This window comes from Oribacterium sp. NK2B42, from assembly GCF_000424445.1.
Taxonomy (GTDB): domain Bacteria; phylum Bacillota; class Clostridia; order Lachnospirales; family Lachnospiraceae; genus Oribacterium.
Genome location: NZ_AUJX01000011.1, coordinates 1 through 57,671, shown reverse-complemented (window position 1 = coordinate 57,671; position 57,671 = coordinate 1). Strand labels below are relative to the sequence as shown.

General features: G+C 39.8%; 52 protein-coding genes and 1 pseudogene. 51 read left to right on the top strand and 2 right to left on the bottom strand.

Annotated elements, in window-relative coordinates; translation table 11 throughout:
• Window positions 1-152 precede the first annotated feature (152 nt).
• The 6 genes from G625_RS0106045 to loaP all read left to right on the top strand — a co-directional run bounded on the left by G625_RS0106045 (window position 153) and on the right by loaP (window position 10,584).
• Complete coding sequence (locus G625_RS0106045; protein WP_029200402.1) at window positions 153-941, top strand: ABC transporter permease; 789 nt, start codon at window positions 153-155, stop codon at window positions 939-941.
• 20 nt (window positions 942-961) lie between these two features.
• Window positions 962-1,717 carry an ABC transporter ATP-binding protein gene (locus G625_RS0106040; RefSeq protein ID WP_029200401.1) on the top strand — a complete coding sequence of 252 codons (756 nt, stop codon included), beginning with the start codon at window positions 962-964 and terminating at the stop codon, window positions 1,715-1,717.
• 168 nt (window positions 1,718-1,885) lie between these two features.
• The gene (locus G625_RS18625; protein ID WP_049895756.1) at window positions 1,886-3,700 is read left to right on the top strand and encodes a glycosyltransferase; all 1,815 of its coding nucleotides are present in this window, start codon (window positions 1,886-1,888) and stop codon (window positions 3,698-3,700) included.
• 132 nt (window positions 3,701-3,832) lie between these two features.
• Entirely contained in the window at window positions 3,833-8,002 is a 4,170-nt protein-coding gene (locus G625_RS0106030; protein ID WP_029200400.1) for a hypothetical protein, read from the top strand.
• Window positions 8,003-8,281: 279 nt separating this feature from the next.
• Window positions 8,282-9,835, top strand: a complete 1,554-nt coding sequence (locus G625_RS21080; protein ID WP_049895755.1) for a sugar transferase — start codon at window positions 8,282-8,284, stop codon at window positions 9,833-9,835.
• A gap of 236 nt (window positions 9,836-10,071) precedes the next feature.
• On the top strand, window positions 10,072-10,584 hold the full coding sequence (loaP, locus tag G625_RS0106020) for an antiterminator LoaP (protein ID WP_029200399.1): 513 nt from the start codon (window positions 10,072-10,074) through the stop codon (window positions 10,582-10,584).
• Window positions 10,585-10,629: 45 nt separating this feature from the next.
• Here loaP and G625_RS23620 read toward each other — a convergent pair whose 3' ends face one another.
• Window positions 10,630-10,824: a toxin-antitoxin system HicB family antitoxin gene (locus G625_RS23620; protein WP_256377620.1), complete on the bottom strand. Its 195-nt coding sequence runs from the start codon at window positions 10,822-10,824 to the stop codon at window positions 10,630-10,632.
• A 228-nt stretch (window positions 10,825-11,052) separates the two neighbouring features.
• On the opposite strand from G625_RS23620, the gene G625_RS0106015 reads away from it, so the two are divergent.
• From G625_RS0106015 to G625_RS0105930, 17 genes are all read left to right on the top strand, one after another.
• A complete protein-coding gene (locus G625_RS0106015; RefSeq protein ID WP_029200398.1) occupies window positions 11,053-11,565 on the top strand; it encodes a hypothetical protein in 513 nt (170 codons plus the stop codon).
• Between the two features lie 232 nt (window positions 11,566-11,797).
• Window positions 11,798-12,694 (top strand): phospholipase D-like domain-containing protein, encoded by an 897-nt coding sequence (locus tag G625_RS21075; protein WP_029200397.1) that lies wholly within the window; start codon window positions 11,798-11,800, stop codon window positions 12,692-12,694.
• 131 nt (window positions 12,695-12,825) lie between these two features.
• Window positions 12,826-13,221 carry a hypothetical protein gene (locus G625_RS0106005; protein ID WP_029200396.1) on the top strand — a complete coding sequence of 132 codons (396 nt, stop codon included), beginning with the start codon at window positions 12,826-12,828 and terminating at the stop codon, window positions 13,219-13,221.
• 891 nt (window positions 13,222-14,112) lie between these two features.
• A complete protein-coding gene (locus tag G625_RS18610) occupies window positions 14,113-14,709 on the top strand; it encodes a DUF1972 domain-containing protein (RefSeq protein ID WP_029200394.1) in 597 nt (198 codons plus the stop codon).
• A gap of 17 nt (window positions 14,710-14,726) precedes the next feature.
• A complete protein-coding gene (cps2T, locus tag G625_RS0105990; protein ID WP_029200393.1) occupies window positions 14,727-15,965 on the top strand; it encodes a beta 1-4 rhamnosyltransferase Cps2T in 1,239 nt (412 codons plus the stop codon).
• Entirely contained in the window at window positions 15,946-16,965 is a 1,020-nt protein-coding gene (locus G625_RS18605; RefSeq protein WP_049895754.1) for an acyltransferase family protein, read from the top strand. Before cps2T ends, G625_RS18605 begins: the two co-directional genes overlap by 20 nt.
• Window position 16,966: 1 nt before the next feature.
• Window positions 16,967-17,914, top strand: a complete 948-nt coding sequence (locus G625_RS0105980) for a capsular polysaccharide synthesis protein (protein WP_029200392.1) — start codon at window positions 16,967-16,969, stop codon at window positions 17,912-17,914.
• 18 nt (window positions 17,915-17,932) lie between these two features.
• The gene (locus G625_RS0105975) at window positions 17,933-19,096 is read left to right on the top strand and encodes a polysaccharide pyruvyl transferase family protein (RefSeq protein ID WP_029200391.1); all 1,164 of its coding nucleotides are present in this window, start codon (window positions 17,933-17,935) and stop codon (window positions 19,094-19,096) included.
• Window positions 19,097-19,104: 8 nt separating this feature from the next.
• Window positions 19,105-20,286, top strand: coding sequence for a Coenzyme F420 hydrogenase/dehydrogenase, beta subunit C-terminal domain (locus tag G625_RS0105970; protein WP_029200390.1), 1,182 nt, complete (start codon window positions 19,105-19,107; stop codon window positions 20,284-20,286).
• 42 nt (window positions 20,287-20,328) lie between these two features.
• Window positions 20,329-21,594 (top strand): hypothetical protein, encoded by a 1,266-nt coding sequence (locus G625_RS0105965; RefSeq protein ID WP_029200389.1) that lies wholly within the window; start codon window positions 20,329-20,331, stop codon window positions 21,592-21,594.
• Complete coding sequence (locus G625_RS0105960) at window positions 21,587-22,840, top strand: oligosaccharide flippase family protein (RefSeq protein ID WP_029200388.1); 1,254 nt, start codon at window positions 21,587-21,589, stop codon at window positions 22,838-22,840. The genes G625_RS0105965 and G625_RS0105960 overlap by 8 nt, the downstream gene beginning before the upstream one ends.
• Window positions 22,841-22,852: 12 nt before the next feature.
• Window positions 22,853-23,212 (top strand): LicD family protein, encoded by a 360-nt coding sequence (locus G625_RS0105955; protein ID WP_029200387.1) that lies wholly within the window; start codon window positions 22,853-22,855, stop codon window positions 23,210-23,212.
• 495 nt (window positions 23,213-23,707) lie between these two features.
• On the top strand, window positions 23,708-24,562 hold the full coding sequence (locus G625_RS0105950) for a LicD family protein (RefSeq protein WP_242826599.1): 855 nt from the start codon (window positions 23,708-23,710) through the stop codon (window positions 24,560-24,562).
• A 14-nt stretch (window positions 24,563-24,576) separates the two neighbouring features.
• Complete coding sequence (locus G625_RS0105945) at window positions 24,577-25,914, top strand: Gfo/Idh/MocA family oxidoreductase (RefSeq protein WP_029200385.1); 1,338 nt, start codon at window positions 24,577-24,579, stop codon at window positions 25,912-25,914.
• Window positions 25,915-25,930: 16 nt separating this feature from the next.
• On the top strand, window positions 25,931-26,998 hold the full coding sequence (locus tag G625_RS0105940; RefSeq protein WP_029200384.1) for a pyridoxal phosphate-dependent aminotransferase: 1,068 nt from the start codon (window positions 25,931-25,933) through the stop codon (window positions 26,996-26,998).
• A 6-nt stretch (window positions 26,999-27,004) separates the two neighbouring features.
• On the top strand, window positions 27,005-27,583 hold the full coding sequence (locus tag G625_RS18600) for a DUF2284 domain-containing protein (protein ID WP_049895753.1): 579 nt from the start codon (window positions 27,005-27,007) through the stop codon (window positions 27,581-27,583).
• Window positions 27,580-28,296 carry a phosphocholine cytidylyltransferase family protein gene (locus tag G625_RS0105930; RefSeq protein ID WP_029200383.1) on the top strand — a complete coding sequence of 239 codons (717 nt, stop codon included), beginning with the start codon at window positions 27,580-27,582 and terminating at the stop codon, window positions 28,294-28,296. Before G625_RS18600 ends, G625_RS0105930 begins: the two co-directional genes overlap by 4 nt.
• 241 nt (window positions 28,297-28,537) lie before the next feature.
• Here the strand turns inward: G625_RS0105930 and G625_RS18595 are convergent, their stop codons facing one another.
• Window positions 28,538-29,845, bottom strand: coding sequence for an IS4 family transposase (locus G625_RS18595; RefSeq protein WP_044931801.1), 1,308 nt, complete (start codon window positions 29,843-29,845; stop codon window positions 28,538-28,540).
• A gap of 843 nt (window positions 29,846-30,688) precedes the next feature.
• Between G625_RS18595 and G625_RS23310 the strand changes: the two genes are divergently transcribed.
• From G625_RS23310 to G625_RS0105780, 28 genes and pseudogenes are all read left to right on the top strand, one after another.
• Window positions 30,689-30,979 carry a hypothetical protein gene (locus G625_RS23310; protein ID WP_049895752.1) on the top strand — a complete coding sequence of 97 codons (291 nt, stop codon included), beginning with the start codon at window positions 30,689-30,691 and terminating at the stop codon, window positions 30,977-30,979.
• Window positions 30,945-31,532, top strand: coding sequence for a reverse transcriptase domain-containing protein (locus tag G625_RS18590; protein ID WP_330364995.1), 588 nt, complete (start codon window positions 30,945-30,947; stop codon window positions 31,530-31,532). Before G625_RS23310 ends, G625_RS18590 begins: the two co-directional genes overlap by 35 nt.
• Window positions 31,533-31,715: 183 nt before the next feature.
• The gene (locus G625_RS0105910) at window positions 31,716-32,798 is read left to right on the top strand and encodes an acyltransferase (RefSeq protein ID WP_029200381.1); all 1,083 of its coding nucleotides are present in this window, start codon (window positions 31,716-31,718) and stop codon (window positions 32,796-32,798) included.
• 902 nt (window positions 32,799-33,700) lie between these two features.
• Complete coding sequence (locus G625_RS0105905) at window positions 33,701-33,958, top strand: hypothetical protein (protein WP_029200380.1); 258 nt, start codon at window positions 33,701-33,703, stop codon at window positions 33,956-33,958.
• Window positions 33,955-34,272 (top strand): type II toxin-antitoxin system RelE/ParE family toxin, encoded by a 318-nt coding sequence (locus G625_RS0105900; protein WP_044931798.1) that lies wholly within the window; start codon window positions 33,955-33,957, stop codon window positions 34,270-34,272. Before G625_RS0105905 ends, G625_RS0105900 begins: the two co-directional genes overlap by 4 nt.
• 11 nt (window positions 34,273-34,283) lie before the next feature.
• A complete protein-coding gene (locus G625_RS0105895) occupies window positions 34,284-34,655 on the top strand; it encodes a helix-turn-helix domain-containing protein (RefSeq protein WP_029200378.1) in 372 nt (123 codons plus the stop codon).
• Between the two features lie 57 nt (window positions 34,656-34,712).
• Window positions 34,713-35,345 carry an REP-associated tyrosine transposase gene (locus G625_RS0105890; protein ID WP_029200377.1) on the top strand — a complete coding sequence of 211 codons (633 nt, stop codon included), beginning with the start codon at window positions 34,713-34,715 and terminating at the stop codon, window positions 35,343-35,345.
• A 73-nt stretch (window positions 35,346-35,418) separates the two neighbouring features.
• Window positions 35,419-37,008: a YifB family Mg chelatase-like AAA ATPase gene (locus G625_RS0105885; protein WP_029200376.1), complete on the top strand. Its 1,590-nt coding sequence runs from the start codon at window positions 35,419-35,421 to the stop codon at window positions 37,006-37,008.
• A 12-nt stretch (window positions 37,009-37,020) separates the two neighbouring features.
• Complete coding sequence (locus G625_RS18585; protein WP_049895751.1) at window positions 37,021-37,818, top strand: DNA-processing protein DprA; 798 nt, start codon at window positions 37,021-37,023, stop codon at window positions 37,816-37,818.
• A 209-nt stretch (window positions 37,819-38,027) separates the two neighbouring features.
• Complete coding sequence (locus tag G625_RS18580) at window positions 38,028-38,690, top strand: restriction endonuclease (RefSeq protein WP_049895750.1); 663 nt, start codon at window positions 38,028-38,030, stop codon at window positions 38,688-38,690.
• Between the two features lie 103 nt (window positions 38,691-38,793).
• Window positions 38,794-38,991, top strand: a complete 198-nt coding sequence (locus tag G625_RS0105870; protein ID WP_029200375.1) for a helix-turn-helix domain-containing protein — start codon at window positions 38,794-38,796, stop codon at window positions 38,989-38,991.
• A 329-nt stretch (window positions 38,992-39,320) separates the two neighbouring features.
• Complete coding sequence (gene qatA, locus G625_RS0105865; protein WP_029200374.1) at window positions 39,321-41,447, top strand: Qat anti-phage system ATPase QatA; 2,127 nt, start codon at window positions 39,321-39,323, stop codon at window positions 41,445-41,447.
• A gap of 258 nt (window positions 41,448-41,705) precedes the next feature.
• Window positions 41,706-42,311: a Qat anti-phage system associated protein QatB gene (gene qatB, locus G625_RS0105860; RefSeq protein ID WP_198014868.1), complete on the top strand. Its 606-nt coding sequence runs from the start codon at window positions 41,706-41,708 to the stop codon at window positions 42,309-42,311.
• A gap of 2 nt (window positions 42,312-42,313) precedes the next feature.
• Window positions 42,314-43,675, top strand: a complete 1,362-nt coding sequence (gene qatC / locus G625_RS18575) for a Qat anti-phage system QueC-like protein QatC (protein ID WP_044931795.1) — start codon at window positions 42,314-42,316, stop codon at window positions 43,673-43,675.
• Complete coding sequence (gene qatD / locus G625_RS18570; protein ID WP_044931792.1) at window positions 43,665-44,396, top strand: Qat anti-phage system TatD family nuclease QatD; 732 nt, start codon at window positions 43,665-43,667, stop codon at window positions 44,394-44,396. Before qatC ends, qatD begins: the two co-directional genes overlap by 11 nt.
• Window positions 44,389-45,054 (top strand): hypothetical protein, encoded by a 666-nt coding sequence (locus G625_RS0105845; RefSeq protein WP_029200372.1) that lies wholly within the window; start codon window positions 44,389-44,391, stop codon window positions 45,052-45,054. The genes qatD and G625_RS0105845 overlap by 8 nt, the downstream gene beginning before the upstream one ends.
• 613 nt (window positions 45,055-45,667) lie before the next feature.
• Window positions 45,668-47,353 (top strand): IS1634 family transposase, encoded by a 1,686-nt coding sequence (locus G625_RS0105840; protein WP_029200371.1) that lies wholly within the window; start codon window positions 45,668-45,670, stop codon window positions 47,351-47,353.
• Between the two features lies 1 nt (window position 47,354).
• Entirely contained in the window at window positions 47,355-47,597 is a 243-nt protein-coding gene (locus tag G625_RS0105835) for a hypothetical protein (protein ID WP_029200370.1), read from the top strand.
• Complete coding sequence (locus G625_RS0105830) at window positions 47,587-47,769, top strand: hypothetical protein (RefSeq protein ID WP_029200369.1); 183 nt, start codon at window positions 47,587-47,589, stop codon at window positions 47,767-47,769. The genes G625_RS0105835 and G625_RS0105830 overlap by 11 nt, the downstream gene beginning before the upstream one ends.
• A 421-nt stretch (window positions 47,770-48,190) precedes the next feature.
• Window positions 48,191-48,994, top strand: coding sequence for a hypothetical protein (locus G625_RS0105825; protein WP_029200368.1), 804 nt, complete (start codon window positions 48,191-48,193; stop codon window positions 48,992-48,994).
• A gap of 211 nt (window positions 48,995-49,205) precedes the next feature.
• Window positions 49,206-49,553 (top strand): annotated as a pseudogene (locus G625_RS0105820) (IS1634 family transposase); the annotation flags it as partial.
• Entirely contained in the window at window positions 49,553-49,789 is a 237-nt protein-coding gene (locus tag G625_RS0105815) for a hypothetical protein (RefSeq protein ID WP_029200366.1), read from the top strand. The pseudogene G625_RS0105820 and the gene G625_RS0105815, both read left to right, overlap by 1 nt.
• Before the next feature lie 501 nt (window positions 49,790-50,290).
• Window positions 50,291-50,641 carry a hypothetical protein gene (locus G625_RS0105810; RefSeq protein WP_029200365.1) on the top strand — a complete coding sequence of 117 codons (351 nt, stop codon included), beginning with the start codon at window positions 50,291-50,293 and terminating at the stop codon, window positions 50,639-50,641.
• A gap of 598 nt (window positions 50,642-51,239) precedes the next feature.
• Window positions 51,240-52,943 carry an IS1634 family transposase gene (locus G625_RS0105805; RefSeq protein WP_029200364.1) on the top strand — a complete coding sequence of 568 codons (1,704 nt, stop codon included), beginning with the start codon at window positions 51,240-51,242 and terminating at the stop codon, window positions 52,941-52,943.
• A 355-nt stretch (window positions 52,944-53,298) separates the two neighbouring features.
• Window positions 53,299-53,670 carry a hypothetical protein gene (locus G625_RS0105795; protein WP_029200363.1) on the top strand — a complete coding sequence of 124 codons (372 nt, stop codon included), beginning with the start codon at window positions 53,299-53,301 and terminating at the stop codon, window positions 53,668-53,670.
• Window positions 53,663-54,736: a HigA family addiction module antitoxin gene (locus tag G625_RS0105790; protein ID WP_029200362.1), complete on the top strand. Its 1,074-nt coding sequence runs from the start codon at window positions 53,663-53,665 to the stop codon at window positions 54,734-54,736. The genes G625_RS0105795 and G625_RS0105790 overlap by 8 nt, the downstream gene beginning before the upstream one ends.
• 324 nt (window positions 54,737-55,060) lie before the next feature.
• Window positions 55,061-56,482 carry an AAA family ATPase gene (locus G625_RS0105785; protein WP_029200361.1) on the top strand — a complete coding sequence of 474 codons (1,422 nt, stop codon included), beginning with the start codon at window positions 55,061-55,063 and terminating at the stop codon, window positions 56,480-56,482.
• Complete coding sequence (locus G625_RS0105780; RefSeq protein WP_029200360.1) at window positions 56,472-57,203, top strand: hypothetical protein; 732 nt, start codon at window positions 56,472-56,474, stop codon at window positions 57,201-57,203. The genes G625_RS0105785 and G625_RS0105780 overlap by 11 nt, the downstream gene beginning before the upstream one ends.
• Window positions 57,204-57,671: the final 468 nt, after the last annotated feature.

The following is a 57,671-nucleotide window of genomic DNA, read 5'->3' as shown; positions in this document are numbered from 1 at the left end:
AAAGAATTTGGTGATTACTGTGTGAGCTATTTGGAAACATAAAAGAAAAAACGTCGGACTTTTACGAAGACAGAAGTCGTAAAAGCCCGGCTCTTATGTTATAATGGCAGAGTTTTAGAGGATAATATAGATTTTTTGGAGATATTTTGCAGATGGAAAAATTCAAAGCAAGAGTTATGAATTTTTGGGGCTATCGTAATCTGTACGAAGAGCTGGTTATGAAGGACATAAAGCTTAAGTACAGACGCAGTTTCCTTGGATATATATGGAGTATACTGAATCCGCTTATGATCATGTGTATCATGGTGATGGTTTTCTCTCATATGTTCAGGTTTGATATAGTAAACTACCCGGTTTACCTTATTATTGGACAGACGATTTTTAACTTTATGAATGAGGCTACCAACAAGTCGATGTGGGCAATCCTCGGAAATGCGCCTCTGATGAAGAAGATTTATGTTCCGAAGTATATTTTTACCTTGTCAACAGTTACCAGTTCCTGTGTGAATTTAGTATTTTCACTAGGGGCTATACTTATAGTGTTTATAGTTTGCGGAGTAAACTGGAATCTTTGGATGCTGTTTATACCTGTAATTCTTGTGGAAGTATTTGTTTTCTGTGTGGGTATGGGACTCTTTTTGTCGGCAGCTACAGTGTTTTTCAGAGATATCCAGTATATTTACGCAGCTTTCCTTACGGCATGGATGTACGCGACACCAATATTCTATCCGATTGAGCAGTTGCCGGAAAAACTTCAGTGGGTGATCAAACATTTTAATCCCATGTACTCCTATATCCAGCAGTTCAGAACAGTGGTGTTCCAGGGAATCTGTCCGGATTTGAGACTTATTTTCTATGGAGTAGTGATAGCAATCTTTATGTCGGTATTCGGACTTTGGGTGTTTAGTAAGACACAGGATAAATTTATTCTTTATATTTAATTGGAGAATGTGACTGGAAAATGGCAAAGACAGAAGTAAATGATGATATCGCCGTTAAGGTTGACCACGCAACCGTCCGTTTTAACATGGCGACAGAACGAATAGATAATTTAAAAGAATATTTCGTGAGGCTTATTCAGGGAAGACTGATGTTTCAGGAATTCCTGGCACTGAAAGACGTAAGTTTTGAAGTTAAAAAGGGTGAGTCCTGGGGCATCATCGGAACAAATGGCTCAGGAAAGTCCACACTCCTCAAGCTTATTTCCGGAATACTCAAGCCATACAAGGGATCAGTAATTATAAACGGATCCATAGCACCACTTATCGAACTTGGCGCCGGCTTTGACGGAGAGCTTACCGCAAGAGAAAACATATTCCTTAACGGCGCAGTTCTTGGCTATAAAAGAGATTTCATGAAAGAGCACTTCGACGAAATCGTAGATTTTGCGGAAATTCGAGATTTCCTTGATATGCCTATCAAGAACTATTCATCAGGTATGTCGGCGAGACTCGGCTTTGCCATTGCAACCGTTGTGCAACCCGACATCCTCATATGCGATGAGGTTCTGGCTGTAGGAGATTATGCATTCCAGCAGAAATGCGAAAAGCGAATGACGGATATGAGGGATAAGGGAACCACTCTTCTTTATGTTTCTCATAATATCGACTCAGTACGCTATGTGTGTGACCATGCATTATGGCTTAACAAAGGCAATGTAAAGGATGCTGGCGTTGTTGATAAGGTTGCAGATGAGTATATGAAATTAGAAAGATAACTACGATAAGTAATCTAAAATATAATTCTACAGGTATTGTCATACTGTTACTTATTGATATATAAATAGTGTGAGAGAAAAAGAATATATAATCACAAGATGTATAACATAGATTATTAATGTACAATGTGACATTGTAATGATGAAACAAAAACGAGGAGATTTGTTATGGAATATAAGATTCAATCGATTATACTACCTACAGAGGCTAAACACCAGCAGTGCAGAGATTTGTTTTACAGAGGTGATGTAGGCTATCTTGATAGAGAAGAAAAAAAACTTGTTCTCGGAAGGGGCCAGAAATGTGATTTCACCACATATATCAACGCATGTTCTTATGAGAAGTGGAAACTATATACTAATGCAAGGAAACTGAAACTTACTTTGGATATAGAAGGACCTGTAAGTATATGTTATGTCGGGTTTCATAAAAACTTAATTGAGATTGTGCGTAACGAATATGAGACTAAGACATATAATGAGCAGGGACGTCATCAGATTAGTTTCGAGTATTCAGAAAACAATGAAACTATGAACGGTTTTGAGATTTCTGCATTAGGTGATGCCACTCTATATGGTGGGTACTTTACAGTCGAGTGTGATGAGAAAGATTTGAACGATGTTAATCTGTCTATTGCAACAACAACTCATAAAAAAGAAGAGTTCATAACAAAGAATGTTAGTTTATTGAAAAAAGAGATCATCGAATCAGAGGATAATATCGCAGAGCATTTTTTTGTGCATGTTGTAGATAATGGAAGAACACTTTCCGATAAAGATATATATGGAAAGAATGTCTTTTTACATCCAAATCCAAATGCTGGTGGAGCAGGTGGTTTTGCGAGAGGAATGATAGAATCTATCCATCAAGAGCCTAAGATATCTCATGTATTACTGATGGATGATGACGTGTTGGTGCTTCCTGAAAGTATAAAGAGAACATATAATCTGTTGAGGCTTATGAAGAAAAATTATGAGGACTATTTTATTTCAGGAGCGATGCTTCGTTATGAATATCCAGATTTACAACATGAAGACATAGGATACGTAAGACCTGATGGCTATTTTTCACCTGTAAAAAGAGAATTTAATCATTGTTTTCTGAATGATAATCTTGACAATGAAAAGAAGTATAACAGAGACGAAAACCAATATGGTGCATGGTGGTATTGTTGCATCCCAAAAAAGGTGATTGACAAATATGGATTACCTTTGCCTTTGTTTATCAGAGGTGATGATGTTGAGTATAGTTTGAGATGCAAGGCACATCATATAACTATGAATGGTGTCGCTGTATGGCATATGGGCTTTACTACGAAATTTAATGCTGCAATGAATATTTATCAAAATTGTAGGAATGTTTTGATAGGAAAAGCAACCTCAGACATAATGAAATCTTCCGATTTGGTTAGATTGATATTTATCAGAAGTTATAGAGAGAGTTTATTACAGTTTAATTACGGTGCGGCTGAACTTGCCTTAAAGGCTTTTGAGGATTTTATGAAGGGTCCTGCATTTATAATGGAAGACCGCGGTGAAGAGATAATAAAAGAAAACTCCAAATTCAATGATGAAATGAAGCCATTAACTAATTATGGAAGATTTCATTTTATGGGTCCATGGGAAGTTTATCAGAATGAACCGAGGAAACCTATAAGTTCACTTATATATAAAGCTACTTATAACGGACAAAGATGGATTCCGGATTTCCTGTTGAAAAAGAAGCCGGCTATAGTAGGATTTGATAATCCATATTTACCTGGCACAATAACTTTACATGATAAGGTTCTTGCGGTTAACCCTTATAATGATATGGGAGTTATGCGTAAGCTTGATAGAAAAAAGTTCAAAGAGTTGGAAAAGAAACGCAAGGAGCTTCAAAAAGAATATAAGAAAAATAGGAATAGCATCATCAAAGCATATAGGGATAAATCTGACTATTTGAAGTCAGAGGAGTTCTGGAGAAAGTATCTTGGAATCTAACAAGAAATAGACAATTTTAGAGAAATAGACAATAATAAACTGAGGTGGCGGCTTTCGGATAAAGACGGATTTTTATTTATCTGACAGGCCGCCATCTTAGATTATAAAAGTCAGGAAAGATGGATAAGTAATATGGGTTTAAGCGTGTATTATGCAGTGATAAGGCTGCTTAAGTTTGTACTTATACCGATGGTGACAGTGGTCATACTATACAGAAAAAGAAAACAAAAGCTTATCGGAAGCTTGGATTTGTTGATGTATTTTGTATTGGCTATGGTTGGAAATGTAGTCGGAACGAGACTTGGCCTTACTATAATAGGAAAGTTTTTTAGGAGCATCGTAGGGATAGAGCTGCCATATAATAAGTGTTATGTTTTGGCAGGCATGATTCTTGCGGTATTTGTGCTTCCTAAACTTTTGGAGTTATTCTCACTTTTTTCTTCAAAACTATTCCACATGAGTGACAGAGAAGTGGTGAAGAACACGCTCGACTACTACTTCCTGTTTGTGATTTCTGTTGTTTGTTTTGGTACGCAGATTGGCCTCACAACTTTTTACTTCAATTTACCTTATGAGGTGTATAAAAATCTGTATATAGTATCATGCCTTGCAGCAGCCTTTAAAGTTATGATGCTGCTGACAGATAAGGACTCTGCTGGTTCTATTTCTGACATACATAAGTCAATTACAGATGGTAGTAGTCAGGAAGTTAGAGGATTGACAGCGAACAGGAAAAAGGTAATTGACTTTATTAAGGAAACATCATTCAGGAATAAAAATCTTCTCCTAAGCATTCCGGTAGCGCTTGTATTTTACCTTGCCTTTCCGTCGGAACACTACCTGTATCAGCAGTTCCTGGCACCACTTATCATAGGATGTGTGGGTATAAAAGTTCAGAAAATATTATATGCGGCCATTATTCCGGTTGTTGTGGTGATACCTGTTATGATCATGGCAGGTTTAGGCGGCGCAATCTACAGCATGAGTTATTTTTATAGAGATATGCGAAGCTGCTGGGGACACATCTATCCTACAGATTTTGGAACGGCTATAATTTTTATTGCCATAACCATATGGGTTATGTTTAGAGATGTTCCAGATGTTTTCTTTTTGATTCCGGCAGCGGTGTCATATTTCATTTCTACTTATATTACCAGAAGTTTCACTTCAGAGTATATCACTGTGCTGTTTCTTGTTGTGATCCTTGCGAGGATTCTGGGGAGAGAGGTGTTAGAAAAGAGAGGGAAACTTAAGTGGATTCCAAAGATCAACAATGTGCTTATGTTGTCGGCTTTTCCGGTTTTCGGAATGATGATGCTGTTTTTGGTTTTTGCGTATGTGAAAGAAAAAAGCTGGGCATTGGCGCTTGATACACTTATGCATGCCAGACTCAGATATCCAGCAGAAATGTATGCAGAGTACGGAATACATGCCTTTGGTACATATTTTGATATGATAGGTGCTGGAGGATCAGTTATAGCCAATGGTGGACAATATAACTTCCTTGACTCCACTTATCCACAGATATTCATAAGATACGGCTGGGTCACATATATAACAGCTTGTGGACTGTGGGTGTGGACAACCTGGAGAGCTATAAAGGCTGGACACAGGCGGATGGCCGTGGCTATGGCACTTTTCTCTGTAGACTTCATCATGGAACACCATTGGTATGAGCTTTGCTACAATCCGTTCATAATCATGGCATTTGCAGATTTCACCTGGGAAGTTGGGCATAAAGCCATAAATATGACAAGCTTAAATGGATGGACCAAACTGAGAAAAAATCTCAAAGGTGATCCTGCCGGAGGTACAAATGTAGAAATTCCAAACAGACTTTATGAAGATGGTACGAAGTCTTTGCCATATAGAGCAGCATTTTGGGGAGTCTTTTTCGTACTACTTGTGGCCTGGTTCCTGATTCTCCCGGTGATTTTTTCCTGGATGAGGACAATCTTCCATGGATGCGGTCTCTACGGCGGCGGTGAAAAGGGAAAGATTGTTTTTGCGATCATAACAGTATTCCTGGGTGCAACACTGCTCGTGATATGGAATCTGAGCAAAATTGTAGCATTATTCATAATTAATGAAACGCTGTTAGTTCGTGAGACAGACAATAGCCATACAAACGGGGACAAATCAAGAAAAAGTTATCTAAATGATAGTGAGGATACAAATAAAGACAAGAGCGAGGCAGATAATAGTAATTCAAACAAGGAAATAGTAAGCAATATTGATGTAAGCATCAGAAGCAACATCATGTTCTTGTTGGTTGGCGTTGTCGTGCTCTTTACATTTGCTGCCGCCGGCAATAGCCTCATAAACAAGGTGGGGGCTGAAAATGCTGACAGAATTGAGCAAAACAGAAAGGTGTTGGAGATTGCAGTAGCCCATGCAGATGGTAAGGTTTATGTGGATATGCTTCCGGAAGCCTACATAAGACGCATACGGGGACTCAGCAGATCCTATATGAACGGACATGATTATGGAAGGTACAGCAACGCGACGGTTCTCACAGACGCTGACTGGGATTCGGCGTGTCTCACGGGAGAAGGATTCCTGTATCTCCAAATATCGGAAAACGATGCCATATACACCAACGACAGCGGTGTCATAGAAGCGCTCAGGGAGGAGGGCTATGTCCTCAAGGGTTACAATTCCTATGTTCATCAGGTTGACATGGAAAATATGGCGAGAATGAATGATGTTGAGGAGACAGAGGATGGGCTTCTCCTTGAAGGAATAGAGCACCAAATCATTCATGGACCATACCTCGAGCTTGCCTCAGGAAAATTCACGGCGGAATTTGAACTCAAGCTACTGAATCCGACGGGAGACATCAATAAGAAGGTTTGCGGACTCAGAGTGGCATCTTACTATGGTCAGTCTGTAAAGGCTGAAGTTAATGTTTATGAAAGTGACTTTGATGAAGATGGAAAAGTCACCTATAAGGTTCCGTTTTGGGGGAACGGGCAGGGCTATGAGTTCCTGGTTTTCACCGAAGATGGCGTGAAATGTCTCGTTTCATCCATAACCTATGCAAGGACACCGGACATGGATATCCATATAATAGTAGACGGCGAGGGCAGAACCATACATGAAGAGTACTATGATATGGAGGGCAATCCGAAGCAGATGTCTGAAGGGCACTATGGCATGGAGTATGCTTACGATGACAATGACCTTCCGATCATGAGACGGTATCTGGGAATTGATTTCGAACCGGTAGTCATAAGTAATGGTTATGCTGAAGTACGTAGGGAGTATGATATCAACAAGCGACTCATCAAGGAAAGCTACTATGGAGTAGATGGCGAGCCTGTTAATCTTCCTGCTGGTCAGCATTCAGTAGTCAAGGATTATGATTTCAAAGGAAATGTTATAAAAGAGGCTTACTATGGAGTGGATGGGGAGCCTGTGATATATAACAACAATTTCCATGTGATAATCAGAGATTTCGATGAGAAGAATCGCTGCATCCACGAAGAGTATTACGGCACTGACATGGAGCCTATAGCATTGGCAGGCGGATATGCTGGAATCGACAGGGAGTATGATGAAGAGGGTAATGTCATCAGGCAGGTATTCCTGTCGACGGATATGGAGCCGGTTGTCATAGACAAGGGTTATGCAGAGTGGCGCAAGGAGTATGATGGGAACAAATGTGTTCTGATGGAGTGCTACTACGGCGCTGATGGTGAGAAGCTGCTGCTCAATGATAAGTACTTTATGATCAGGAGAACTTTCGATGAGAAGAAGCAGTGCACCAGTGAGAAGTATTATGGACTCGATGAAGAACCTATCCTGATACCGGGGGGCTATGCCGGATATGAACAGAGTCAGGATGACAGAGGTAATGTTGTTCACTTCACCTATCTCGGACTCGAGGGCGAGCCGGTCATTGCGGATTCCGGCTTCTCCATATGGCACAGAACCTACAATGAAAAGAAGCAGGTCATCAGAGAAGAGTACTATGATGTCGATGATCAGAAGATGACACGTCCAGGCGGACAGTTTGCAGTAGAGCATGAGTACGATGAAGCAGGCAATAGCATTAATGACATGTACTTTGGTCTCTCGGATGAAAGGATCCTCGTAAACGGAAGTTTCTGGAAGGTGCAGCGTACCTACAACGAGAACAAGAAGAATGTTCATGAAGAGTACTTCGGTACAGACGGTGAACCGATCCTTGTCGGAGGAAAATACGCGATGATCGACTTCGTCTATGATGACAGTGGAAAGCTTGTGAAGAAGATTCTCAAAGACATCGCCGGACAGGTGGTGGAAGAACAGGATGTATGATGTAAGGGCATGATGTATGTGCTGCTGCATATTTATATATACATCTAAATTAAGAAGCCGTTGGGATATGATCTCGCGGCTTCTTTTGATATGGCGATAAAACTGATAATTCTTACAATTTTGTATATAGTTTGTCAAATTATTAATTTCTGTTAAAATGAAGCTAGTAAAAAAACTGCTTAAAAATGAAGAGAAATCGATAGATTTACTATTAAAGAGGGAGTAAGGGAGTAAAAAGCGGCTGGCAGGAGCCTCCCGCTTTTTCGTATGTAAGGGATTATGAAAAGAAAAAAACTAGAGTTAGCAATCACAATCGTCATATTTCTTGTGACGGCACTTCTTTCGAGTTCAGCAGCTATTTTCTTGCTGAGGGAGTTTTCCAAGCTGACGCCTGCATTCCGGCAGGGAAATATGTGGGTCAGCGCAGTATTTCCGGCTGTGGTTGCAGAGTGTATAGCGATGGTACTGTCGCTGTATAACGGGCAGTATAGTTTCGAACGTATGGGAATACTCAGATATATAGGACGAGCCATCAAGGGGACTGTCTATTTTGTTGGTGTCTGGGGGGCGATGCTTCTGATACAAAAGAACAGCATTTCGGATTCAAGATACTTCTTTGTTACGACGATGGCGTTTCACTTCATTATCCTGCTAGTGCTGCTGTATGCGGTGCAGAACTACATGATCATGAATTTCTATAAAACTGATGCCGCGACGCTGGTGGCGATCATCGCTGACAGAAAAAGTGCGGCGAAGGCGTCATGTGCTATCAAGAAGGACTGGTCCAGGAAGATAGCAGGAATCATGCTGAGCGGGGAAGAACGAGGAAGCAAAAATAAGAAGGGACTGAGTGAGGCGGTTGCCAAGACAGAAACTTCTATAAAAGGCATAAAAAGTCGTATATCAGGGAAAGATACGGAGCTTAGTCCGGAAGAGATTGATCATGTACCAGTGCTTGCGTACGGCAAGGAAATCGTTGACTGTGTTCGTGCCAGTGCTATCGATGAGGTATTTATCTTTTCACCGGAGGGAGATGCGTCGAGGGTTGAAGAGCTGATCGAGGAATTTGCTCAGATGGGACTCCCGGTTCATCTGAATCTTGCAAATGTTGAGAAGCTGGAAAGACATCTCAATGATGAAACAAAGGCATATATCCCGAAGATAGAAACGAGACTTGGGTTTATCGAGAAATCCCCTATGGCTATATTTGAGACACCTACAGTGAAACTCAGATATGAGCTACTGAAGAGAGTGATAGATGTACTTGGAGGCCTGGTGGGTGCGGTTTTTGCAGTGATACTGTATGTGATAGTGGGTATCGCTATCAAGCTGGATTCCCCGGGGCCTGTGATATTTGCACAGGAACGTATCGGGAAAAATGGACGTAGGTTCAAGATGTATAAGTTCAGATCTATGTATATAGATGCCGAGGAACGTAAGGCAGAGCTCATGAAACAGAATGAGATGAGCGGGCTCATGTTCAAGATGAAGGATGATCCGCGTATCACAAAGGTGGGGAAATTCATCAGAAAGACCAGTCTCGATGAGTTCCCTCAGTTCTTCAATGTCCTGATGGGCGACATGTCACTGGTGGGAACCAGACCGCCTACCGTAAGTGAGTTCAAGGAGTATTCAAACTATCACAAGAGAAGACTCAGCATGAAACCGGGTATCACCGGCATGTGGCAGGTCAGCGGAAGATCCGATATCACGGATTTTGAAGAAGTTGTAAAGCTTGACTGTAAGTATATAGATAACTGGAGCTTGGGACTTGATGTGAAGATACTTGTGAAGACCGTGATGGCTGTGGTGATGAGGAAAGGGTCGGAGTGATACTCAAAGCTTGCATTATTGAAATAATGTGATAGAATACATTGTATTTGTGGAAACAAGTAGTTATGTTCTAAACATAGCTATATTTATGATAAAGTTACAAAATGTTCTTAAGTTGAACCTTGAAGCGTGGGCACCTGGTTTATCAGGAATATAACATATCGTTTTCAGAACAGTGCTGATTGATTGTATCAACACTGATGGCGAAGCCTACCCAAAATACAGGAGATAAAATAATGTTCTATGTTGTACAAACTGCACCTGCCAAAGAACAGATTACGAAGACTTTCATAGACGAGATGGTGGGTTCTAAAATAAAACTTAAAAGTTACAGTCTTACCAGGGATATGAGAAAGAAATTTGGCGGTCAGTGGATGACAGTCAAAGAAAAACTTTTCCCGGGATATATATTTGTAGAAACAGAAGATATTTTGGATACATACCTTTCAAGCTTTGCCGTACCGCTTCTTACCAAGTACATCGGAAGAGAAGTGGATCTGTTTGAAACTCTGACAGAAAAAGAGTCAGGATGGATCAGCAAGCTGGTTGCAGAAGGAGAAGAAGTTCCTGTTTCGGAGATAGATATAGCCGAAGGGAATAAAGTTACTATCCTGTCAGGACCTCTTACAGAACTGGAAGGTTATGTAAAGAAGGTGGATCTCCACAGAAGACAGGCAGAAGTTGAGGTTGAGTTCATGGGCAGAAAAACCGTATTTTATCTTGGAATAGAGTTTGTAAAAAAGATGTAAGGGAAAAAGAAAAAGCTCCCAGAAGGGAGCATAGAGAAAGCAGAGTTATGCATGAATTGCATTTAGACGTTCTTCAACGGTTTCCTCAATAAAGCTGTTTAAACTCTGCCCATGTGTCATAGCATAGATAGCAGCCCAGCGATGATTTTCTCTTTTTTTAAAGCGGACATTGAAGCTTCCTTTGTAAGCTATCTCAGGAAATGATCCTTCCTCCTCGCAGAACGCAAGGTAGTCATCAATAGCATTATGAAAGTCACTGATCAGTTCTGTAGCGTTTGTTCCTTCATAAGAAATGAGAGAACTCTTGTGGATATCGCCGAGCGCAGCGAGGCCAGATGTGGATTGGAAAACGAGTAAGGGTTCATAGGATTTTGTGTACTAATGATCCTTTCGGCGCAAGCCGCACACCAAGAACAAGTTTGGTGATTAAGCACGCTTTCTATCGGGGAATAGATAAAGGAATCGAGAATGAGTGATCAAATTTATGGATGGCAGAGATATCTTGGCATAGAACAGGAATTCATTACTGCCAGACAATATGTGTCGTTTGAACAAGATAATACTTATTCAGAATTCTTCACCAGATCAGTAATCATACTTGGGGCTGAAATAGAAGGAGCATTTAAGAAGATATGCAGTAATATTGACGGATCCGCACTTGGAAACATAGGTCAGTATAAGGAAATAATCCTTGGCGTATATCCAGGTATTGTAAGCCTTACTTGTGCTATGAGGGGAAGTGAAAGAAGACTTCAACCTTTCGAAGATTGGGATAAAGAGAAGTTGTCATGGTGGGATGTATATGCAAACGTGAAGCATAGTTTGGTAGATAAAGATGCTTGCAGCATATCAACTCTGTTTGTTTATTGTGGAGGCTACGCAGAAGGAGTATGCCGAGAAAGATTATTTGAGAGCTTATTCTGCTGTGGATGCTCCGAAGTTGTTAGTCCCAGGATTATCGTTTGTAGCGGCACAGGATGACGATGGGATTTTGAATGCTGCTTTCAATCCCTGCAAGTTGATAAAGAAGATTAGGAAATGGTTGCCTGGTAAGCAATCATGATCTTGATGACCACATGAGGGGTGAGACGCAGATACGGAACTGAAGGTTGATAAGTTATCATGATGGGTGTGGCAAGCCACGATGGCCACAAAGAAATATAGAGTAACATAAGGCTTAAACGAAAAATGCATTTGCAGGAATAGGATATAGATGACAAAAGTTTACTTTGAAGACCTTGAAAATAAGGTTATATCTGAGATTTCAAAAGCTGAGTATTCATTAAATATAGCTGTTGCTTGGATTAGCTTTGATAGGTATTACGATACATTTGTAAAATTACTAACAAGAGGCGTGAATATACAAATAATTGCTGATGACAATCATTCAAATAGACGATATCAAAATCTGATTAATGCTCTCTGCAATAAAGGGGCAAGTATAATGCTCATCAAATATCCGTATGGGTATATGCATCAAAAGGTATGCATAGTCGATGATAAGAAATGCTTGTTTGGTTCATTCAACTGGTCCAAAAACGCAGATACAAATAATGATGAGAATATAACCATTTCTGACGAATTGAATGTAATCCTTGAATATAAGCAAAGAATATCGGGAATGTGGCAACTGTCTAATGAGGACAGAAAGCTACTTCGGAATCCGGATATATGTGAATATTGCGGATTACCTATGTTTAATATGCTGTTAATGGAGCAATGTGGAGATTATCAAACCAAGGTAGATGTGGCAAGAACATGTTCATGTAGATGCAAGATTATATATGAGGATTACTTTGATATTAGCGTATATAGCAACTTGATAGCAATCTCGGAGAAATATGATGACGAATCGGCTTTGTATTTTGAAGGAATAGACGATGAGCAATATCGTAGACAACAGGAAGCAAGTTATAAATATGAGATAGAAATGTATCTATCCTCCGTCAGGTTCAACAGAATGGGACTTCCGATAATACATGCTGTAGGTGTTAAGAGTTATGAGTTAATAGGTCGGCACGATGACAGATGGTTTTATAAAATACTGTGGAAAGAAAACGGAACTGGAAGATATATTCAAGACGAGTATGATCTTGACCAATTTATATAGATGTAGATAAGCAATCCAGGAGAGTGATGACCACATTGTGATTGAGTATATATTCGGGAGTAATTGCTTGATAAGCAACCATGATTGGCGTGGCTGACTCCACGATGGGCACAGTTGAAAAGAGAGTATAGATGGGGATACAGAAGAAATTTTTAAAAGTATTGAAATCAGACGAAGCGAATGCAGTTGTTGCTGTTGGAATTACAGGAGTATCTATTGCGAATCCTGTAGCAGGTTTATTTCTAACTGCCGTTCATGAGATTGCTGGACTTGCAGATGAGAAGCGAATAGATGCTGTTATCAGAGGTTTATCAACTGAATTGAATCAGGAGAAACAAATTAACCAGTTGTACGGATATGTCGAAAAGAGCGAAGAAAATGCATTCTATGTGGCTAATACATTGAGAAAGGCACTACTAGCAGACTCTCTGATCGCATGTACTGTTATGGGGAGGATATTGGCAAGGCACGTGAAAGATGGCTGTAAGTACGATCAGGACGACAACATCATCTTTCATGCATTGTAGAATGCTACGGATGACGATATTAGACACTTCTATAGAGTGATGAAAGAGTATAAGCACGATAAAGAGACTTTCCGAATTTCGCTAACTGACATAGATGTTTCTTTAAGTTCTTCGATGGATTGGTGTGAATATAATAGGATTTTTCGAGGACCAAGTGGTGGAATTACATGGGAAGACATTGAAGATGAAGGGTTTGATACGAGTCATGGTCCGACTAATGCTGCAGAAAAACTATTTGAGTATGTTGAATCTGTAAAACATGTGCTTGATTACGGGGCATGATTGAAATGTTTGGTAAGCAATCTGGATGAGGATAACCACATGGTTCTTGATAAGATATCCAGAAACTATGGGGTGATGAGCAACCGTGAGATGCGTGGCTGACGCCACGATGATTACAATTGATTAATACATAGAGGATAAGAATATTGCATGAAAACAGTAATTATGGCCGGAGATAGAGAGATAATAGGGTCAACCCCGAAGAATCCAGTAAACAAGCGGGATGGGTGATGATCAAGGATTTGACATTTCTCCATAAATTCCCTTTTTGGGTCGAGAGAAGCGTCCGATGGACATCGGAAGTCTCGTAAAGTGGAACAGGTTTCTTGAAAGTTCTATTTTGACCCAAACAAAAAGAAGACGGGGAATTTAACAGGAGGAAAGTCAAATGCCCTTGTGAGATCCAGATCTCATTTAGGGCTATTTGACGTTTTAAAAGAATTTATTGACCAGATAGGAATAGCGTCAACCATAAACTCTGAATCAAAAAAAGAGCAAATGGTTGTCTTGAGAAAATATAGTTTGTTGAATGTTACTTTTTAAATATAACCATACGGAAATCTGGCTCTCCAATCCAACCAATTCGACAATCAGATTTGCGAGGTTATGATGGTGAAGAATTATACGGCTGTTCAAAATGATGTCAACTTGAATGTGTCTTATGAAGGATTCAATAGAAAAGAATCTAACGATGGAATAGAGAATAAGACCGAAAGTGTACACTTGATTTTCTGCCGCGGCGCAAAGAATCTTGGCCAGTACGGAGGCTTTGAGACATTCCTTGACAAGTTGACGGAGGTACATGCATCTAATTATACAATTCAATACTATATTACCACAAAAGCAAATGGCGACGGCGCAATGGATGAGACGAAATTGTCCTCGATTTCTGATGTGAAGAAGAATAAAGATGGCAGTGTACGCTCCTTCAAATATCATAATGCAAATGTAGTTAAGTTACGTGTTCCTCAGATTGGTTCAGCTCAGGCCATTGCGTATGATGTTAAGGCTTTTAGGTGGTGCCTGTATTATATTTCTACGCATAGAATTAAAAATGCAATCATCTATGTTTTGGCATGTAGGATAGGCCCTTTTTTCGGGAGTTTAGTATCTAAGGCACACAAATTAGGTGCCAAGGTTTACGTTAATCCTGATGGGGATGCACAGATAATAAGCCGAAAAAATTTAGAGCTGATGGCGGCGTGAGGAGGTTGGTTAGATAAATGGAACAGCAGAATACAAGCCACATCTTTATCATCGGCTCAAAAAGCATTGGGCAGTATGGTGGTTATGAGACGTTTGTAGATAGGCTCATCGGTGAGCATGAGCACGAGGATAGTATCAAGTACCATGTGGCCTGCAAGGCTAATGGTGACGGACACATGGATGAGAGCAAGCTTGATGGCGTGAGAGTTCTGAAGAAGAACGACGATGGAAGCGTTTCAGAGTTCGAATATAAGAACGCTCATGTATTCAAGATCCCTTGCCCGAATATTGGTCCGGCTGTGGCGATTTATTATGACCGAGCAGCGGTTAAGTATAGCATTCAGTACTGCAAGGAGAATGGTATAGAAAAGCCAATATTCTATATTCTCACATGCCGCATTGGCTTGTTCATTGATGGATTAGTAAAGCAGATTAAGGCTATCGGTGGTATGTACTATTTGAATCCGGACGGACATGAGTTTCTTCGAGCTAAGTGGCCCAAGCCTGTCCGCAAATATTGGAAATGGTCTGAAAAAAAGATGGTCAAGGATGCCGATCTAGTTATCTGCGACTCCGTGAATATCGAGAAGTACATCAAAGAGGAATATCACCATCCGCATACAACTTACATCGCCTATGGCGCGGATGTTGAGAAGAGCAGTATGCCGGATGATGATTTGAAGTTTGTGAACTGGTTACAGGAGAAGGGTCTGAAGACCAATGAGTACTATCTGGTGGTTGGCCGTTTTGTCCCGGAGAATAATTACGAGACGATGATCCGCGAGTTTATGAAGAGCCACAGCAAGAAGGACTTCGCGATAATCACAAACATTAACGATAGGCTCAGATCGTATCTGGAAGAGACACTGCACTTCAGCACTGATCCTCGCATCAAATTCGTTGGTACTGTGTATGACAAGGAACTGCTGAAAAAGATCAGAGAGAACGCCTATGGGTATTTCCATGGTCATGAAGTCGGAGGTACGAATCCAAGCCTTTTGGAGGCACTGGGAAGTACGGAGCTGAACCTGCTACTCGACGTTGGCTTCAATAAAGAAGTTGGACAAGAAGCTGCTCTGTACTGGAGCAAGAAGGATGGCGATCTGGCTGGGCTGATTGACAGGGCAGATGAGATGGATGCTGAGTGGCGAAGTAAGTTCGGCACAGCAGCTAAACAGCGAATCAGTACTGCTTACAGTTGGGCGTTTATTGGAGACGAGTATAAGAGGATTTGGAATGAAGGAGCGGTACGATAATCTGGATGGCTTGCGGGCAATTTCTTGCCTGTGCATCATAGCTATGCATATCAGAGCAAATGCGGATTACAACCTTGGAACAGTAGGTAACCCAATTGTTGCATCATGGACACATTTTGTTCCTTTGTTTCTGATGATCAGCGGTTTCGGTATGTTCTGTGGCTATTATGAGCGCTTTAAGAATGGCAACATTGACCTCAACAGCTTTTATGGGAAACGATATAAGAAACTCCTCCCATTTTTTATCACGCTGATTGTGATTGATATTGTGATGGACAGAAGTTTGTCGCATGTGATTGAAGGAATAACAGAAGCTACCTTGGTTTTCGGTTTGCTTCCAAACAATCAGCCCGAAGTTATTGGGGTAAGTTGGACACTTGGTGTCATCTTTCTCTTCTATATGCTGTTTCCGTTCATTGTATATCTATGCTGGACGAAGCGAAGAGGAGGGCTAACATTTATATCATCCATAATCATCAGCCTTTTCTGCTCTATCTATTATTTTACGGACAAGTTTGTTATAGAGGGATTTGCAGCTCGTCATAACTTCCTATACTGCGCCCCATGGATAATAGGAGGCGGTATTGTATACCTCAACAGAGAAGCTATCAAGGACTTTGTGCAGCGATATAGATGGGTATGGTTTGGTGTTTCTGTAATCTTTACTGTGGGTTGGTATTTTCTGCCGAACGATGACGGCGCGATTACCATGATAAAGAATACTGCACTATTCATGTCATGGTTAATGTACGCAATAAGCGTGGACAGCAAGGTACTCGGCAACAAAGTTATGAAGTATCTTAGCGGAATAAGTCTGGAGCTTTATTTGGCACAGATGGTCATATTTCGTGTTTTTGAGAAGATTCATTGCTTGTATCTTACGGGACACGGGTGGGTGAGCTTTCTGCTTGTCTGGGTAGGAATGGTCATTGGATTGATCATGTTCATTGAAATATGGAAATGGCTGTGGACTTTAGCTCAGCGAAAATTGGAGAGTTAAAATGGGACTTAAAGAAACATTCCAGAAACAAGGCGGAATGAATCTAATAAAGCAATATGCAAAGAGCGGAGCGCTCGGCACTGCTGTAGGTGAGTTCGCCCTTCTTGGAAAGAGCAGGACTGCGCTTGAAATATTGCGCCTCTCAACACAACTCAAAACAAAACAGAAGCTAGAAAGAAAATACAGGGGAACGTTGGAAGCTTTTGATAGAGCATACGATCAAAGTCTCCCGCATGAATCAAGTAATAAAGTTTGGGTTTGTTGGTTTCAAGGAATCGAAAATGCCCCGTCCCTTGTTCAGAAATGTTATGACTCTGTGGAGAAGAATCTGACAGACAGAGAAATCGTTCTCATCACCTCTGATAATATGGAGCAGTATGTTCAGTTCCCGGATTACATTATAGAAAAGTGGAAAGCCGGTATAATTACTCATACGCACCTTACGGATTTGCTGAGATTGGAGCTGTTAATAAGATATGGCGGGATGTGGCTTGATGCTACAGTTTTTTGCACAGAGGAAGAGAAGAATATACCGCCTTACTTTTTTAACTCTGACCTGTTCTTCTATCAGAACCTAAAGCCGGGAAGGGATGGGGATGCCTTCTATATTTCAAGCTGGCTAATGAGTGCAAAGACCAATAATATGATTCTAATGGCCACCCGCGAACTATGCTACGAATACTGGAAGACAAATAATAGCATGGATGATTACTTCCTGCTTCACGCTTTCTTTTCCATAGTTCTTGATTATTATCCTGAAGAATGGAATGCAGTTATTCCTCGTGATAATGCTACTCCTCATATTTTATTACTTAGATTGTTCGACGCTTATAATGAAGATTTATGGAATGATATAAAAGATCAGACGCCATTCCATAAAATGACCTATAAATTCGTCAAGGAAGAAACTAATAAAAAAGGCACATTTTATAAGGTGCTGTTTGAGTAATTCTAGGAGCTTTGATTAATGAAAAAGGCTGGCTTATGTGTACGGTATGACTGTGATAATTTCGGTAGTATGCTTCAGATCCTTGCAACTCAAAAGGCCATAAGAGCCATTGGTTGGGATTATGAAATTATCCGGTATGATAAAAGAACCCCATTATTCTACATTTCGAATGTAACTCGGCTTTTTAATCCTTATTTTATGAAAGGAAAAATCGAGACCTTTGAAAAAAATAGAAAGTTGAAAGGTTTTCCGGAAGTTCAGAAGGAAAACAGTATTCGAAACAAGTGGATTGCAGATTATAGAAGAGCATATATAGGTCCTTATTCACCGGTGTATAAGGGATATGCCAATCTTGTAAAAGGGGCAGAAGAATATGATGCAATGGTTGTTGGAAGTGATCAGCTTTGGACGCCAGCAGGGATAAAGAGTAAATTTTATAACTTGCTCTTTGCCCCGGATTATCTCAAAAAAGTTTCTTTTGCAACAAGCTTCGGTGTAGGAGAGATACCAGCTTCTCAAAAGAAAATGACCACACAATACTTGCAGCGGATAGAGCATATTTCTGTTCGTGAAACACGCGGAGCGGAGATTGTAAAAGAGCTTACAGGGCGTGATGCAACAGTTGCGCTTGATCCAACGCTACTTTATACAAGAGATGAGTGGAGGGAAATTTTCCCAGAGAAAAGAATTATTGATGAGCCATATATATTTGCTTATTTCCTTGGTAGCAATGAGGAGCATAGAGAAGCAGTTGAGCAGCTGAAGAAGGAAAGCGGGTTAAAGGTGGTTACAATCCCCTTTATGGATGTGTTTGTTGAGCGTGATCTCACATTTGGAGATCAAAGACTGTTTGAGGTAGGGCCGATTGAGTTCCTGAATCTTATAAGAGGAGCTGAATATATTTGTACAGACTCCTTCCATGGATCGGTGTTCTCAATCTTGAATCATAAGCAATTTATGACCTTTGATCGGACTAATAGTAGTGACAAGCAGACAAGAAATTCAAGAATAGATAGTCTGTTTGGACTTCTGGGGTTGGAAAAGCGGAGATATAGAAGTGGAGTCACACTGAAAAACGTGATTGACCAATCGATAGATTTTGATACTGTGGATCAAAAACTAGCTGAGCTGAGGCAGGAAACGGTGGGTTTTCTGAATAATGCACTAAATGCTAAAGAGTGAATTGTGAAATGATAAAGATTCAAAGAAAAGAAGACTGCTGTGGATGTACTGCCTGTGTGAACGCATGTCCGGTTAATTGCATCCAGATGCAGGAGGATATAGAGGGATTTAAATACCCTCACATTGACAGAGAACGTTGTGTCAACTGCCACAATTGTGAGAAAGTATGCCCTGTTATTAATAACCCCAAAAACGAAAGAAAACCGGTAGCTTATCTTGCTCGTACTCGGGATATTAAGCTTCTTAGCAAATGTACTTCTGGTGGGGTGTTCACAGAACTTGCTCGGGAAATAGTGAAGAATGGTGGCATAGCGTACGGCGTTGTTTATGGAGAAAGCTTTAAAATCCAGCATGAAAGAATATCCAATCTTACTGAAATAGAGAGATTTCCTGGCTCTAAGTATGTACAGAGCGATGTAGGTACAACATTCGCACAGGTAAAAAATGATCTAATTGCAGGGAATCAGGTTGCTTTCTGTGGAACGCCGTGTCAGGTTGCAGGACTTAATAATTTCCTTGGTAAAGAGTATAGGAATCTGTTGCTTGTCGATCTGGTATGCCACGGTGTTCCGTCTCCAAAACTGTGGCGAGCATATGTTGACTATATAGAGCAGAAACATGGAAAACTTCGATTTGCAAATTTCAGGAGCAAGAGACTTGGATATCATGTCTCTGTAATGGAGGAGAGATTTGAGAGTGGAAAAACACAGATAGGTTCTGCTAGAACAAACCTTATGTCAAAGTGTTTCTTTCAGAATGCAGCGGATAGACCGATCTGCTATGAATGCCCGTTCAAAACGGTGTCGCGGTGTAGTGATATTACGATATTTGATGGCTGGCATGCATCTGAGTATATTCCCGGGCTGAAGGATGATGACAAAGGTTATACTGTAATTTTAGTTCAATCTGAGCGCGGGAAAAAGGCTTTATCAGAATACAGAGACCTTTTCAATTTATACGAAATTAATGTAGAAAGAGCAATCAGTCTTGATGGGCGCATGGCAATCAATTCTGTAAAGAGGCCTCAAATTAGAGAAGAGTTTTATTCACTTCTTCAAGAATATGGAATTGAAAAAACTGTAGAAAAGATCTTTCCGATAACAAAAAAAGATTATGTGGTTGAAGATATTAAAGTCATAATGAAAAAGTTAGGTATTCTTTCTATGGTTAAAGCGTTAAAAAAAAGCTAGAACTGGTGTGTGCTTTCTTGTTTGATGAGGAGAATCAATTACATGGGGAGTAAGAGAAGACTATTATTCAATACTCGTGCGGAGTTCTGCATAATTTGTGTGCTTCTCCTATATTTATTTTTTGCGACAAAGCTTCCGTTTAGTAGTATCTTTGACGATTTGGTTGCCGGCTTATTGACAATTCCATTTCTAATTGGCCTGGCAGAAAAGAAATATAATAAAACTGAGATAAGGATGCTTGTTGCGCTTGGGGTGACATGTTTATTAGGTATCGCATCCAACTTTCTTGCGGGAATAGTTACTAACATCAGTTATATTCTGAATGATGTTTTTAGCTTTTTGAGAATCTTTCTCGTTTATTTTGGCTTAATAGCATTATTGCGAGGAAAAACTAAAGCTTTGGAGGCGCTAACCAAAAGACTGGGGTTTTATTCGAAGATTTTTATTACTGTTGCTTTCGTATTTGGAATACTTAATATTTTGGGAATTGTAAGAATGTATTCCACTGTTCGTTTTGGGCTTCGTAATTATTATTTCTATTTCGGAAATTCCTCACAGTTTGGAATATTTATTGGATGTGCACTGGCTATATTAATATTTGGGGGAAAAAGTAGGACGATTTATGAAATAATGGCTCTGGCATGTCTTGTTATGACTTTTAAGGGAATGGGACTGATCATTGCTGCAGTATATTTCATCCTAACATTTGTTGTACACAGAAAAATTAGATGGTGGCATTATCTTATTGCATTAGGTGTTCTAGCATATATTCTTCAGTTTCAAATTACTTCCTATATACTAGATAAGTCCGCACCCAGAGCTATACTTATCTACTACGGATTTGTCACTGCGTTTAAATATTTCCCTATTGGTTCAGGATTTGCCACCTATGGGTCAAACATGGCTGCAGTTCATTACTCACCACTGTATTACTCATATGGATTTCAATTGAGAAAAGCATTAACGGTATTTGATGATGGATATGGCTCAACAACGTATTTAAATGATGCTTATCTTGGAATGATAACTGGACAGTTTGGTATTTTTGGATTGCTGTTGGTTTTTTACGTATTTGTAAAACTTGGAAGAAGTATATTCGGCCCTTCAAATACTGATAACAAAGCAAAGTATATAGCGATAGCTTGTTTTAGTTGCTTCTGTGGTATGGCAATTATGGCGGGTTCTATAAAAACTGCCGGAGGAGAAATGCTGATGGCTGTGTTTGCTATTTATGAACTGATGAATGAAGCTTCAAAGCATTCAGATAGTTTGCCTTTAGATAGTGAATTGAGGAAAATCAATGATTAAAAAGCTGGTAAATAATGCGTATGTGTTTTCTGTAATAGCGAAGGCCTTCAGTGTTCTCTCCGGCATAATATATTCTATTCTGTATTCAAGGTATTTAGGGGCGGAACTGAGAGGAACCGCCTCTATAATTAATAACTATGCAGATATTCTTTCAATTGTTCTTTGTTTAGGAGCATTTCAAGCATATCCATATTTCAAGCAGCGAGATAAGAAGGACATATATGAAAGTTTCATAAATAATGTTTTTGGCCTTTTGATCAGTTATTTTATTTTACTCGTTCCTATCTTAATTCTGATTCCTTTAAACATCAATCTAGTTGTAGCTCTTTTAATAGCACCTATTTGGATGGCAAGCAGACAATTGAATTATGTGGTTGTTGTTGAAAATCCTAGATTAAGCAATATCGGAAGCATGATACTTGATCTGAGTGATCTTCTAACACTTGCCCTCTTGATGATTTTTACAAAGGTAGATTTCAAATGGTGCATAGTTGTCGTAACATTAAAGCAGATTATTTATCTATTAATCTGTATAAAGAATATTTGTTTTCGCAAATTTAGGTTTAGACCTACTTTGAAAGGTATTATGCCATACATTCGGTATGGGATTGTTCCAATGATTACCATCATTTTAATGGAGGTCAATTATAAAATTGATGTATTGATGCTTGAGTGGTTTCGTGTTTCCAATGCAACAATTGGAATCTATTCCCTAGGAGTCATGTTGGCACAAAAGGTTTGGATGATTCCTGACGCGCTAAAAGATATTTTGCTTTCAAAACTTGTTGGAGGAAAAGGAGCAGAGGAAGTTGCAAAGGTCAGTAGAATTAGCTTTTTTATTACTATGATATGTGAGATTTTGGTAATTATATTTGGTAAGCCACTTATAAGGGTTCTTTACGGAAGCGAATACGATAGTGCCTATTTTATTACTTTGATCATATGCGCTGGTGTTATTGGAATGGTCTTCTACAAAATGATTTATTCATTTAATGTGGCCAATGGTGATAAAAATGTTAATCTATTCTTACTGGGAATATCTGCATTAGCAAATATCATATTAAATGCATTAACGATTCCTCTTCTTGGCTCATATGGAGCAGCTATTGCTTCGCTTGTTTCCTATTTTGTGTGTGGTATTGGTTTTCTGATATTCTTTTCCAGAAAAACAGGGACAAAGATATGGGACATTGTTGTAATTAATAAAGATGATTTTGTGGTATTAAAACAAAAGCTTATAAAGTGAGAGGTGCGATATATGCCTAAAGAACTAACGATGCAAGAGATCCAGGCGGTCTCATTAGAAATATTAAAACAGGTCGCAGATCTCTGTGAGGAACTTAACCTCCGTTATTTCCTTGCCTGGGAAACTCTCATTGGAGCAGTCTGCCACAAGGGATTTATCCCCTGGGATGATGATGTGGACATTATGATGCCGAGACGGGATTATGATAGGACGGATGCACAGACCATTGTGGATCGAATGAAAGTGGAGAAGAAGATTCTTATAAAGACATATCCCAATGTTGGGGAATTTGGTAATTGTCTCCGTGTGAGCATTGGCGAGCAGAAATATATGGAGCAATTTACGACATCACTAGTAGAACTCGATAAATAAAAAGATTTGCGGGACCAAATCAGGGTAGGTTATGGTTGCCTAATACACAGGAATAACGAGTACTTTGAGACTATGATATACCTGAATTGTAGCAAGCTCGATATTGATGCAGTTATAGCCAATGCGTAACAGAGTTAATTATTGATTCCTTAGGTACCCTTTAGTTGTGTGGCATATGTATGTCAAGGGTTTCCACGAAGTGGAGCAAAGCTCCCTTGACATGCATATGTCACGCAACTAAACTTCCGAAAAAGAATCAATGGTTACCCTCTATTTTTGACGAATAACCATAAAAAATATACTTCACATCACAGATGAGAAAGTTGGGGAAATCTATAAGGATTTCTTCTTTAGGTAACCTGAATGCAGGATGCGCTAACGAGCAACTATAAAGTGGCCTAAGATTATTTTTTATAGTCTAGAATATAGAGTTTTCAAGGTACAAAGCCCACTTTTAATGTGGGAAGTTTGAGATAATAAATAAAAGGCTTGCAGATGAAAAAACTTATTAATGTAGAGGACCATACTATGAATAGGAAATCGCTATCAACCCAAGAAATCAAGGACATTTCCTTGGAAATACTTAAACAAATAGCAGATTTATGCGAGGAACAGAACATAAGGTATTTCCTGTTAGGCGGTACCCTTTTGGGTGCAATCCGGCATAAAGGGTTTATACCTTGGGACGATGATATTGATATTATGATGCCGCGTCCAGATTATGACAGGTTTCTTGAGTATCTATATAATCACAAACTTCCAAATCTTACTCTTTTTAACAGGAATACTTGTAAAGATTATCCGTACATGATCAGCAGAATGTCTGATGATAGATACATCTTAGAATTTGAAAATGAAGACTCTGTTGGAATGGGTGTGTTTGTTGACATATACCCAATGGATGGCATGGGGGCGACACTTGAAGAAGCTCTTCGATATGGAATGTACAACGATAGAATGTCATCGTTCTGTTTCCAGGCTACCAGGAAGCATTTCGCTATTGAAACTACAAAATCAAAGTTTAGGAAAGCCGTAAAATTTCCTGTATATCTTTTATCCAAAGCTATAGGGAAGGATTTTTTCATGAATCAAATAGAGAAGCATACTGGAAAATATGATTATGAAACGAGTGAATGGGTTGGGGACTTGATCTGGCTTTCCGGTGGAGCTAACGAAATATTTAAAAGGGAATGGCTTGATGATTATATTATGGCTCCATTTGAACAATATGAATTCAGGATACCGAAAGAATATGACGCTGTACTTAAGCATCTGTTTGGTGATTATATGAAGCTTCCTCCTGAAAAGGACAGAATCGGGCATCACTATTATAAAGCATATAGGAAATAAGCGGTACATCACAAATGACAAAAGTAATAACGTATGGAACATATGATATGCTCCATTATGGTCACATCAGACTGTTGGAACGCGCTAAGGAGTTGGGCGATTATCTGATTGTGGGAGTGACTTCAGATGATTATGACCAGACACGAGGAAAAATCAATAATCAACAGACGCTTACCGAACGCATCCAGGCAGTGAGAGACACTGGCCTTGCTGATGAAATCATTGTGGAAGAGTACGAGGGACAGAAGATAGACGATATAAGGCGCTACGATATTGATATCTTTACTGTCGGCTCTGACTGGGTGGGAAAGTTTGATTATCTTAATGAGTATTGTAAAGTAGTCTACTTAGATCGAACACAAGGTGTTTCAAGCACGGAGATAAGAAGTAAGGAACGAGAGATCAGAATCGGACTTGTAGGCAACACGGAATCAAGGATTCTCAATAAGTACTGTGATGAATTTATTTTCGTTAATGGAGCAGATGTGGCTGGACTTTGTACGACAAATAGATCCCTCCAAGAAACGATGTCCACGAAGGTGCCCTACATTACTGATAATTTTGAGGAACTCTTAAGTGCCTGCGATGCCGTCTATCTTATATCGCAGCCGCAGGATCATTATCAGCAGATTAAGAAGGCTCTCTCATCGGGGAAACATGTTCTCGTTGAAGCTCCAATAACATTATCTAAAAGCGAGTGTGAGGAACTGTTCGCTATTGCAGAGGAGAGGCAACTCATCCTGATGGAAGCGGTAAAGACTGCGTATGCTATGGCATATAATCGCTTACTTCTTCTGATAAAAAGTGGAAAGATCGGAAAAGTTGTATCTGTAGATGCGGTGTGTACAAGTTTGTATGACATTGAAACAAACAAGGGAGAGGTCTGGAACAGTATCACGGCTTGGGGACCGACAGCACTTCTTCCGGTCTTTCAAATTCTTGGAACTAACTATAAGGATATAAGACTTATCAGCCTGTTCACTGATAAACAAATAAAACTGGACGCTTTCACAAAGATAGATTTCGTTTATGAATCCGCTACGGCCACAGTAAAGGTTGGAAGAGGTGTGAAAGCAGAAGGTGAACTTGTTGTAGCTGGTACGGATGGATATGTGTATGTTCCGGCACCATGGTGGAAAACAGATTATTTTGAGGTTCGGTATGAGAACCCTGAGAATAATAGGCGATATTTTTATCAGCTTGATGGTGAGGGTATTCGTTATGAAATTGTTGCTTTTGTGAAGGCAATCCAAAGAGGCGGAAATAACTCTTATATTGACCAAAACGTATCATGCTCCATAGCCCAGATTATGGAGAAGTTCTATGTCGAAAATAATATCGAACTAAAATAATTGGAGGATAAAAGCTATGTATTACATTGATGAAAATATTAAGAATCTGGAGAGAATTACTTACCAGAATAATAGAAAAGCGTTTCTTCGATTGGACCTGAATGAGAATCCGGGAGGACTTCCGGAGGATTTCGTGAATGAAGTTATTTCAGAAGTAACACCGGGACTTGTTTCGCAGTACCCGGAAACAGAACCATTTGAGACTTGCTTGGCTAATTTCCTTGGAATAAAGAGAGAAAACATCTGCCTTGTGAACGGCTCATCAGAAGGAGTAAGACACATCATCGAAGCCTACACAAATGTTGGTGGAGAGATTGTAGGAGTAACCCCTTCTTATGCGATGTATGAAGTTTATGCAAAAATGTATGGCCGAGTTTTTAAGCCAGTAAAATATAATGAGGATTTGACCATTTCAGTAGATTCTATCATTGATTCTATTTCAGATAACACTCAGCTTCTGATTTTGCTGAATCCTAATAATCCTATTGGTAATGCTTATTCAAATGAGGAGTTTGAAAGAATACTGGCTGCAGCAAAAGAGCATCAGATAACTGTGATGATCGATGAAGCATATATGTATTTCTATAACAATACGTTTATAAAGGCAGCTTTGGAGAATCCTCATGTATTCATAGTACGTACATTCTCTAAGTTGTTTTCATTAGCAGGCCTTCGTCTGGGTTATGTAGTCGGACAGCCAGAAGATGTTAAGACTGTAAGTCATCTATGTACGCCGCATAACACAAATGCAGTAGCTATGCTTTTTGCACAAAGGATTCTCGAGAAGGAAGGATTCTTGGATTCTCTAATCAAAAAGCAGCTTGATGGAAAACAGTATCTTATTGATACGCTTAAGAAAAATGGTTACATTGTCAGTGCTCAAGAAGGTAACTTCATCTTTGTAAAGCCTAAGTGTCTTGATGCAGATGCAATCGTTTCTCTAATGTATGAGAAAAAGAAGATTCTTGTTAAATCTTATAATAACCTCGGCGAATATGGAAAATGCTTGAGAGTTTCAACTGGTGAAAAAGAGTACATGCAACGTTTCATTGATGCTTTGATAGACCTCGATAAGGTAGGATAAGAATGTATGGAGCAACAAGATAAAGACAACCTGTTATCATATCTTCATGAAATAGCTCCTTCAGCTGAGGCGAGTTTTATGATTCCCCAGGAGGCTGTATTTGAGGAATGCGTGAAGATGAACTGCTTCTATTGTGGCAAATATGGGCGGAATTGGAGATGTCCTCCTAATCTTCCAGACATTGATTATCCAAGAATGTTCGGGGAGTATGATGATGGACTATTTGTATGGTTCACTTTCGATGTGAAGGACAAGGTTCAATTTGAGAGTATCAGGACTGAATCAAGTGTTACTCTTCATAAAACGCTTTTACAGCTCGAAAAGTGGTTCTATAACCACAACATGTCGACTGCTATTTCCTTTGGGGCTGGATCATGCAAACTTTGTAAGGGTGGCTGTGGGAAAGACAGATGCAATAATCCGTATATGTCGCGCAGCCCATTGGAAGCAACTGGAGTGAACATAGTTAAAACAGCAAAGAAGTTTGGAATAGATATAACATTTCCAACGGAGGAGAAACTAATGAGACTTGGACTTATTATGTGGCAGAACGCCGAAACTAAAATGGGGGGGTATGACATATGAAGTATATTTTTATGGTAGCTGGAAAAGGAACACGTTTGCAACCCCTTACGCTAAAGCATCCTAAGTCAATGTATAAACTTGATGAGGATACGACACTTCTTCAGAGGATGGTTGCTCTAATTAAAAAGCATGATAGTGAAGCAGATATTGTAATTGTAACAGGGCATATGCACAGGGCGATAGAGGAACAAGTATCGGGAGTGACGTTTGTTTATAATCCGTTTTATGAAGCCACAAATTCCATTGCCTCTCTTTGGTTTGCAAGGGAGCATATGGATGCTGATAATATCGTTCTTATTGATGGTGATATCGTTATGGAAGATGAGCTGATAAGAGATGTTTTGTGTAAGCCTGTTGATAGAGCTACAGTCCTTGTTGACAGTTCTATCAAGACTGACGGAGATTACAATGTAGAAGTATCCGGTGATCAGGTGCTTGTTATGAGCAAGGATCTCACATCATATTTTGGAGAATATGCAGGGGTCACAAAACTGGATCATGATAGCTCATTATTGATGAGAACTGAACTTGAAAGCATGGTTGAGGAAGGCTTTTATGATCAGTGGTATGAGAATGCTTTGGTACAGCTGATCTTCAAGCATGATTTCAGACTCTACTATAAGGATATTTCAAACTATGATTGGACGGAAGTTGATTCTGTAAATGATTTACTTATGGCAAAGCAGATTCATATGAAAGAAAAGACAAACTGAAGGATGTGACCCTCGAGCACATTGGTACCGTGTATCAATGTGGTACAGTTTAGGTCAAATTAAGATTCATTCAAATTGACATTACATAAACTTAGTATACTGAAATCTATGAGGTTATACAAACAGAGTGATTTTTATGTAGAGGAACGAAAAAAGGGTACACTAAATAAACCTTTCGATAAAGTAAGGTTCCAGACCATGGGTGTGTTTAGATTTATGTAACAGTATAAAAAAGAGCAACTTATGTAGGCATTGTTTTCCTATTTCTCATGTGTTTGCGGAGTTTACCTATTTTCTTATCACGTTTGTATTTCCTTCTGGGTTGAATCTGGGATTTTGAGTGAGTGGCATCATCGAGGAGTATATCGAGGTCGGACATCTCAGAAATACCAACAACAAGTTTGATGAAGAGTGTTCTCATCCTGCCGATTATAAATGTTCTGTTTGCTTGATAATTGAATTTATTTTTCGGTCTGTTTTTATTTTTTATCTCTTTATCAGCATCGGCTTTGACAAGTGCTGAAAGATTTGTCAAAAGGAGTGTTATGAAAAATTCCTGCATCATGGAATTAGGTGTAGCTGAAGAAAATTCTTCAAGCAGACTGGTGATTTTGAGCTCGTAATACTTTTTCTCGCAGGTCCAACGCAGAAAATAAAGCTCACGGAACATCGTTGGAGTGATCTCTTCGTCGAAGATGTTTGTGGCAAGGTATTCAATCTCGCCGGTATCCAGCTTAACAGCGATTACGCGCACACGGATATCGTCAGTTCCTTCATCCGGATCACCATGCAAAGTGTCGAATCCTTCGTAAGCATCAGATTTAGAAGGCTTAAGGTTTTTAGCAATACAGAGGGACTGCTTGAGCCGCATCACACAAATATGACCGTGTTCTACACAGTAACGGAACATATTCTCGGAATAATAACCCCGGTCGAATATGATGATGGATTCATTGTAGATATCAAGTTCCTCCAGTTCTTTCATGTGAAGTAAAGCCTGTGATCTCTCGGAAGCAAGGTAACGTGAGAACGTGGCATGAATGATATAATCATCAAGTACGTCATAAACTATTGAAGTAAGTGCTTGAGTGAACTTACGGTCTGTATTATGATGATCGAACATTTCGCCAAAGTGGTCGAAGTTATCTTTGGAATTTGGGAGTTCCGTTTTCGAACCATCAATGGCGAAAATGTGGTATTTATGGCACAGCTTCCTCTCTTTAAGATTGGCATAAAAGATTTTTGAGGAGAGGGAGAACAGTTCGAGGAACAGCATATAGCTGATCCCTTTTCTGGCACGGGATATGGCCTGTTTGGTGACTTTTGTCGGGAATGAAGTCACATTGCAAAGCATATCCCGGACATCCGAGATGCTGCCTTGCAGTGCACTCTTGCCGTTATAGAGCAGGAAGTAGATCATATTTAGCATTGAAAGCTTGCGCTTCCGGACGAAGAACTTCGAAGCTCTGTAGGCTTCAAGTGTTTCCGGTGAGGAGATCAGCTCCGTGACCGAAGAAACAATCAGTTTACAGATATCGAGCTTTTGCATAAAGCACCTCCAATCAGAAAAGAAGTTGTGATGTCTCACAACGGAGACTAAACATATGCCTTATCTGATTGGCCGATTTCGCTACTTCTAAAATACGATAAGTAGCGAAAGCGGCCGCAGGTTTTGGTGTATTTGTCAAGTGCTTTATGAAAGTATGAAATATTAAATTTCTATGAGAAAAGAAAAAACCCCAGAGCAAAAGCTTCAGGGTTGATAGCTACGATATTAAATTTAAAAAATCAAGTAATTTCAAGGGGTTTTGAGCATAATTTGACAACATTGGTGCCTGTCAGTGCGCCCTGCTAAGGGCGCTTCATATAGCGGATTGTAAACGTCCGCCCGATAAGCTGTAAGTCGCAGCATCGGAAGCGAGTCTTGTGTGTGGCATGGTAACGTGCTACACGAAGCGTAGACAGCATGGTTGCAGGGATAGTGATTGAGCACCGAAAGACTATAAATCCAAAGGACGACGTAGTTGACAGTACGGAAGTCGATATATCTGCCTTCGTTATGGCGAGATGGCAGATGCTTTGGCGGTGTCGGAAGGAGCTATTCATGTAATACAAAGAAGGAGTGTCAACAGGGGAGAACCCATAGACTCCGTTCCTAGTGTGAGGGGATGGAATATCGAACGACCAAAAAGGGAGAACGGTAAATGGTCTATAGGTAGTCGAGGTCCGAATAGTACCGATGAAGGTATGAACACATAAATACCGGAGGGAAGTCGAGAGTGGGCTGTTCCTCACAGCCCTGACCTGCGAGACAATATCAAAGAGGAAACATTTGCTACACGCAGAGGTGTGCTTCTCCATACACAGAGATGGAAGAAAGAAGAGAAAACAAATGGAAACGAAATTGGCGAGAATAGCGGAATTATCTGCGCAAAATCCTAAGATGGTGTTTACATCCATCGGACATTTGATTGATGTCAATTTCCTAAGGGATTTCCACATGATGATGGACGGAGAAAAAGCCGTAGGTATCGATGGGATAACCAAAGAGGATTACGGTAGAAATCTGGATGCAAACCTTGTTGATTTCACTGATTTATATGCATTATGTTTTGCTATGGTGGTTCAAGGAGAGAATACAGCCGAAGTTGAGAGGATACAGCGGTATCATAGTCTATGCTGATGACTTTGTAGTTTGTTTTCAGCACAAGGATGAAGCTGAGAAATTTTATGAGCGACTGAAACGTAGGATGGGAAACTTTGGACTATGTCTCGAGGAAGAGAAAAGCCGTCTGATTGAGTTTGGAAAATTTGCGGAGGACAACTGCCGTAATCGAGGAACAAAACCGGAAACTTTTACTTTCTTGGGCTTTACACACTACTGTTCCAAAAGCAAGAACGGAAAGTTCAGAGTTAAGAGGAAAACCAGCAGGAAGAAATTCAGCAAGAAGCTGAAGGAAATCCATAGAAAGATTGGCGAGATGCGATTACTCAAGACTAAGGACATCGTGAAGAAATTGAACGAAATCTTGGTTGGTTACTTTCATTACTACGGGATTACAGACAACTTGCGAAGTATTAAATCTTTTAGGTATGAGGTTGTTAAGAGTCTATTTTATTGGCTCAACAGAAGAAGTCAGAAGAAAAGCTATTCATGGAATAGTTTCTTACATATGCTTGACTCCTGCTACCCTTTAGCCAAAGCGAAAATATACGTAAGTATCTATGCGCAGTGATACACGAATGATTAGTTTCGTAAAGAGCCGGATGCGGAAAAGCCGCACGTCCGGAATTCTGTGAGGGGCAGAGGGAGCAATCCCCCTGTCTACTCGACCCATTAAAGAGAATTCAGAGAATAAGAAAAAATTTGTGAAATGATTAACGGTAGAATCAGAAAGTGTAGTTAAAGAGATAATAATATGTTGCAAAAGAAGAAAGTTTATATTGAGTATATAAGGTGTCTTGCTTGTGCATTGGTAATATTTAATCATTTGTCTGGATATACATTGTATCAGGTTTCTCATGGCTGGAAACAGTTCATGTACATGAGTTTAACAATGTTTACTCGAATAAATGTTCCGCTTTTTTTTATGATAAGCGGGGCGTTATTATTCGAAAAAGAAGAGAGCATTAATCTAGTATTAAAAAAACGGGCATTGCGGATTTTCTTAGACATAGTGATATTTCAATTTCTTATGTTTATGCTTAATCATGTTGAAGCAATACGTGATGGATGGGATTTTGATTACTCGGTAGGAAACTATATTAGAATGCTAATTACCAATGGTATTAGGGGGGCTTATGCATACTGGTATATGTATTCCTACTTAGGAGTATTGTTGGTTCTGCCATTTATGCAACGAATTTGCAAAAAGCTAACTGACCACGAGGTGTGGTGGTTGATATTTTTACATTTTATCAATGCATCTTTATTGGCGTTTGTAAATGTTGTTATTGAGAATAAAGGCGGTAAGCCTATAATTTTTACAACAAAGTTGGAAGTCCCTTTTGCTTTTGTTAATTGTTTTTTCTTTCCAATAGTTGGCTACTATTTAGATCATGCTATTGATATTAAGAGAATTAAGAATATTCATTTAGTTACGGGTGGGGTGGTGTCACTCGTATGTATTTTTTTGGAGAACGTGTGTACTTATGTCGATGCTAGAACATATGGCAAGTATTCACAAGGCTATGTGCAGATGTTCGATTATGTTTTAGCTATATATATATTTATTTTAGTGAAGCACATATGTATTAATTACAAAGCATTAGAAAACAATCGAATTTCAAGAGTGGTTTGTTTTATTGGATCCTTAACTATGGGAATATATCTCATTGACCCATGCTTAAAAATGACAATATATCCTATTATTGAAAAGTATGCGGAACCTATTATGCCGACAATGATTGTTTCTTTCATATGGATAATTATAAGTATTTTATTAGGAGGAACAATCACACTAATAATAAAACACACTCCTGTAGTTAAAAAACTACTTTGATAATTAGTGGGGCTTATATATGCAAAGTAATAACTATTATAGGTTCCATATATAATAGTAGTTGTTTATTGATGGTTTTATAAATCCACAAAACCAAAAGATAGATTAGAAGAAGCTGTGCAATTCAATAGTTATATATTCATTTTTTGTTTTCTTCCAATTACATTAATTTTATATTTTCTTTCAAACAAGGTTTTGCCGTAAGTAGTAAAACTTACGTATCCTTGAGCCCGTGGCGTATTCATGAAACAATGACACTTAAACAGATTGCAGTGTGAAAAGTTTCTAAAGTGTGAAAAGTGTCGAAACTTTACACACTTTACGCACTGATAATACCGAGGTGAATAATAAATGTATAGTGCCCGGTTGAAACATTAAAGACGATTTGCAATGAAACTAAGATAATACAAGTATTATGAAACAAGTTTATCACTTAGATGATTATCTGAAACATGAAGAAAACAAGATATTAAAGGATAGAATTCTCTACCTGTCTCTATCTCTCCGTCCGGCATCAACGTTGATAATCTGCATTTTTTTGACAGTTACTACTGCAATACATTGCATTATTCTGATGATTCGTAATCCGGCTACATCAGTTACTTACAACATAGCATTTGCAATCCTCACAGGTGTTGTAGCATCGGGGTTGGTATCGATTGCTGTAGAACTTGCAGCGAACTACCGGCATAATTATCAACGATTATTGGTTCTTCACGAATATCTTCCCACATTGGTGCCTGTCACCATAAAAATTTTATAAATTTTTGTTTTGGGCTATTGACGAAGGAATTGCTTTGATATAGAATCCGAAAAATAGTATAATTTAGAATAGATTTACTTTTGGATGACGTTATGAATAAAACAACAGATGAATCAGTTATGAGTGAAAGGAACGTAAGATGGAAATGAGTACATATGAGGCAACTGTTTCTATGATTCGGGATCTTCCTGATAATGAGTTGTTACTCGTTAAAGAATTTATTAAGCGTATCACATCAAAAGATGAGATTAGGAAGGAAATGTATAATCCATATAAACCCTTAACCAGAGAAGAAGTAATAGAACAATTGTCTATTGCAAAAAAACACGCTGATGAAGGCAGAGTCATGGAAGGACATAGGGCATCTTCAAATATTAGGGAAAAGTACGGATTATGATTGGGAACTATAGAGTAATCGTAACTGATGATGTACAAAATGACTTAGATAATTTTGTATATTATCTTCTTGTAGAAAAACTAAATGAACAGGCAGCAAAAGCTTTGCTTGATGACTATGATGCCTCAATTGATAGATTGTCTGAGGTGGCTGGTTCTCTTAAACATCTTGAGGATCCGGAGTTATCAGAATATAGAAAATTGAGACTAACAAAGCATGATTATTATTTTCTTTACCGTGTCGTGGGAAATAATGCAATAGTTGATAGAATGTTTCATGATCTGCAAGACTTGGATAAAGCAATGAAGGCTTAAGGAAAACGAAAATGAATATAAGAGACAGAATTTTTCAAAAGCTAACTGAGATGAATATGACCCAGAAGGAGTTTGCAAATAAAACCGGTATTCCTGAGACAACAGTTAGTGACTGGAAGAAGAAAAAGACAAACCCGACATCAGATAAGATCCTTGTAATATGTAAGGTCCTTAACGTTACACCGGAATGGCTTTTGAGTGGTATTGAAGTGAATGGGACAAGGAGTAATCCGGCTTCGATCATTGCTGTTGATGTTGGAACAGATGCAGGGGAATTACTTGCTAACTATAATTCTTGCGATGCAGCAATGCAGGCCAGGATACTGGGGTATGCTCAGGCTATGTCAAAGATGATGAAAGAGAAAAAAGAGGGAAAACAGTGATTTGATGATTCTTAAACCAAGATTTTTTGCAGTCAGAATCCGTATAGTAGGAGAAATATGAGCAGAAAGAAGAGAATATGGTATCCGGGGGCATCCTACCATGTGATGAGCAGAGGAAACAGGAGAACAGTTTTGTTTAAGGATGCCTCGGATTATATACGTTTTTTGGGTTGTATAGAATCGTCAAAAGAACGGTATGGATTCAAAGTGCATTCAATATGTCTCATGACTAATCACTTTCACATGATCATAGAGACTGAAAAGACTGATCTTTCTAAGATAATGCAGAAGATACTGCATCCTTACAGCATGGATTTTAATCATAAGTACGATTTTACAGGTCATTTATTTGAAAGCAGGTATACATCGTGTCTTATAGAGGATGAAAGGTATTTTCTGGAAGTTAGCAGATATATCCATCTGAATCCCGTGAAAGCGCAGATGGTGAGAGGACCACTTGATTATGAGTACAGCAGTTACGGTTTATATGTTGATGGAAAACATGAAAGGAAACGGAAGACGGATGTGATGATAGATGAGTTAGTAGATACCGGAAGGGTGCTGGATTGTTTCAGGAACAACAGCAGGGAACAGTACCGCATGTTCGTAGAGGGGAAGATATCCCATGCAGAGCAGGAAATGCTGATACAGAAGGACATGAAGGAAGATGACATGTGGCTTCCATGGTGAGTGATGCCAGCATCCAAAAGATAAATATGCCGGAAAAACGACAAAGGAATAATAACAAAGAAGGAACTTGAAAATGGCAATAGTAGTAAAAAGTATGGCAACCTCCGGCGTTGACGGTTTTATGGTAGAGATAGAGGCAAGTACTATAAGAGGTCAGCAGCAGGGGATGTTCATAATAGGCCTTCCTGACCAGGCGATAAAAGAGGCAGGGGAAAGGATACAGGCGGCAATAGAGTCCTGTGGTTATGACATACCAAAGGATAAGGTTATCATAAGCCTGGCACCCGGTGATAAAAAGAAGAGAGGATCACATTTTGACCTTGGGATGATCATTGCCCTTCTGTATCAGACAGACCAGATAGCACCAAAGAATCTTAACGAATATGCCTTTATAGGTGAGCTCTCCCTGGACGGGAGGATAAGGCCCTGTACAGGCGTTCTTTCTATGATAACAGAAGCAAGAAAATGCGGTGTAAGTTCAGTCATTGTTCCTTATGGAAACAGACAGGAAGCAGAATCTGTTTCCGGGATCAATATTTATCCTGTGAGCACTCTTTCGGATACAGTAAAGCTTTTGGAGAGTGGAGTGCTCATGGATTCCGGGGCAAATGATAAGGATTCATCCGGGGGAATGGAAGGATCAAACAGAGATGCATCAAACCTGACTGATACAGAATCTGCCGGAATAGGCATGGATTTTTCTGACGTTAAAGGGCAGGATGAACTCATTGAAGCGATCATGCTTGGTGCTGCGGGAGGTCATAACATTCTGATGATAGGTGAGCCTGGCTGCGGCAAGACCATGATAGCCCAGCGTATCCCCACTATCCTTCCGAGGATGACAGAGAAGGAGTCATTGGAAGTGACAAAGATACACAGTATTTCCGGATTGCTGGATGCAGGGGAGGGACTCATTAAAATGCGCCCCTTCCGTGCACCCCATCATAATGTCTCGCTCAATGCCTTGATCGGTGGCGGAAGCTATGCACAGCCCGGTGAGGTGTCGTTGTCGCATAACGGTGTCCTGTTTCTTGATGAGCTTGCAGAGTTTTCACGAAGCACTCTTGACGCCCTGCGACAACCTATGGAAGATAAGCGGGTCACGATCTCCAGAGTGAACGGTACTAATTCATATCCTGCTAACTTCATGTTTGTTGCGGCCATGAATCCCTGCCCCTGTGGATACTATCCTTCAAAGAAGTGTCGCTGCACAGATTATGAGATAATCCACTATCGTGGCAAGATATCGGGACCGATCCTTGAAAGGATAGACATACAGAAGAGTGTTGCACATGTAGATTACTTTGACCTTGACAGTCAAAAGAGTAGTTTTACATCGGCTCAGTTAAGGGAAAAGGTCGAGAAAGCAAGGAAGATACAACAGGAAAGATTCAGGAATGATGATCAGGTGAACTGCAATGCCCAGATGACCACCACCATGATCCAAAAGTACTGCAAGCTTAATGAGGAGTGCACAGGAATCCTGAAAAGGGCAAGTGAGAAATTCGGCTACAGTGCCAGAGTCATACATAAGCTTCTGAGACTTGCCAGGACATCGGCAGATCTTGATGGCTCAGAAAATATAAGACGGGAAGATATAGTAAGGGTACTTGGCTGCCGTGACCTTGATGTCTCCAGCAGCCAGATGTATGCCATAGCGTAGGAAATGAAAGAAGTGGATAAAGAAAAAACAGTAAAATACATAATGCTCACAATAATGGAAGGTTTAGGACCGGTATTTGACAACTCAATTTTAAATATATGTGGCGATATCACCGCCTGCTTTTCAATTTCGGATGAAGATATTCTTCAGTGCGCGGCGAAAAGCATTATCGCGAAAAGAAAGGTAAAAGCATTTCTCGATCAAAGGAATGACCGCTTTATCCGGGATTCTGCAGAGGAAATACTTTCAAGAGCAGATGCCTCCGGTATAGATATAGTGACATATGAAGACATCCGGTATCCCGAACGCTTCAAAGGCTTATTGGATGTCCCGGTGCTCCTGTATGTCAAAGGCAGACTCCGGATAAATGAATACGTTGATTCTGTCGGCATAGTCGGCGCCAGGAGATGTACTCAGGAAGGAAAAGAAAAATCCATCATCACAGCCGAAAAAACAGTAAAGAATAATTCGGCAATAATCAGCGGTATGGCAAAAGGCATTGACTCCTACGCCCACACCGCAGCCATAAAAGGAAACGGCTACACCATAGCAGTACTCGGCAGCGGCGCAGACATATGCTACCCAAAAGAGCATGAAAAACTCTACGAAGAGATCATCAAAACCGGCTGCGTGCTTTCAGAATATCCCCCCGGAATCACGCCAAAAAACTTTTATTTCCCCATGCGTAACCGCCTGATAGCGGCGCTGTCGGATAAGCTGTTTGTAATAGATGCAGGCAGAAACAGTGGAACGAGATCCACGATAGAAAGCGGAGAAAGGTATGGGAGGGAGATAGAGGTGGTGGCGTGATTCCGAGGAAGAGTACAGGAACGTTCCAAATAAGAGATAGCTCATGTGCTCAAAGAAAAGTGCAATGTGATATACTGTAGCCATGTGAAGCATTCACAACGAGAAAAGCGATATCATGCTTACGGATGGACAAGCACAGGTTGGTATGTGATGATTTGGTATTGCTATAGGGGAGATTCTCTCCGTATCATCGGAGGACGCAAATTGAAATGAATGATACAGAGAATACACAAGATTATGTGTGCTCAATAAGCCCTACAGAGTTTGAAGAGTTCTGCATGGAACTATTGAAGAGCTATGCAATCGAAGAAGGGTTGAAAGAATTTAGTATTGATCACAATGTAAAAATGGAAGCAGCTGATGGTACTTATCAAATTGATATCTACTCTAGGTTTACAGCAGTCGGGGTTCAATTCCGTGTTCTATGTGAATGCAAACAATATACTTCACCTGTAAAACGCGAAAGAGTAGAACTGCTCGAAAGCCGTTTGAAGAGTTTAGGTATGCATAAGGGAATCTTGCTTTCAACGAGTGGATTCCAGAGTGGGGCTATTCAATTTGCAAAAGCGCATGGCATTGCACTTATTCAGGTTTATGATCAAAGCTGCCATAAAGTTTCACACAGTGCGGGAGTCGAAGTTGCAACAGATGACAAGGACCCGATAAAGTACATAGAGGACCACTGGCCACCTTATCGTGCTTTTTGCTTTACAGAACGAACAGAAGAGCCAACAGTATTGTTTCCGACAACTGAAATTGTAAATAAAATCTACGCAGAAGCAAATAAATTGTTAATGGAACAGTATGGATTTGAAGTTCCTTTATCCAAAGACATGTGTTCAGAAAATAATGATTATCAGAACAAAGCCTAAGGATAGTTGTGCACACTCCACTGCTCATCATGCACACGATTTGATCATAATGATTGACGGAATTCGCATGACTCTCGTATAATGGTCAATGGGGATTAAGATTATGAAGATTATTTCTTACGATCCGCTTTGGAAGAAGCTGGTTGATGCAAAAATCAACCGTACGGAACTGGCTGAGAAGGCAGGCTTCTCCATGGGGACTATCACAAAGATGGGAAAGAACGATCCAGTAGGGCTGGATGTGATCCTCAAAATCTGCAACTACCTGGACTGCGGGATTGAGGACGTTGTGAGTATCTAAGCCGTGGACCAGTAAATCTCGACCTCTCCACCATCACTGCCCATTTGATGGAGAGAGCAAGATCCTGCCACTGTCTGGAGGTCGTGGGGTGCGCCACAGATAAGACGAGGGACACAAAGACCAGATGGTGAACTGGAGTAGCAAAGGCAGCCAAGGCTGGATGAAAGACCCGGGTGGCGGAGCCATGGTTTCAGTGTGATTGTAGAGGGCGGATAATGTCCATCCTGTTTCTAGATTGAAGAATTACAGGTTATGCCACATTCAAATTTAATCATGAAGCATAAATCTATAGTGCTTTTGTGACATATGAAGCATAGAGGTGATACACATTGATTTTATCCGATAACGAAACGAAACTTGATCTTCTTAATAACCAGGCTATCGCTAAGACCATTGTGTCTATCATCCGGGATAGTAAAGAATCTGTTTCTATCGGTGTTCATGGTGACTGGGGTGCCGGCAAATCCAGTATTCTGGTGATGGTAGAGGATCTGTTGAATCCAAAGCACTCTGAGGATGATACAGATCCAAAGGATTCTGATGAAGATGACTTTGACTGGGATGAGTGGGAAGCAGAGGACCCAGAGGGTGCAGCAGAAGATGAAACCGGATTATCCATTTCAGGTTGCATAACGGTTCGATTCAACAGCTGGCAGTATCAGGGGTTTGAAGATGCAAAGATTGCTTTGATGAGTGCTATCGTTAAGGAGCTTCAAAAAGAAGCAAAGGTATTTTATAAGAATCATCCCGTTAAAGGTGGTTTCAAGAAACTCAAAGAAACATGTAAGAATATCTGGAAGAACATTGATAAACTCAGTTTGGTAAAGAATGCAGCAAAGATTGGTGTGTCTTTAGCTACGGGGACCGCACCTCTAGCGCTTCTTAATATAGGAGAGGAGCAAGTAAAGAAAATCCTCACAGATGAATCAGAGCGAAATGATCTCATCAGCAAAGCAGGGGCATTATTAAAACCTTCATCTTCCGAGACTTCTAGCTATAAAGAGATGGCGGATTTCCGCGCAAATTACAAAGAACTTTTTAAGGCTGCACATATTGAAAAATTGGTTGTGCTTATCGATGATCTCGATCGTTGTTTGCCTAAGGTAACAATTGAAACCTTGGAAGCTGTCAGGATGTTTCTCTCTATGGAAAACACAGTTTTCATCATTGCTACTGATGACGAGATGATTCGCTATTCGGTCAAGGAGTATTTTCCTCGTGTGATTGAAAAAGAGGGTGAAGAAAACGGTGATGCAATAGACTATAGCCGTTTCTCTGACAAATACCTGGAGAAACTAATACAAGTCCCTTTCCATATCCCTCGTATAGGTACTACTGAAGCACAACTTTATGTTCTTATGTTGTTTATTGAATCTCAGATAGGGGAGTCTGAGGAATTAAAGGCTCTTGCGAATGTTGTAATAAAAAAGCTGAGCAAGCCTTGGGCATTGGAACAGATAACAACTGAAGAAATTAAGGAAAAACTTGGGTCATACTATGATAATGTAGTTGATAAGATTTGGATTGCAAAAAACATAGATCAGTTTCTTGCGGAACATACTGGTGGAAATCCAAGAAACATCAAGCGCTTTGTAAATATGCTGCTCTTAAGGACTGAGGTGGCACGAAATAGAGGGTTCGATGAGAACGATTTGGAAATTGCAATACTCGCTAAGCTGATGCTGGTTGAACAGTATGAGTATGATTTTTACAAGGCAATAGCTGAAGAACTCAGAGAGGATGGAAGTTGTCCTGCATTTGACGCTATAGTAGAGCAAGAAGAGCCCGGAAAAACAAAAGAAGAAGGACAGTCGGAAGCCAGATTAATAGTTGATTCTGAAAAAAAGAAAAAAGATAAAGTTGCTAAACAATCAGAAGCTGATGCAACTAAGGCCGAAGTGCCAGAATACAGGAATGAAAAATTCGGACAGAGGCTGGCAGAGGAGACAATTAAAAAATGGTTAGAATCTGAGCCATCTCTTGCAGGAAAAGACTTGAGACCATATTTCTTTGCATGTACAGAGAAAGAAGATTTCTTCTTTAGCACACAAGAGGAGCGCCTGAGGGAACTAATATATGCCGTTCGTTCAGGAAAGTTTACGACCGGGAGCAAAGGTGAGGAGATAAAAAAACTTGATAATACAGATGCTCTGTATATTTTCAAGAAGATATCAGATGAAATATTTAGAAAGATAAAGCTGACCCAGAGAATACCAAAGATAGTTGAAGGACTACGTATATTTGTTAAGTACAGACCAGAGCTGCAATCAGCTTTGACCGATTTTCTTCTAACGCTACCTATTGATAAGATAGGAGTCTGGGCTATAAGTGGATGGGAAGAATGTATTCCTAAGACATCGGCTTCTAAATCAAAATTGGAGGAATTTGTCAGAAAGGTACAGGAGCAAACGAAGGACCAATTCGTTAAGAGCGCTGCCACAAATGCATTGAGGTAATAGACCATGGGGACATCGACAAGAAACAGTGGGCAAAGTGGTCATAACCCTTTGATTCCAACATGGTTAGAAGGGGATCCAATTCCCGCAACTCCCGGTCAGGTAGCAGCAAATCCACAAACTGTACCTGATAGCACACAGTTACCTACGCGGCCTGATAGTCAGCCAATTCCTTCCGAAGCAGATCCAAATCGATTTAGAGGACCTAGAACGTCATTTACGCATTTCGTTTCTGGTGGTGGACGAAATGGGAACTCAATGAGAAATGGTGTTTCACATTATGTCAGCAGATCACTTGGTGGCAGTTCAAATGCGACTAAGCGACTCGGTTCATCCAGAACAAGCACAGCTCGCCTGTATGGGATTCTTCACACACTATCAGAACCAGGTGGATTTCAACAAGTTGCACAGCTTCTTTCGCTAGATACCCTTCAAGGACTTCGCGCTAAGGAGTTCTTCATCCGTCTGGCTAGATTTGTGTGCCCAGATGGTGGCACAGAGGATGAGGGTATATCAAGATCCGCCTACTATGATGTTGTAGCTGATAATCCAGAAATGATGGGAAAACCAATTGAGAATTTGACAAAAGATGAGATTGATTCTATAAATCAACGATATATGTCTAAGGTCGTAATGCAGCAGATTATGAATGGCATTGCTAATAATGCAATCAGGTTTTCTGAATCACTAGATGAAATTGCCCATATTGAAGAGAAAGTAGAGCAATTAATAGATCAAAGTGTTTCTGATGCATGTGCTGAGATGAAACAGGAAAATATAGAGATGACTAACGAACGAGCAAAGGAGATAACAGATAGTATTTATCAGAGAGTCTTTGAAATCCTGGAAGGAGTAGGTGACTGAGCATGTACAGATATCATTTAATTGCATCATTTGATAAAAGTCTTCATGCTCTTGCTTCTGAAACAGTTCAGGAAACAAGTACGATTAATATTCAAATCCCTCTGCTTACATCAACAGGTTCATTTCGATATGGATTGCAAAGAACCGTTGATGAGTTACGAAGGTATAATATCTATCCATCAGAAACCGGATTCGACATTATTATTTTGGGCATCCTCGTGTACATGGCCGACATGAAGATATCCAGAAGAGAGCAGGCGCAAGATTCGTGGTCAAGAGAAATTATTCTTACTGTTCCATTGTTTGATGATAGATGGAGCAAATATAATGGTCTCTTTGAGCGCATGCTCAAGTTCCTCACGGGAGACTTGTGGACAGTCGGATTTACACGGAGAGAGACAAAACTTGCACAGGAAGACAAGTTTTGTAGCAGAACAACTAAATACACAGTGGCATCACTGTTTTCAGGCGGAATGGATAGCCTCATAGCCGCAATCAACTATATGGAAAAAGACCAGCCAACGCTTTTGGTCAGCCATGCTGGGGAGAGCCGAGTGAGGCATTGGCAGACTGATCTGCTTTCTGTTCTTAACGAGAAATATGGTGATGTACCGCATGAAAATGCTTATTATTGGACAAACTTAGATGGAATAGAATTTCCTGAAGCTGGCTCGGATTTAAATCAGCGGAGTAGATCGTTTCTTTTTATTGCCATAGCTTTGTTCTCTATGAGCGGAACCGAAGAATGCACACAGCTGTTGATGCCAGAAAACGGGCTGATAGCTCTTAATGTACCTTTAGAATATTTACGACTGGGTTCTCACAGTACCAGGACTACGCATCCATTCTATTTGAAACTGTGGAATGAAGTGGCTTACGACATTTTTGGATTTTCAATTTCGAACCCTTACTGGAACAAAACAAAGGGAGAGATGGCGGCTGAGTGTCTTAATAGAGAAGTGCTGAAAGTTGCAATGGCACAATCATATTCATGTTCATCGGTAAATACAGTCAGCATTCACAGTGGGAAATCAAACCACTGTGGTCATTGCCTTCCGTGTATTATTCGCCGGGCTGCGATGCATAAGGCATTCGGGGATTTTGATCCTTCAGTTTATATGGATTCGAATGTCACCGAGCTGGTGAACAATCGAGAAACAAAAGGAGAGCAGATTCGTTCTTTCCAGTATGCAATAGAAAGATTGAAGAACAATCCAGAAGCTAAAGATGCATTGATTCACAAGCCTGGGCCACTTGAAATGGATGATGCCTATCTGAATGAATTAGCAGATGTGTATTATCGAGGCCTCATGGAAGTTGACAAGTGGATTCAGGATAGTCTGGAGAAAGAGAATGCTAATTGATACACATTTCCATCTAGATTTGATGGAAAACATGCAAGCATTGATTCGTGAGTTCAGCAATTCCGATGTATGTGCCATTGCTGTAGGCACGACACCAATAGCATATGAACGAGAGAGGCAGTTCTGCTTCGGTGTGGATAACATAAGAGTTGGTTTAGGTTTTCATCCTCAGCTGGTAGCTAAAAGAGGACAGGAGATTGACCTGTTTCTGAAGTTGATAAAGAACAGCAGATATATCGGAGAAATCGGACTTGATTTCAATTCTTCTTACATAGCATCCAAAGAGCAGCAACTTTTCAGCTTTCGAAAAATTGGTAAGGCTTGTGCTGCTGAAGGTAATAAGGTGCTTTCAATCCATTCTGTAAAAGCAGCTGGAGCAGTTATCGACGAACTAGAGAAGGCGGGAACCTTTGAGAATAACATTTGCATCTTTCATTGGTTCACAGGAACTGCAGCCGAGCGGCGAAGAGCGATTGAAGCAGGCGCGTGGTTTTCTATAAATCCAAGGATGCTAAAAACAAAGTCAGGACAGGAGACAATCAAGGCAATTCCCGCAGATAGGTTATTGCTTGAAACGGATGCACCGTTTGTGATGAAGATTAGGACAACAGAGGAGCTTGCAAAAGAACTCAATAAATTAGTGGTTGGCATCTCTGAATTACGGGCCGAAAGTATGTTCGGATGGATTACGGATAACTCTAAGAGGTTGTTTTGTGATTGATATTGAAGAATATAAGAATTTCATGGGAATAACATCTTTCCCGAATTTTCAGATAGATTTTTTTAAAGTGGATTTAAACCAAGAATTTATACAGGTCGCACAAGCGATGTATGACAGTGAGTCTGGCAGCCATATGCTAAGGATACCATCAAATATCGAGACTCCTCGCTTCCTTCTCTACCATGAGTTAACGCACATTTATGATATGGATATTCATAAAACAGGAGAAAAGAATCACGATTTCTGTTTGAACGGTTTTATGGAATACCATGCATCTCAGATAGAATTGTTGATTATGATGGGAGCGAAAGCAATTGAAGACTCAATCTCTTTTTCAATGAATGACAGTGTGTACGGATTAAATTGGTCTGTTCAGCAATATATGGGTAATAAACTCCAAACTTCAATAATTTTGATAAATGATGAAAATCGTCAGAAACGAATTGAGGGGTTAGGAGCTTTCTACAACTTTTTGGGTTTGAAATCGATTTGCAAAATGTTTGCAGTGGATTATATAGAGGACTATTCTTATCAAGAAATCGCAATGAAAGTTTCGTCTCAATTATTCTATGAGATAAGAAACACTATGACTGGGTGGATAGGCGATATCGATAAGGTAGTATCCTTATATTCTAATATGCTGGCGGCAATTTTATGAGTCATTTTGAAAATATCTGAGTATTAAAAAGAACGTTTTGACTATATGTCAACTGGGAAAGCCGTGAGTGCAGCATATTGCTTACAAGCAGGAAAGCGTAGGTATGAATAATTGAGAGAGTTATGCATCCGCTGTGGCAAACCCACACCCTACGACATCCACACTCCGATAACCACGCGCCTCTACTATATCGAAGGTTCCGGCCAACTGTGTGAGCAGTGTTTTTCACAACTGCACATTGGTACCGTGTATGTGAACTTCCAACCCCTTTGTACAACTAGCGATGGGTTGTGAACAACCAAACGGGCAAAAAGCCTTGAAAATACAGGAAAAATCCGCATTTTGGAGTTGATAGGATGCGATGTGAATTTCCTGAAGGATTAACTCACGGCTAAAAAAATATCAAAAAAACCACGGATTTACGCCGAAAAACCTGGATTTTGGCATGTGAACTTCCAAAACTTTTGTGCAACTAGCGATGGATTGTAAACAACCAAACGGTCAAAACCCCTTGAAAATACTGGAATAATCCGCATTTTGAGGTTGAAAAGATGCGGATTATTTGTTATACTATATTTAGTCGTAAATACTACTATCGAAACGAGGAAATCTTATGTATCTGGACTATACTGTTGAAATACCGGAATCCAAGGGGAAGATCACCTATCGCGAGAAGAACGGAGCAACTTATGTATACTATGAGTATGACCGTGTTTATGATGCGAAAAAGAAATATACTACAGTGAAACGCAGGACTATAGGAAAGGTTGTTGAAGACGATCCCGCAAGGATGAGACCCAATGAAATCTTTAAAAAGTTTTTCCCTGAAGTTGAAGCTCCGGAACAGCGTGAAGATGCTGCAAGGAGCAGCTGCCTGCGTTCGGGTACATTTATGGCTATCCGTGAAGTCATTAAGGAGTATGGGTTGGACAAGAAACTGGATGAAGTTTTTGATCCAAAACAGCGTGGACTCATCCTTGATTTCGCTGCGTATTCCATCATTACAGAAGGCAATGCGGCACAGTATTACCCGGACTACGCGTATAACCATCCTCTTTTTACGGATAACATGAGACAGTACAGTGATTCGACTATTTCGGATTTCTTCAGGGATCTTACCGAAGACCAGAGAGCCTGTTTTCTTGAATTATGGAATGAAGAACGATCCAAGCGTGAAAAGATATATATTTCCTATGATTCAACAAATAAGAATAGTGAAGCCGGAGACATTGACATAGTCGAGTACGGAAAAGCGAAGGTTGATATGGGGGAGCCTATATTTAACTATGCTGTGGGTTACGATGTGAATAACCGTGAGCCTCTGGTATATGAGCAGTATCCGGGAAGTATCAATGATGTATCACAGTTAAAGTACATGGTCACCAGGATGAAAAGTTACGGTTACAAGGATATTGGGTTTATTCTCGACAGGGGCTATTTCAGCCATGATAACCTGAAGTGCCTTGATGAAAACGGATATGACTTTATCATCATGGTCAAAGGCATCAAGGATGTTGTCCAGGACATCATCAAAAAACATAAGGGCTCTTTCGAAAGTGACTGGGGAAGCTATGTGTCAGAATTCGGAGTATACGGGAAGACAGTACAGAGCTTTGTCTATGCATCAGACAGTAAGAAACGATACTTCCATCTGTTTTACAATTCAGGTAAGGCAGCCGGTGAACGGAGTCGTTTTGAGGAGACAATCCAGGGTATGCAGGCCTGGCTTGATAAACAGAGGGACCAGGAACGTGAATTCAGCAGCACATTCCACCACTATTTCCACATTCACTACAACGAAAATACTTTTGTTTATGCTGAGCCAAAGCTTGATGTGATACGTGAGGAACTGGAGATGTGCGGATACTTTGCCATTATCTCATCTGAGAAGATGGACTTTAAGAAAGCTATCGATCTGTACAAGAGTCGTGATGCTTCGGAAAAGGTGTTCCGTGCGGACAAGTCTTATCTTGGCAACAATACACTTCGTGTGGCATCTTCGGAAGCGGCTGCAAATAAGATCTTTGTAGCATTCATTGCTCTTATCATTAGGTGCCGTTTATATACTGCTCTTAAGGACAAGGCAAAGGAAATGACGAAGAAGCCGAATTATCTCACAGTTCCGGCAGCGATAAGGGAGCTGGAAAAGATCGAGATGACAAGGCAGCTTGATGGAGAGTACAGGCTGGATCATGCGGTGACGAAAACCCAGACTGAGATTCTGAGTGCGTTTAACATAGAGGCAAGTCACGTAAAGTATAAAGTCGCATATATAAATGATGCGTTGAAGGGAGCATAAGATGGCACGTACGGTCAACAAGGATGCATTGAACGATAAGATCACAAAGCTTGAAAAAGCGATCAGCAAAAACCGGCAGCAATACGAAAAGATGACAGCTGAGATGAAGAGGCTTTTGGATATGAGGAAATCGATCCAGAGCGATGAGCTTTTCAAGGCCTATGCCTCAAGCAAGAGGAGCCTTGAGGACATCATACGTTACATCAAGAGTGACCCGGATAAGGATGGTTCAGATGGTCAGTGAAGAAAACAATAACCGGAGGATATCAAAGCCGGAACTAAAATCAAGAATCAACGAGTTGGAGAAGCGTCTAGGGTTTATAGAAAACTACATTACAGAAAAAGGCCTCTATGACGAGGCCTTGGAGTATGTCGAAGAGGCGATGAAGGCATACGAGGAGCTGCCGTTTGAGTGAATTATGCAGGTGTGTAGTCGTAAAATTTCTGGAAGTTAACATATATGCAATATTCTTAAAGCGGGGCATTATAAAGAAATGCTCCTCAAATTGAAATATAGATTGGTTGATTGCCACGTTTTGAAATGTAGATAACTTATTTATTCTAGATGAATATGTCAGCAATATACTATGGAAGGATATTGTCTATATGTAGTTGGCATGGTTGATTGTCACGTTTAAATAAGTATATATGATGAAATACATGAAAAACATGAAAAAAATGTATCAAAAGTATCATTGCTGGCATAAGCATATAAAAACATAAATGTCAAGGACGATTTATATGTCTTATCTGTCTTATCTTTTTTGGATGAATTGCTGTAGTATTATCACATCGGGACCGATAAAAAATATAAACTTAGAAAGGAATGTAAATATAATGGCAAAAGTAACATTGAATAAAGTTGCTACTGAAGCAGCAAATGATATTTGTGATGCGTGTAATGACATTGATTCGATCAAAAAGCAGATGCTTCGTAAATTTGATGATTTCCTTTTTCTTTGTGGAGGAAGTAAAGATCACTTCATGAATGCGAAGGGTAATTATGAGATAGATGAGACAGAAGTCGCAGGTCTAAAGTTTCTTCTTATAAAATTGTATTATCAGGACGGTATCCTAAGTAAATTTGCTGACAAACGTCATCCCGACGAATCAGTATCACTTTCTGAGGTTAGTGAAATGTTTGAAGCATTAGATAAGTACCTGGTAGATACTGGATATACAGAAGATGAAGTTGGAGCTTTTATGTCCATGCTTGATCGTATCACTGAATACGGGTATCGTTGCATGTTTGATTATATTCACGAATACGTTGATATGCTGGAATTTAATCTTAGATCGTACCCATATACATACCAAATAATGCATGCACAAGATCTTATGATGAAAATGAAATCTTTGTTTCTAAAATATACAACGGATTCTATTCAGGATATTGTAAAGCTTGTGGAATTATCTGAAGTATTTGGAACATATGAAAGACCTACTGAAGAATTGGACGGCCATGTTTTAAACTATGGGAATTCAGAAGTTGATGAAATTGATAAAGAATATATAGAAAGAGATGCTCGTGTTAGGGACATGTTCATAAAAGATCCGGATCTCCGAAACTATATTGAAAAAAAATTAGGACGTCCACTTGGAGAATATTGGACATCACCTTTGTCTGAAGAGGAAGGATAACAAGGTCATGTTTATGGTGAAATAGAAGCTCTCGGAACCAGCGTGATGATTTTGTTTCTTTATATGTAATTTGGCCGGAGTGGATTATTACAAGCTTTAATAAGTTTTGCACTAATGTTAACTTCCAGTGATTATTAGACCTAAATCAAAAATGGACCAATAATAAGACTTAAAAAGCCCGTATTTCTGAGGTTTTTCTTGCAGAAATGCGGGAGACAAAAGCCTGAGAGTACATTCTACAGAATCAACTTCCGCCAAGATTTTTATAGAATTTGTAGCCATGATAATCCGAAACAAACTATATACCTGTCTGCTGGACGAAATGAATAGAATTGGAAAGAAACAGAATTATATGACAGTACCGGCAGCTATCAGAGAACTTGAAAAGATCGAAATGACGCGGCAGACAGATAATGTATATAGATTAGACCATGCGGTTACATCAGTGCAGAAAAAAATCTTGAATGCTTTTGACCTTACGGAGAAGAACATCGAGTATCGAGCTGCATGGATCAGCGATGAATTAAAAACGTCAATGAGTAAAAGGAGAAATCAATAATGGCAAGAGGCAGAAAAAGAATAGGAATAGATGTGATTAATCAGCAAATAGAGCTTGCTCAGGAGAAGGTAATAAAAACAAAGCAAAAGTATGAAGCTGCAACGGACCATTTAAAGGAACTGTTGGATAAGAAGAAATCGTTACAGACAGAAGAACTAATGACTGCAGTCATGAAGAGCAAACGCTCCTTTGAAGATATCTTACACTATATAAATTCAGAGCCGGAAGTTCTGTGAATAAAAGCCACTGAGTGTGATCAAAAAACGACTCAGTGGCTTTTTTAGGTCTAAAATTTCTGGAAGTTAACATTCATGGAGCTTTTTTGGTTGAAATTGACGGCGCCAATTAATTGAAAAGAATATGTTATAATGATAGAATGAATGAGTTATAGCTTGTAGTTGTAGGTGTTGACAACAGTGGGGTTATGGCTCCTGATTGACGACCCCCGGCTCGGTGTTATTCATACATAAGAGAGTGGGACAGAATAAAGCTTATTTCAAACTCTCTCGATGAAGTACCACAGATTTGGGGTATATTCATTTGAAACATGTCAGTCATAGGTGCGAGACAAGCGTTGTGGAATCAGGAATGGGGAAGAAAAGACATTGAGATGGGTTATTAAATTCGGAGTTTTATTTTTTATGATAGCATCATACATGTTTGCTTAAGCATAAGCTTTTTGAAGCACAAGTGTAGTGTTATACAAAAAATGTATAGATTGAAAGGGGAAAATTATTATGGTAAAGAAAGTGTTCTCAGGAAGTGATTTGTACAAAATGGCAATGGCTGAAGATATGGTTCAACATGCTGAAGATGGATATCCTGAAAGTTGGTGGGAGTTACCGATTGGCGAAGAGATTGAAGAAGATTATGACAAGCTGTCTAAAGAAGAGCAAAGGGAATTGGAAAAGCGTATGAAGGAGTTCGTTCCAACCGTGTCTGAAGCTTTTAAGGCGGTGGAAGATCTAAGACAGACTGAATTTGATACCGAAGAGGAATTTCTAGAGGAGCACGACAGGATAATCGAAGAAATTGGCGCAGCGGTAGATAAGGAATTTGAGGATTTCCTGATAGATGATGATGAATAATTTCTGCGGTACAGAAGTGATGAGACATTGGTGCCTGTCAGTGCGCCCTGCTAAGGGCGCTTCATATAGCGGATTGCAAACGTCCGCCCGATAAGCTGTAAGCTGCAGCATCGGAAGCGAGTCTTGCGTGTGGCATGGTAACGTGCTACACGAAGCGTAGACAGCATGGTTGCAGGGATAGTGATTGAGCACCGAAAGACTATAAATCCAAGGGACGACGTAGTTGACAGTACGGAAGTCGATATATCTGCCTTCGTTATGGCGAGATGGCAGATGCTTTGGCGGTGTCGGAAGGAGCTATTCATGTAATACAAAGATGGAGTGTCAACAGGGGAGAACCCATAGACTCCGTTCCTAGTGTGAAGGGATGGAATATCGAACGACCAAAAAGGGAGAACGGTAAATGGTCTACAGGTAGTCGGAGGTCCGGATAGTACCGATGAAGGTATGAACACATAATGTGAATTTCCTGAAGGATTAACTCACGGCTAAAAAAATATCGAAAAAACCACGGATTTACGCCGAAAAACCTGGATTTTGGCATGAATCCGTGGTAGAATTATAGAGAGTTAAATAACGCCCTATGAAGGAGGCTGATATGTTCTTAAAGGTGCTTGTTCCGATACCAAAAGACGAGAAGGGGATTTCGAAGAAAACCATCGATGGTATAACTTACGTTTATTACACATACGAGAGACACTATGATCCTAAGAAGAAATATACGGTTGGAAGTCTCACGTCCATAGGCAAATGTGAGAGCCGCGACAGCGACATGATGTATCCCAACACAAACTACCTCAAGTACTTTCCGGATGCGTATATCCCTGAGACTAAGAACATATCCGATCGAAGCGGTGTATTAAAGGTTGGACCATATCTTGCTATAAAGAAGGTAGCTGAGGATTATCACCTCGATGATATGCTGGCCGATATCATAGGGGACGATGCCGGCCTTTTTCTGGATCTTGCCGCATATAGCATAATAGCTGAGAACAACGCTAATCAGTATTATCCTGACTATGCATTTGACCATCCTCTGTTTACTAAAGCGATGAGGATATACAGCGATTCAAAAGTGAGCGATTTTATCAATGGTATCAGCCAGTCACAGGCTGTAGAGTTTCTGAACCAGTGGAATCTGCAGCATGATCACAGACAGAAGATCTATATATCCTACGATTCAACAAACAAGAATTGTGATACCGGGGACATTGATCTGGTTGAGTACGGCCATGCAAAGGACGACCAGGGTAAGCCGATAGTTAATTATGCCGTAGCTTATGACTGCGATAATTCATTACCTCTATTTTATGAGGATTATCCCGGAAGCATTACAGATATAGCACAGCTTCAGGTAATGCTCGAAAAGGCAAAGGGATATGGATACAGGAATGTCGGATTCATTCTTGATCGTGGATACTTCAGTGAAGAGAACATCCATTACATGGACAAGTGCGGGTATGAGTTCGTGATAATGGTCAAAGGGATGAAGAAGTTCGTAAACGAACTGATCCTGTCGAGAAAAGGACTGTTCGAAAACAGAAGGGAAAACAGTATCCGTGAGTATCAGGTAAGTGGCATAACAGTGAAGAGAAAGCTGTATGCTTCAGATACGAAGGACCGATACTTCCATATTTATTACAGCGACAGGAAGAAAAGCGCTGACAGAGAAAACTTCGAGGATATAATCGATAAACTGGCGGCATTCCTGAAGAAGCATGAGCATGAGAAGATACCTCTCGGAAAGGAACTGGAGAAATACTTTGATCTCATATACAGCAAGAAGGGTGAACCGGATGAAAAGTTCATGTTCGCCAAAGAGAAATATGAAGAGATAAACAAGGTGATTGACCTTTGCGGATATTTCGTCATTATCACATCCGAGAAAATGACTGCAAAGGAAGCCTTGGAATTGTATAAAGGCAGAGATGTTTCGGAGAAGCTTTTCCGTCAGGATAAGTCCTACCTGGGGGATAATAGCTTCAGGGTACACTCTACGGAATCTATACATGCAAAGATTTTCATAGAGTTTGTGGCGCTAATCATCAGAAACAAGCTTTATAAGATGCTGAAGGACTACAAGATAGAAACTGAAAGCAAGCAGAATTATTTCTCGGTTCCGGCTGCGATAAGAGAACTCAGCAAGGTGGAAATGATAAGGCAGGCTGATGGTAACTATAGGCTTGACCATGCGGTAACAGCCACATGTAAAACCTTATTCAAGGCATTTGGGATCAACGATGCAAAGATCAAATCCGGTGTCAGAGAGATCACCGCATGTTTAAAATACTCTGAGGCATAAAGAAAATGAAACGAGGAAGAAAACCGGCATCATCAATAGACGAATAGGTTGAGAAGCAGTAACAGATTGTTCTTAAGGATAAAGAAAAGATGGGCAAGGATATAGCAATCCTTGATGATCTCATGAAAAAAACAGGAGGAGCTCCGGAACAAGAAGCTCCTCGGCGCTATAACTAAGAGTAATAAGAGTTTTGAGGAAATAATGGCCTTCTTAACGGAGAACATGGATGGGGATAGCGAGGAGAGTTAAAAGGTCAGGAAAATCACATTGACGCTTACGAAAAAACTATGGTCATTATATTAATTAGTGCTATAATAAAATTACCTAACGGGTAATTTGAAAGGAGGTTTATCATGTGGAAATAATATATAGCAACTCTAAATTAGAGAAGCAATGCAATAATGAAAAAGATGCTAAAAAGCTTTTTGGTGGAAACGAATCTTTAGCATTAAGCCTATTAGCTAGAATAAATGCTTTAAAAGCTGCTGAAGTACTCAAAGATATTATAGTTCAAACAAATTTCCATTTTCACAACCTTCATGATAAAGGGAAGAGTAAGTATCAGGGTTATTTTGCAATTGATGTAAAGAGTAGGAAGGATCCGTGGAGGATAATACTAAGACCACTTGATGATAATAAAGAACCATTTGATCCGTGTAACATTGATGAGATAGCAAGTGTTGTTGAGATTGTTGAGATAGAGGAAGTGAGTAAACATTATGAGTAATTATATGAAGTATAACGGTAAAGTGGCATTTCATCCCGGGTATTATATAAAAGAACTTGTTGAGGAAAGTGGATTGACTCAGGAAGATTACGCTAAAAGATTGGATACAACGCCTAAGAATCTAAGCGTTTTGCTCAGAGGGGAGCAGAGCTTATCTAATGATATTGCGATGAAACTTTCGAGGCTAACTGGCACAACAATTGGTTATTGGCTCAATTTACAAAAAGCTTATGATTCATTGGTCGCTGAGTTTGCGTCGGATCAGGAACTAAAGGAAGAAAGAAAAGTTTTTGATTATCTCGATTACAAATACTTTAGAACCAATTTTGAGCTCAAGGATTGTCCGAGAAATAAAGATGAGCAGGCTATAGAGACAAGAAAGTTTTTGAATGTATCCACATTGTGTGCATTAAAAAAGAAAGACATGGCCGTAAACTTTAGAAGTACTGCAAAAGTATCTGAAGCAAGTATAGTAAAAGCAAATGCGATGGTGCAGATTGCAACCAATATTGCTTTAAATGAGGATGCTCCTAAATTTGATAAAAAGAAATTTGAAAAAGCCACAGAATATGCGCTTACTCAGACAACTAACCATGAAGGCTTTTACAGAAATATAAGAAAAGCATTTTATGATGCAGGGGTTGTATTTGTGATACTTCCAAACATGCCTGGATCTAATACTAATGGTGCAACTAAAAAGGTCGGAGACAATATCATGATTATGGTTAACGACAGAAGACTGAATGCAGATACATTTTGGTTTACTTTGTTTCACGAAATAGGGCATGTTAACAATGGAGATTATGGTATTTCTTTTGAAGAGGAAAAGGGAAAGACTGAGGAAATGGCAGACACTTACGCTCAAAATATGCTAATCGATCCAGTGGAGTATAAAGAGTTTATAAGAGCTAGGAGGTATGATGCAGAATCGATAAAGAGATTTGCGGAGAAAATTGATCGCGACCCTGGAATTGTACTTGGACGATTACAGAATGATGGACGTGTTGGATATAACAATAAATCTTTAAATTCGCTGAAACATAAGTATAAGGTTGTTATGATTTGATTTGTTTTAAAATTTGCTATTCGCAGGTTTGGATTAATAGAGAGCTAGAGGACTATTAAGAGGTTTACACAACGATAAAGTACCTTGTCAAATGTGATAGTATTTCAGTTACCAGTTGAATTGTTATCACATAACAAATTCACTTTTCTGAGAGGGCAATCGTTTACAGACGGTTGCCTTTTCTTCTGTAAAAGTATAGTATCACTAAAAAAGCAAAAAATCAACTTTGAAATCAAAAAACGGAACATTTTGTATAGAATATAGTTTTGAGCTTGACAATAACCCCTGCACGTGGTAATATTACACAACACGGAGGAATTACATATGAGCAGATGGTCGGTGCGTATAGAAAGCGTTGTTCTCGATGATTTCAAGAATGTCAAGCATGGCGAGATCAATCTGGAGAATAAGAAGAGCGCTTACAGGGCAAGCGTTCTTGGTTTGTATGGTCAAAATGGGTCTGGAAAGACGGCACTGATTGATAGTATTGGTATTTTGAAGTTGGCTCTTTCAGGAAGTAGAATTCCTGCCAAGTATGCTGACTATATAAATGTAGGTGCAGATTACGCGTCTCTGAAATTTCAGTTTCTCGTAAAAAAAGGAGAAGCTCAGTATCATGCATGGTATGAATTCCGTATCAGGCGGGATCTTCGTCAGGAAGATTATTCTCCTCAAAATATAGAAAACTCTCTGGATCCTATGTCGAAATTCAGAGTGACCCTCTATGATGAATGCCTGCGGTTCCAGTATTGTGATGAGAAGGTCAAAATCCGTATGGCTTCTTTGATTGATACAAAGACCGAGGAAGTTTTTTTGCCTAAATCAAGGTACATTGAGCTAGTAGGAACTGATAAAAAGACATCAACAGATATTTATGTTGCTTATAAATTGGCAGAGGAGAGTTCACGCTCATTTATCTTTTCGAGGCAGTTGATCAATACCGTTAGAAAGAATTGTAGTAATGTCATCTATACAGACTTGATTAATAGTCTGTTAACATTCGGTACTAGGGAGCTGTTTGTAATTAATACAGATACATCTGGGTTGATAAGCTTAAATGCTCTTCCAATTGCCTTTAAGTATAAATATGATGATGAGCCAAAAGAGACATTTGGTCAGCTTGCTATACCACTAAATGAATCAGTACTGGTGCCGATGGAGCTGGTAGATGTTGTTAGAGAATTGATGAGCAATATGAATATTGTTCTGGAACAAATAATTCCTGGACTCAGCATAAAGGTATATGAATTGGACACTGAACTGTCTAAGGATTCAAAACCAGGAAAGCGTTTGCAATTGATGTCGGAGAGAAATGGAAAGGAAATTCCACTTAAGTACGAGTCTGAAGGTATCAAGAAAATAGTTTCAATTCTTCAGCTACTTATAGTTGTTTACAATTCGGAATCAATCACTTTAGCGGTTGACGAGTTGGATGCAGGGTTTTTTGAATATCTGCTTGGGGAATTATTAAAGGTCATTTCGGAAAAGGGAAAGGGGCAGCTCATTTTTACGTCCCACAATCTGCGCCCACTTGAGACAATAGACAAGGGCTTCATTGCGTTTACAACAGTTAATCCTGAGAACAGGTATATCAGATTTGTAAATGTAAAAGGAAACAATAACCTGAGGGATTTCTATTACCGTGACATAACACTTGGAGAGCAGACGGAACCTGTTTACGACCCTACAAATAATTATGAGATAATGCTTGCGCTTAAGGAAGCAGGGAAAACATATGACACGTAAGAAAATACTTCTTGTAATAGTTGAAGGACCGTCGGATGAAACAGCACTCGGGTACGCTCTTTCGCAGGTGTATGACAGGGAACAGGTATATATTCAAGTAGTACATGGTGATATAACTACAAAAGATCGCGTTTCAGCTTCTAACATAGTAACCATGGTTGGAAATGAGGTTAAGAAATTTCTGGATAATAATCCGTTTAAAGCATCGGATTTCAAAGGAATTATTCATATTGTAGACATGGACGGTGCATTTGCCCCGGATGAAGTTATTATTGATGATCCTGAATGCGATAAATGCTCTTACTCAGATACAGAGATTAGGGCTGATTCTGTTGATCGTATCAAAAAGAGAAACGCGCAGAAGAGGGAGGCGCTATTCAGGTTGATTGGAACGGGAAAAGTGCGGGCAATACCTTATAGAGTCTACTATGTGTCCTGTAATATGGATCATGTGTTGTATGACAAACGCAACAGTACCGATGAAGAGAAGGAAACCGATGCTTATGATTTTGCAGCCAGGTATAAAGGCAATGTAGAAGGATTTCTCCATTTTATGTGTGAATCCGAATTCTCAGTCAATGAGGAATATAAAGATTCTTGGAAATACATAGAAACAGAACGCCATTCGCTTGAAAGGCACAGTAATTTGTGTGTTTGCCTGCGGGAGGAAAAAGACAGGATAGAAAAGCAGTCTATGAAGACTGCTGAGGGAGATGAATAGTTCTTAGAGCAAGATCTGATTGGTGAGATTTATGCATCTGAAAATGGCAAAACCAACAAAAGCTGAACTTGTTATGATATTCCTAAATCAGTGGGATCCGGCTCACGGTGCAGATAAAACATTGGTGCCGCGGAGTGCGCCCAGCTAAGGGCGCTTCACATAGTGGGTAGGAAACGCCCACCTGATAAGTCGTAAGCCACGACATCAGAAGCGAGTTTTGCGTGGTATGCGGTAACGTATATTGCGAAGCGTAAACAGCATGGCTGTAGGGGCAGTATTCAGCACCGAAAGACCAATAATTTCAGAGGACGACGCGGTTCCGTGCGCGGAAGTCAATATGGAGTGAATCGTTATAGGCGAGATTCTCTTTACTCTGGCGGTGTCGGTTAGACCTGCTCATGCAGTACAAAAGTGAAGTGTCAACTGGGGAGAACCTATGCGTTCCGTTGTGAGTGTGTTGAGACGGTA

Bases quoted from the DNA above. Each gene is read 5' to 3' on its own strand.
- G625_RS0106045 (WP_029200402.1), top strand. From the start codon at position 153: ATGGAAAAATTCAAAGCAAGAGTTATGAATTTTTGGGGCTATCGTAAT.
- G625_RS0106040 (WP_029200401.1), top strand. From the start codon at position 962: ATGGCAAAGACAGAAGTAAATGATGATATCGCCGTTAAGGTTGACCAC.
- G625_RS18625 (WP_049895756.1), top strand. From the start codon at position 1,886: ATGGAATATAAGATTCAATCGATTATACTACCTACAGAGGCTAAACAC.
- G625_RS0106030 (WP_029200400.1), top strand. From the start codon at position 3,833: ATGGGTTTAAGCGTGTATTATGCAGTGATAAGGCTGCTTAAGTTTGTA.
- G625_RS21080 (WP_049895755.1), top strand. From the start codon at position 8,282: ATGAAAAGAAAAAAACTAGAGTTAGCAATCACAATCGTCATATTTCTT.
- loaP (WP_029200399.1), top strand. From the start codon at position 10,072: ATGTTCTATGTTGTACAAACTGCACCTGCCAAAGAACAGATTACGAAG.
- G625_RS0106015 (WP_029200398.1), top strand. From the start codon at position 11,053: ATGAGTGATCAAATTTATGGATGGCAGAGATATCTTGGCATAGAACAG.
- G625_RS21075 (WP_029200397.1), top strand. From the start codon at position 11,798: ATGACAAAAGTTTACTTTGAAGACCTTGAAAATAAGGTTATATCTGAG.
- G625_RS0106005 (WP_029200396.1), top strand. From the start codon at position 12,826: ATGGGGATACAGAAGAAATTTTTAAAAGTATTGAAATCAGACGAAGCG.
- G625_RS18610 (WP_029200394.1), top strand. From the start codon at position 14,113: ATGGTGAAGAATTATACGGCTGTTCAAAATGATGTCAACTTGAATGTG.
- cps2T (WP_029200393.1), top strand. From the start codon at position 14,727: ATGGAACAGCAGAATACAAGCCACATCTTTATCATCGGCTCAAAAAGC.
- G625_RS18605 (WP_049895754.1), top strand. From the start codon at position 15,946: ATGAAGGAGCGGTACGATAATCTGGATGGCTTGCGGGCAATTTCTTGC.
- G625_RS0105980 (WP_029200392.1), top strand. From the start codon at position 16,967: ATGGGACTTAAAGAAACATTCCAGAAACAAGGCGGAATGAATCTAATA.
- G625_RS0105975 (WP_029200391.1), top strand. From the start codon at position 17,933: ATGAAAAAGGCTGGCTTATGTGTACGGTATGACTGTGATAATTTCGGT.
- G625_RS0105970 (WP_029200390.1), top strand. From the start codon at position 19,105: ATGATAAAGATTCAAAGAAAAGAAGACTGCTGTGGATGTACTGCCTGT.
- G625_RS0105965 (WP_029200389.1), top strand. From the start codon at position 20,329: ATGGGGAGTAAGAGAAGACTATTATTCAATACTCGTGCGGAGTTCTGC.
- G625_RS0105960 (WP_029200388.1), top strand. From the start codon at position 21,587: ATGATTAAAAAGCTGGTAAATAATGCGTATGTGTTTTCTGTAATAGCG.
- G625_RS0105955 (WP_029200387.1), top strand. From the start codon at position 22,853: ATGCCTAAAGAACTAACGATGCAAGAGATCCAGGCGGTCTCATTAGAA.
- G625_RS0105950 (WP_242826599.1), top strand. From the start codon at position 23,708: ATGAAAAAACTTATTAATGTAGAGGACCATACTATGAATAGGAAATCG.
- G625_RS0105945 (WP_029200385.1), top strand. From the start codon at position 24,577: ATGACAAAAGTAATAACGTATGGAACATATGATATGCTCCATTATGGT.
- G625_RS0105940 (WP_029200384.1), top strand. From the start codon at position 25,931: ATGTATTACATTGATGAAAATATTAAGAATCTGGAGAGAATTACTTAC.
- G625_RS18600 (WP_049895753.1), top strand. From the start codon at position 27,005: ATGGAGCAACAAGATAAAGACAACCTGTTATCATATCTTCATGAAATA.
- G625_RS0105930 (WP_029200383.1), top strand. From the start codon at position 27,580: ATGAAGTATATTTTTATGGTAGCTGGAAAAGGAACACGTTTGCAACCC.
- G625_RS18595 (WP_044931801.1), bottom strand. From the start codon at position 29,845: ATGCAAAAGCTCGATATCTGTAAACTGATTGTTTCTTCGGTCACGGAG.
- G625_RS23310 (WP_049895752.1), top strand. From the start codon at position 30,689: ATGGAAACGAAATTGGCGAGAATAGCGGAATTATCTGCGCAAAATCCT.
- G625_RS0105910 (WP_029200381.1), top strand. From the start codon at position 31,716: ATGTTGCAAAAGAAGAAAGTTTATATTGAGTATATAAGGTGTCTTGCT.
- G625_RS0105905 (WP_029200380.1), top strand. From the start codon at position 33,701: ATGGAAATGAGTACATATGAGGCAACTGTTTCTATGATTCGGGATCTT.
- G625_RS0105900 (WP_044931798.1), top strand. From the start codon at position 33,955: ATGATTGGGAACTATAGAGTAATCGTAACTGATGATGTACAAAATGAC.
- G625_RS0105895 (WP_029200378.1), top strand. From the start codon at position 34,284: ATGAATATAAGAGACAGAATTTTTCAAAAGCTAACTGAGATGAATATG.
- G625_RS0105890 (WP_029200377.1), top strand. From the start codon at position 34,713: ATGAGCAGAAAGAAGAGAATATGGTATCCGGGGGCATCCTACCATGTG.
- G625_RS0105885 (WP_029200376.1), top strand. From the start codon at position 35,419: ATGGCAATAGTAGTAAAAAGTATGGCAACCTCCGGCGTTGACGGTTTT.
- G625_RS18580 (WP_049895750.1), top strand. From the start codon at position 38,028: ATGAATGATACAGAGAATACACAAGATTATGTGTGCTCAATAAGCCCT.
- G625_RS0105870 (WP_029200375.1), top strand. From the start codon at position 38,794: ATGAAGATTATTTCTTACGATCCGCTTTGGAAGAAGCTGGTTGATGCA.
- qatB (WP_198014868.1), top strand. From the start codon at position 41,706: ATGAGAAATGGTGTTTCACATTATGTCAGCAGATCACTTGGTGGCAGT.
- qatC (WP_044931795.1), top strand. From the start codon at position 42,314: ATGTACAGATATCATTTAATTGCATCATTTGATAAAAGTCTTCATGCT.
- qatD (WP_044931792.1), top strand. From the start codon at position 43,665: ATGCTAATTGATACACATTTCCATCTAGATTTGATGGAAAACATGCAA.
- G625_RS0105840 (WP_029200371.1), top strand. From the start codon at position 45,668: ATGTATCTGGACTATACTGTTGAAATACCGGAATCCAAGGGGAAGATC.
- G625_RS0105835 (WP_029200370.1), top strand. From the start codon at position 47,355: ATGGCACGTACGGTCAACAAGGATGCATTGAACGATAAGATCACAAAG.
- G625_RS0105830 (WP_029200369.1), top strand. From the start codon at position 47,587: ATGGTCAGTGAAGAAAACAATAACCGGAGGATATCAAAGCCGGAACTA.
- G625_RS0105825 (WP_029200368.1), top strand. From the start codon at position 48,191: ATGGCAAAAGTAACATTGAATAAAGTTGCTACTGAAGCAGCAAATGAT.
- G625_RS0105815 (WP_029200366.1), top strand. From the start codon at position 49,553: ATGGCAAGAGGCAGAAAAAGAATAGGAATAGATGTGATTAATCAGCAA.
- G625_RS0105810 (WP_029200365.1), top strand. From the start codon at position 50,291: ATGGTAAAGAAAGTGTTCTCAGGAAGTGATTTGTACAAAATGGCAATG.
- G625_RS0105805 (WP_029200364.1), top strand. From the start codon at position 51,240: ATGTTCTTAAAGGTGCTTGTTCCGATACCAAAAGACGAGAAGGGGATT.
- G625_RS0105790 (WP_029200362.1), top strand. From the start codon at position 53,663: ATGAGTAATTATATGAAGTATAACGGTAAAGTGGCATTTCATCCCGGG.
- G625_RS0105785 (WP_029200361.1), top strand. From the start codon at position 55,061: ATGAGCAGATGGTCGGTGCGTATAGAAAGCGTTGTTCTCGATGATTTC.
- G625_RS0105780 (WP_029200360.1), top strand. From the start codon at position 56,472: ATGACACGTAAGAAAATACTTCTTGTAATAGTTGAAGGACCGTCGGAT.